Here is a 42,316-nt window from a genome sequence, read left to right as displayed (position 1 = left end):
AATACCCCGGGGGGTAGAGCACTGGATGGGTAATGGGGCCCCACAGGCTTACTGATCCTAACCAAACTCCGAATACCCGGGAGTACTAGATGGCAGACACACGGCGGATGCTAACGTCCGTCGTGGAGAGGGAAACAACCCTGACCTCCAGCTAAGGCCCCTAATTCATGGCTAAGTGGGAAAGCAGGTGGGACGACCAAAACAACCAGGAGGTTGGCTTAGAAGCAGCCATCCTTTAAAGATAGCGTAACAGCTCACTGGTCTAAATAAGTTGTCCTGCGGCGAAGATGTATCGGGGCTCAAGCCATGAGCCGAAGCTGAGGATGCCGTAAGGCATGGTAGCGGAGCGTAGTGTGATAAAACCTATCTCTTTTATTCGTCTTCGGGCGGATCGGAGAGAAGGGTTTGACTGTGAAGCCGGCGCGTGAGCGATCCGGTGGAGTGATCACTAGTGAGAATGATGACATGAGTAGCGACAAACAGGGTGAGAGACCCTGTCGCCGAAAGTCCAAGGGTTCCTGCTTAAAGTTAATCTGAGCAGGGTAAGCCGACCCCTAAGGCGAGGCCGAAAGGCGTAGTCGATGGGAACCAGGTTAATATTCCTGGGCCAGGAGGATGTGACGGATCGTGAAGGTTGTTCACCCTTATCGGATTGGGTGGGCCGCTGATCGGTTCCTGGAAATAGCCCTCCATTAGATCGTACCCTAAACCGACACAGGTGGACTGGTAGAGAATACCAAGGCGCTTGAGAGAACGATGTTGAAGGAACTCGGCAAAATACCTCCGTAAGTTCGCGAGAAGGAGGCCCAGTTTCTACGCAAGTATTGACTGGGGGCACAAACCAGGGGGTGGCGACTGTTTACTAAAAACACAGGGCTCTGCGAAGTCGCAAGACGACGTATAGGGTCTGACGCCTGCCCGGTGCTTGAAGGTTAAAAGGAGAGGTGCAAGCCTTGAATTGAAGCCCAAGTAAACGGCGGCCGTAACTATAACGGTCCTAAGGTAGCGAAATTCCTTGTCGGGTAAGTTCCGACCTGCACGAATGGCGTAACGACTTCCCCGCTGTCTCCAACATCGACTCAGCGAAATTGAATTGCCTGTCAAGATGCAGGCTTCCCGCGGTTAGACGGAAAGACCCCGTGCACCTTTACTACAGCTTCAGACTGGCAACAGGACTGGGATGTGCAGGATAGGTGGTAGGCTTTGAAACCGGAACGCCAGTTTCGGTGGAGCCATCCTTGAGATACCACCCTTCGCATTCTTGTTGTCTAACCGCGGACCGTTATCCGGTTCCGGGACCCTCTGTGGCGGGTAGTTTGACTGGGGCGGTCGCCTCCTAAAGAGTAACGGAGGCGCGCGAAGGTTGGCTCAGAGCGGTCGGAAATCGCTCGTTGAGTGCAATGGCAGAAGCCAGCCTGACTGCGAGACTGACAAGTCGAGCAGAGTCGAAAGACGGCCATAGTGATCCGGTGGTCCCGAGTGGAAGGGCCATCGCTCAACGGATAAAAGGTACGCCGGGGATAACAGGCTGATGGTGCCCAAGAGTCCATATCGACGGCACCGTTTGGCACCTCGATGTCGGCTCATCTCATCCTGGGGCTGGAGCAGGTCCCAAGGGTACGGCTGTTCGCCGTTTAAAGAGGTACGTGAGCTGGGTTTAGAACGTCGTGAGACAGTTCGGTCCCTATCTGCCGTGGGTGTAGGATACTTGAGAGGAGTTGCCCCTAGTACGAGAGGACCGGGGTGAACGATCCACTGGTGGACCAGTTGTCATGCCAATGGCAGTGCTGGGTAGCTATGATCGGAAAGGATAACCGCTGAAGGCATCTAAGCGGGAAGCCCCCCTCAAAACAAGGTATCCCTGAGAACCGAGGTAGACCACCTCGTCGATAGGCCGGAGATGTAAGCGCAGTAATGCGTTCAGTTGACCGGTACTAATTGTTCGATAGGCTTGATTTGATCCAGTGAAAGCCAGGAATGGCCTCACGTGATCCACAAGCATCACCATCGGTGTGCTGACTTGGATAGTTTACGTCTGTAAACTCCAAATATGACCCTGAAATCAATAATTTAGGGTTTTGGACGTTTGTTTCTTTCTTGGTTTGGTGGTCATAGCACGAGCAAAACACCCGGCTCCATTCCGAACCCGGCCGTTAAGTGCCGTTGCGCCGATGGTACTGCATCTTAAGGTGTGGGAGAGTAGGTCACCGCCAAACCTAGTAAGAAACAAGCGCGTATCTCTCTGACGATTTCCTCAAATCTTATCGAATTTTCGGCGCCCTACGGGTGTTGTCTGTACATGAGATATGTATGGGCATTTGCGGCGGTTGTGTGGGGTTTGGCATCAAGCGCGATGGCGGACGTCACCCTGATCGTGAATCGCAATGCGGCGGTGACGACACTTTATCTCAGCGCGCCAGCCCCGGTCATGTCAGAGGCTTTCGCTGGCCCGGCCCTGGAGCCGCCAGAGGGCGCCACATTTGCCGAGGCGCAGCGCCTTGCCAGAGATGCGGCGCAACACATGGCCGATCACATCACCCTCAATACGGCAGAGAACATCTCCGTTGCCCGCACCACCTCCGCTCTCCTGCACATATCCGACGATCCGCTGCGCTTCTCGACCCCGTTTGAGGCGTCGATTTCGACGGCGCTCTGCACCACACCGGATCGCCAATTGCCCAGCTTGGGCGATCTGCGCTTCTATGGGGCGTTTGTCGCAGATATCCCGTTCGAGGCAGGCCCGCTCGCAGTATCGTTCAACGGCCCATTCCCCGAAAACATGGCGGTCGATCTGCTCTATTTTGAACGCGGCGCGCTGGTGTCTCGCCGGTCCCACGATCTTATTGCAGGCGACCCGATCCAAATAAGTCCGACACAATCTGGACCTGGGCGGACCGCGCTGTGGATCGCGTTGATATCCGGCTTCGTGCTGGTCGCAGCACTCAGCCGTCGTCTCGCTATGACCCAGGTGAAATGCTCTGAAATCTGAGGCAAATGCGCGGTTCGGCAGGAAGTTTACATTTCTGTCACAGACCCCCCTTGCGACTCGGAGTCAGGCGATATACGTCACCGGTATTGGCGCGGGGTGGAGCAGCCCGGTAGCTCGTCAGGCTCATAACCTGAAGGTCGTAGGTTCAAATCCTACCCCCGCAACCAAAAAATCACCGGCGCTTAGACGCCGGTTTTTTTGTGCCTGGCCCGATCCACTACCGCGTTTCGATCTTATCTAGGAATCGCATCCAGCGGATCACATGCGGCAGCCCAAACACCTTTGCGTTTCGCAGCGGGATTGGCGCCAGCGACGTTATCGGAAAGGGTAGCGTCTCCGGCGCGGCACCCATGGCGCGCTCGGCCAAAACACGGCCCATCACATTCGCCATCGCGACGCCACGGCCATTGTAGCCCAGCCCGACCAGCAATCCCGGCTTTGGCTCATGCAGATGCGGCAGATGATCATCGGTGATCGCGATTTTGCCGCCCCAGCGATGCCGCCACGTGACCCCGCGCAGTTGCGGAAAGACCCGTTCCGCGTCTTTGACCAACCAGTCGAAGCCACCGAGATTCCCGTGCCGGTCGGGCTGCCCGTGACCGCCATAGACCATACGATTGTCCGGCTCTCGGCGCGCATACATGATCACACGCCGCGAATCTGAGATCGTGTGTCCGTGGGGTAGGATCTCGGCAATCACATCCTCGGGCAGCGGGTCCGAGGCGATCTGAACAGGCGTGATCGGAATCACACTTTTCGCCAGATTCGGAACCAGATCGTCAGAATATCCGTTTGTTGCCACGATCACGCTTTGCGCGGTGATCCGGCCATGGGCCGTGGCGACCACCCAGCTATCCCCCTGCCGCGACAGGCTTTTTACCGCGCTGCCGCCATGGATCCGCGCGCCGCGGTCACGCGCCACGCGCGCCAAACCCTGGGCCAGCATCAGGGGTTGGACGGCGCCGCCGCGCGGGTTCACCATCCCGCTTTGATAGGTGTCGGACCCCGATAGCCGCCGAACCTCGGCGCCATCGATCACCTCCATCTCGGCGCCAATGGCGTTCCAATTCTGCGTGTCGGCGATGGCCTTGCGATGGGCTGCGTTTGAGTGATTAACCCGCAGCCACCCGTTTTGACGGGCCTGACAGTCGATCTGATAGCGTCGAATCATATCGAACAACGCGTCCGCTGAGCCCAGCGAGGCCTCGGCCAGCCGTTCGAATGTCTTCGCGCCCACGATCTCGCGAATTTTTGAGGGCGCATTGAACGGCAGCATCGGATTGACTTGGCCACCATTGCGACCGGAGGCCCCGGCACCGACATCCCCGGCATCAACCACGATCACCCGCGTGCCCGCCTCCGCCAGATGCAGCGCCGCCCGAAGGCCGGTAAACCCGGCGCCGATGACCGCGACGTCGGTGCTGTGATCTCCGCGCAATGGTGGGTTGGCCGCGGTCTCCGGCGCAGTATACGCCCAAAGAGAGGCCGGTGCCGTCGTCGCCTCGGCGGTGATCATCGGATATCTCCTCTCCAGCCCATCCGCCGTGAGATTTCCTCGGCGGCTTTTATGATATCGGGCGCCTGCGCCATCAATTCGGCGGGTGTCGCGTCATCGGTCTGCGCCCAGAGCGACAATCCAGCGATGACTTGGGATTGCCCGTTTCGGATCGGTGCACAGACCCCGACCACATGGAGGTATTCCTCGCGGACGGCGACCGCAAACCCTTGCGCGGCAACACTTTCCAATTCGGCTTCCAGCTCGTCGGGATTGGTCTTGGTGAACTCCGTAAACGCCTCAAGCTTCAACAGCGCCAGCAATTCCGCACGCCGCCGGGCTTCCATTGCGGCCAAGAACATCTTGCCCGCCGCGGTGCAATGCAATGGCGCCCGGTCGCCCGCGCGGGCCGCAAAGCGCAAAGAGACATAGTCCGAGGTGCGCAGATATAAGATGCAATCGGTCTCCAGCGCGGATAAGGCCGCGTTCATTCGGGCGCGCATGCTGAGCGCATCCATGATCGGCGCCGCTGCTTCTTGAACACCGTGCCGGTCCAAGCTGGACGGCGCCCAATTCTGCAGGCGCGACCCAGTGAAATAGGTCCGGCTGTCGGAATCGTATTCGATCATCTGCTCGCTTTGTAGAACGGCCAGGATGCGGTGGCAGGAGCTTTTGACGAAACCAGTGCGCGCGACGATCTCGCTGAACGGCAGGGGCTGACGCGCACTGCCCAGCGTGTCCATGATCAGGGCGCATTTGCTGACAATCGAACTTTCTTTCGGTCGCGCCATCCGCGTCCCCACTATTGTTCTACTTAAAACCGCCTGCAAATTGCGCAGTGTGAATTGACAAGCCATTTCCGGCGGCGTCTGCTCTCTTTCGGCGTCAGAAAAAGGTTGACGCTATCCAAACCCGATGACTAGCCTTGTTATACGGAACATTGAGTTCTGCATTGTAGGAGCCTCTTGCATCGTAAGTAAAACAAAAATCGCAATACTCGCCATTGCAGATCCGGGTTCATACAAATCAAAAAAAATCGATCCCAACAGGAGAGAGACATGAGAAAGACAATCGCCTCATTGCTGGCCGGTACGGCAATTCTGGCTTCCGGCCAAGCTGCGCTGGCAGACGGCCACCTGGAAGAAATCACCGTCGCCTATTTCCTTGAATGGCCGCTGCCCATGTATGACGCCTGGGCCAATGGCGAGTTCGAAGAAGCCATGGGCGTCGAGCTGAACTGGGTGTCGTTCGAGACCGGAACGGCCATGTCCGCCGCGATGGCCTCGGGTGATGTGCAGATCGCCGTATCCCAGGGCCTGCCGCCCTTCGTGGTCGCGGCCTCGGCCGGTCAGGATATCGAAGTGGTCGACGTCGCCGTGACCTACGCCGATAACGACAATTGCGTCGTGCGCACCGACCTGGAAATCGACGCTGACAACGCGTCCGAGCTGGCCGGTCGCCGCGTGGCTGTACCGCTGGGCACCGCTGCTCACTATGGCTTCCTGCGCCAGATGGAGCATTTCGGCGTTGAACTGGCCAGCCTCGATATCGTCGACATGGCGCCGCCAGAAGGTGCTGCCGCGCTGAGCCAAGGTGCCGTTGATTTCGCCTGCGGCTACGGCGGTGGCCTGGCGCGCATGCTGGAATATGGCAACGTGCTTTTGACCGGCGAAGAAAAGACCGAGCTGGGCATTCTGGTGTTTGACGTGATCTCGGCCCCCGCCGAATTCGTGGCTGAGAACCCCGATCTGGTGGCCTCGTTCCTGTCCGTCAGCACCGCCGCAAATGCGCGCTGGAATGCGGAAGGCTCTGACGAGATGCTGGCCAATATCGCGCAACAGGCCGGTATGGATCTGGATGCCGCGCGCAGCGCGATTTCGACCATGGCCTTCCCCGATGCGGAAACCGTGCTGAGCGACACCTGGATGGGCGGTGGCATGGCCACGTTCATGGGCGGTGTGGCGAATGTCTTCGTCGAAGCCGGCTCCATCGACAGCGCGCTCGACAGCTACGAAGACCGGGTCAATACCGGGCCTCTCGAAACCGCCGCTAACTAAATCCGCAACACCAAGGGGCCCGCATCGTCGGGCCCCTTTTTCTATACTCACGTCAGGTCAGGGGACTCTGACTTCAGAGGGGGCCTATAATGTCCGGCTTGGCCATTCGAAACGTCTCGATGCGCTTCGACATTCCTGGGGGTGGGGCTGTGCAAGCCCTGCAGGATGTGTCGCTCGACATCAAACAAGGTGAAATTCTCAGCGTCCTTGGCCCGTCGGGCTGCGGGAAAACGACATTGCTGAACATCGTGGCCGGGTTTCTGGCGCCGACCGAAGGTGTGATCGAGCTGAATGGGCACGAGGTGCATGGGCCCGATGCCGAGCGCGGCATGGTGTTCCAGAAAGGCGCGTTGTTCGAATGGATGAGCGTGCGTGAAAATGTCAGCTTCGGCCCCCGCATGAAAGGCCAGCGGCAAAGCGCTTACGGCGCCAATGTCGACCATCTGCTTGAGGTGGTGGGCCTTCAGGATTTCAAGGAAAAGGCGATCTACGAATTGTCGGGCGGGATGCAGCAGCGCGTGGCCTTGGCCCGCTGCTTGGCCAATGATCCCGACGTGATCTTGATGGACGAACCGCTTGGCGCGTTGGATGCGCTGACGCGCGAGAAGATGCAGAGCCTGGTTCTGAAGCTATGGAAAGAGACCGGCAAGACGATCATCCTGATCACCCATTCGGTGGAAGAGGCGCTGCTGTTGGGCGAACGCCTGATCGTGATGGCCCCGCGGCCCGGTCGCATCCACAAGGAATATGCGCTGCCCTTCGCGGATATGGGCGTCGATGCCGACCTGCGTGAGGTCAAGAAACACGAGCAATTCGGCACCACGCGTGAGGAAATCCTGGGCATGATCTGGGATATGGAAGAAGAAATCATGGGCCGGACGGAGGCAGCGCAATGATCAGCTCGATGACCCCCTTTCTGATCTATGCGGGGATCTTCATTGCCTCGTTTTTTCTGGTGCGCGCCATCGCCGGCGGTATTGCGCGGACCGGCTTTTCGTCTTTGAAAACGGTGACCTTCGGCGATGAAAGCGCCGTCACCTCGGACCGGCGCGCCTCGATCATCTCGGTGATCACGCTGTTCTTTCTGTGGGCGACCTTCACGGGCTCGGCCCTGATCCCGTCTTTCCTGCATATGCCGGGGCCTTTCATCGGCGAGCAGACCTTTGTGCACACGGTTCAGGATGCCGACGGGAATACCGACGACGCCACGGTGACGTTCCTGGTCTGGGATGAGGAAAGCCACCCCGATGGCGAACCTGACGCGCCAGAGGTCGATCCCGGCGATGGATTTGCCGTGAACGACAGCCTCGTGATCGAAGCCTATGGCTCGGAACTGGCGCGGTTGCAGGACAACGATCTGCTGACCCGCGACGATGGCACCAATATCATCGCGGTGAACGGGCGTGAGATCACACCCGGTGGGCGGCTGGAATTTCCGTTCGGCACGATTGTCATGTCGACCCGCGGATCGCTTAACATCCAGCCCGATCAGGGCTGGCAGATGGAGCCGATCTGGCTGCCGCCGCCCGAAAACGTGGCGCAACGTCTGGTTCAGATCGCAACCGAAGGCTTCCGGAATTTCACCCTGTGGGAACATCTGGGCTATTCGCTGTTCCGTGTTGTGGTCGGGTTCATCCTTGGTGCGCTGGTCGGTATCCCGCTGGGCTATGCGATGGGTCTGAGCAACTGGTTCCGCGGCTGGTTCGATCCGATCGTGGAATTCATGCGCCCGGTGCCGCCTTTGGCCCTGATCCCCTTGGTGATCATCTGGGCCGGGATTGGTGAGACCGGTAAGATCGTTCTGCTGTTCCTGGCCGCGCTTTGGATCATGGCGATTGCCGCAAGGGCCGGTGTGTCGGGCGTGAATATCTCAAAGGTCCACGCCGCCTATTCGCTCGGGGCCAGCAAGGCGCAGATCATGCGTCATGTGATCGTGCCAAACTCCCTGCCTGAGATCTTTACCGGCGCCCGCGTGGCGATGGGGGTCTGCTGGGGCACAGTTGTGGCGGCTGAGCTTGTGGCCGCCGAGCAGGGCGCAGGCATGATGATCATGGTCGCCTCGCGGTTCCAGAACACCGATATCGTGATCCTGGGCATCATCCTGATCGGCATCATCGGCTTCGGCATCGATATCCTGATGCGCTGGGGCGAAAATATCCTGGTGCCCTGGAAAGGCAAAAGCTGACCAAAGCCACCCATGACACAGCGGGCGCCCACACGGTTCGGGCGCCCGCTTTGCGGGACGAAGCACCAGGTCGCTGCAACCGCGCGAATGCTCGCTTTCAGGGCGAGCGCTCTTACTGCCGCTTTCGGCTTTGCAGATCACGAAGCGTAATGCCTTCTGAAATGGCAGCTATTGCCTCATCAACCCGTCGCTGCTCCGTCGGGGCGGTCTTGGCCGAAAGAACGTGATTGGTGAACATGCGCTTTTTGCCGGGGGTGAGTTTGTCCCACTGGATTGAAACTGCGTCGTTTGCGGTTAGTGCCAGTTCCAATGATCGCGGCACCTCGACGTAGTCCTGATCGTCCATGCGGAAGCGCATCTCTGCCTCGTCGCCGACATCGAGACCGGTGTGAGCCTTGACCTGCGGCGAGACGATGAAGTACCGGCGCCCGTCGCCCACCGGTATCCACGCGCCACGTACTGGGACATCTGCTATCTCCCCTTCGACCCGCAGGCGCGGGTAAGTTTCGAACGGAAGCTCGGTTTCGAAGCGCGGCGGTAGGAACAGCACCTTGTAAGTGACAACTCGTGATTTCCCGACGCCGTGCAAAGCGATCTTATCTGTAAAGTCGTGGGTAAAATAGCTCATGGGGTTCAGGCTACCTGCTTCTTGTGCTCATCAAGGTTTAAACCCTGTGGCAGCCCTCGGACCATCTCAAATCGTCAATTGCAGTCATTCGCCACAACCACAGCACAACGGCAAGTTGGACTCAGAGCGGACATTGGTGCGGCATGCAGCGTTGGTCAAAATAGGCTCGAAACCGACTCCCAGCGTCGTGACAGGTTCCGACTTGGCGGACGTTAAAAGGCGATCTGAAAGGCTGCGCCTTCGTGGGGGGAAAGAACGTCTAGCCGTGCGCCGGACGCGGCCAGGACCGATTGCACGATGTTCAGGCCCATGCCGGTGCCGCCATTTTCGCGGCGGGTGGTGAAGAAGGGTTGCAGGACCTTGTCGTGATTGCCCGCGCTGATGCCATTGCCGTCATCGGCGACAATGAAGCCCGAGCCATCCACCGTGATCGACACCTCAGACGCGCCGTGCTCGGCGGCGTTTTCAAGCAGATGTTTCAACACGATCCGCAGCGCCTCGGGCCGCATGGGAACCTCGGCATGAGGTGGCGCGACAGTCACCCCAAGACCCTCCACCGGCAGGTCCTCCAGCACCTGGGCAACTTGCGCAACCCCGGCGCCCGCCGTTTGTTCGACCAGGGAAAAGTCGCGCATCGTGGCCAGCAGATCCTCCATCCGGTCGCTGTCGCGGACGATATTGTCCAAGAACCGCGCGCGACGCTCAGGCGTCATATCCGCATCGCGCAGCAATTCTGCGGCACCTTTGATCGCGGTCAGCGGCGATTTCAATTCGTGACTGACATGGGCGGTATAGGTGCGCAGCGTATCCTGCTGACGCTGCAACCGCTCGGTCAGGGATTGGAAACTGCGCGCCAGATTCTCGACCTCGCGCGTGCCGTAATGCTCCAGCGGTTGCCAGGCTTCGCTGCCGCGGATCGCGTCGGTGCGGTTGATCAGGGCGCGCATCGGCTGCGTGACGAACCGCCAGAACACAAACCCGATCAGCGCGGTTGAGCCCAGAATGAACACCAGCGCCTTGGCCAGGTTCAGACGTTCGCCATAGAGAAACCGAAAGATGTGGTTCGGCGTCCGGCTGATATACACCACGCCGATGATATCCTCCCCCACCATCGCGGGCATCGCAACGAAGACACGGACGGCGGTGCCCTGGCTGAGCGCATAGACAATCGGTGTCGCGCTCTCTCGCAGGCGGGTCCGGGCGACCGACACGACCTCTCCGTTCAGGGCCAGCGCGATCTCACCGACATGGCCCAGGTAGAGACCTTGCTCGGCGCTGCCTGCGATCACCGTGCCGTGGCGGTCCAAAAACCGGTAGCCCGCCAGGGTTTGTTCCTGCGACGCGATGGCGATCCGCGTCAGATGTGGGCCGATCTGTCGGTAGGCTTGGGCGATGTCTTCTGTGGCCGGGGTTGGATCGGGGCGGGCCGGTAAAATCGCCTCGGGGTTCATGGTCACCGATGGAAAGAGCGGTGTGTAGACGCGATCGTCAGGGTCCCAAGCAATCGGATCCTCGGGCAGGCCGGTGGCATTCCGGTAAAGCTGCTCATAGGCCGCGGTCAGAACGGCGGCCTGTGTCAGCAGGCTTTCCTCGGTCTGTTGCACCAGCTGGTTGGCGTAGAAGCGGAACAGAAACAGCCCCGCAAAGGGCAGGAGCAGGACAAGGCCCAACACCGCGGCCACCACCATCCACAGACCGGGCCGCCATTTGCGTGCTGTGGTCATGCGCGGCATGGGCCCATGCGCAGCCCGACGCCGTGTACGGTGAGAATGCTATCGGCGCAGCCCGCAGCCAAAAGCTTGCTGCGGATATTGCGAATATGGCTGTCGATGGTGCGGTCGGAGACGTGGATATTGCTGCCATAGACCGCGTCGATCAGGGCCTGGCGCGGCGCCACATGGTCGCCGCGGCGCATCAACTCGGCCAGCAACGTGACTTCGGAGGCGGTCAGGGCCACGTCACGCCCGGCCACGCGGCATTGATGCCGGTCCAGATCCAGGCTCAGGTCGCCGCGGGTCAGGGCCCCATCGGGCGCCGCCGCCCGTTGCGTGCGTTTCAGGATCGCCTTGATCCGGGCCACCAATTCGCGCGGGCTGAACGGCTTGGTGACGTAATCATCGCCGCCGATTTCCATGCCGACGATCCGGTCGACCTCATCATCGCGAGCGGTCAGGAACAGGATTGGCACGTCCGAGCTTTTGCGCAGGGTTTTGCAGACCTCCAGCCCGTCCATCTCGGGCAGGCCGATATCCAGCACAACCAGATCGAAGCTGTTGCTCTGTGCGGCCTGCAAACCCGCAGCACCATCTTCGGCAAAACGGGTCTCGAACCCCGCCGCCTCGACGGCGAAGCCGATCACGTCGCGGATATTGGGATCGTCATCGACGATCAGGATGCGGGTCTTAGAGGTCATGATAGCTCTCTAGATACCGCTGCAACCGCCACCGGCGAAAGCCCCATTCCCGCCAATCCTCGATCGCGTCAAATCGCAGGCTCGGTAGCCCATTGCGCCCGCAGGTGACGTTATCGGTGATCTGGCCGTATTCCATCATCGCCGGGATCGCCTGTTCGCCCAATTGGCACAGATAGCTGAGATCCAGTGCCTCGATATCCTCGGCTTTGGCCATGTTATAATCAGTGATCAGGTAGGCGAAATTCACGAAGCAACACAGGTAGAGCGTGCCCAGCAGCGTCACCGCGTTCCAACGGATCAGCCACGCGATGGCCCGCTTTTGCGCGATAAAGGCCAGCGTCAGGACCAGCCCCACATAGATCAGGGCCATCCAGATGAACGCGGCAACCCGCAGATAGGTCAGCGTATAGGCGTCGACATAAAGGCCCAGCCGGATGCCGGCGGTGATCACAAGAAACAGCGTCTGGCCGAGCCATAGATAGATCAGACCCCGCATCACCCGATTGTCGGTCACCATCTGACGCGTTCCGATCACAAAGCCCCCTGCCAGGATCGCGGCCAGCATCAGGGGATAGGCGCCGCGATGGGCGTATTCGGCATAGGTCATCCCCTCGGGAAGGGTGAGGCCGCCGCTCAGCACACCGATATCGCTGAGCGTTTGAACCAGGAACAGCAGGTTGAACAGGATCAGCGAGGCGCGGACGGATTGCGGGTTCACGATCTGGGCAAGCGGCCCAAGCGATAGCGAGGTTTGCGGCTCGGTTGGTGCCTTGCCGCGCCAAGGGCCGCGTGTGTTCAGATAGGGCCAGATCAGCGCCGCTGCGACGATCCAGAACGCCACGCGCACAAGCAGGTCCGGCCCGATCAGATCGATCCGGGTGATCTGGTTGAGCCCATTTTCCACCAGCGGATTGGCGATGCCGATCAGCACCAGGAACACGAGGCCGATGCTACCGGGTAAAGCGATTTGGCGCAGAAGCGCGCCGATATCCCACCCCGAGCGTCTGTTGTTCAGCTGTTCCGCCGCGTGTCTTGGCAGCTCCACCGCGCCGACGGTCGAGGCGCGAAACCAGATCCGCGCCGCCTCTGCCGCGCTAAGAACACGGTTTTCAGCGGACCAGAGCAGCAGGATGATTAGACCCAGCAGGGTGAACAGGGCTGAGAGCGTCTGGGCGTGTTCGATCATGGGCAGGTTGCAGGCGACCGCAAAGGCCATCGCCCAGGCCCATTCGCGCCGCGTGGCGCCGCCGGGCTTAAAGGCGATGATCGCCACCGACAGCGCGAGTGCAAAGACCGCCACCGAGATGCCGTTATAGTCGTTCCAAAACAGCCAATCGGCCATCGCAACCAGAAGGATCACCGCGCCAAGCGGTTGCCGCGCCGCGTCGCGCCAGTTCCTGGCGCGCGCTTTGCCGACCACGGGTTCAGACAACCACCACCCATCGTTCCGGATCGACTCCGGGACACCTCGTACCACCCATTCACCGCGCATCTTACGTCTCCGTCATTGCGATCTGTTGGGAGCAAACTGCCTGCACCCTTTGCGCGCTGTTGCGGCAAGTCGTGCAGCTATCGGGGGCGTTTTGTGCAGGCTTTGTGCAGGGGGTTGCGCCGGATGCGGCTTGCCCCCAGGCTCCGCCAAACGAAAGGGGATCATATGCAGACAATCGCGATTTTGGGCCTGGGGAAAGTCGGCGCGCTGGCCGGAGAATTGCTGCATGACAGCGGCTTTGCGGTGCACGGATTTGATGCCGCGCCCCGCGGGGATCTGCCCTTTGACGTGGCCGCGCTGGACGTTGCCGATGATGCCGCGTTGCGGGCCGCTTTGGGCGATGCGGATGCGGTTCTGTCTTGTCTGCCCTATTTCCTGAATATTGCCGTCGCCCAGGCGGCCCATGATCTGGGCCTGCATTACTTTGATCTGACCGAGGATGTGCCGACGACCAAGGCGATCCTGGATATGGCGCCCACCGCCCAAGCGCTGATGGCCCCGCAATGTGGGCTCGCGCCCGGCTTTGTGGGGATCGTCGGGGCGCATCTGATTGGGCAATTCGACACCTGCCGGTCCTGCCGGATGCGCGTGGGCGCGCTGCCGCAGAACCCGACCGGGCTGATGGGCTATTCCTTCAACTGGTCGCCCGAAGGTGTGGTGAACGAATATCTCAACGATTGCGAAGTGCTGGAGGATGGTGAGATCAAATGGGTCTCACCCATGGAATGGGTGGAAAAGATCGTCATCGGCGGGATCGAGCTAGAGGCCTTCACCACGTCGGGCGGGCTGGGCACGATGTGTGAGACCTACCGCGAGAGCGTGCCGAATATGGACTACAAGACCATGCGCTATCCCGGCCATGTGCAGTTGATGAACTTCTTTTTCCACGAATTGCTGATGCGGGATCGCCGGGCCGAGGCGGGTGAGATCCTGGTCAACGCCAAGCCGCCGGTCGATGACGACATTGTCTATATCCATGTCGCCGCTGAGGGGGAGATTGCGGGGCAGATGCAGCGGCGTGAATTTGTCCGGGGTCTGATGCCGCTGAAGATCGCGGGCAAGATGCGGACGGCGATTGCCTGGACGACGGCCTCATCCGTTGTGGCGGTGATCGAGATGGTGCGTGACGGCGCCCTGCCACAGCGCGGTTTTTTGAAGCAGGAAGACATCGCGTTGGATGCCCTGCTCGCGACGCGAACCGGCGCGCATTACAATGCCTGACGGCGCAGCAGATAGGTATCCATGATCCAGCCATGGGCGGCGCGCGCCTCGGCCCGTTTGGCGATGATCCGCGGCGCGGCTTCGGCCAGGGGGCCGCTGTCGAGGATCTGTTCCGGCATGCCCAGATAGGCGCCCCACCAGATATGCAGGCCGTCGGGGTCAAGCGTCTGGAATGCGCATGTGCCGTCCAGCATCACCACCAGCGTTTCGGCATCCGGCGGCCAGCCATGGTCGCGGATCTGCCGCCCGGTGGTGACCGTCACGGGGCCGTTGACCGTGTTGAAGGGGATCGCATGGGCTGAGGTCAGTGCCTGCAGCGCGGTGATGCCCGGCACGACACGGATCTGCGGCTTCGGCGACAGACGGTCCGCGATGCGCAAGGTGCTGTCGTAGAGGCCGGGATCGCCCCAGACCAGCAGCGCCACGGGGCCATGCGCCGCCTCCGGCAGGGCCGCGACCCAAGCGGTCGCGATGGCATCGTGCCAGCGTGCGACACGCTCCTGATAGGGCAGGGTCTCATCCCGGACCGGCATGTCAAAGGGCACAACCTGCGCCTCGGCCCCTGCCGCTGCCAGAATTGCCAGTCGCAAATCTGCGAGGTCATCCTTGCCCGGCCCCTTGCGCGGCAGCAGCACGATGGCCGCCTCGCGCAAGGCGCGCTGTCCTTCCAAGGTGATATGGTCGGGCGATCCGGTGCCGATGCCGATCAGCCAAAGATCTGTGATCATCGCGATGCTCCGGACATAGAAACGCCCGGCCCCTGTTTTCCGGGGGCCGGGCGGTATCCATCTGTCGCCGTTAGGCCGCGTTGTAGACGCGGTGGTGCAGCAGGCCGAAATCGCCGCCCCGGCCTTTGAACGTCTTTGCCGCCCATAGAACCGCCAGATCGGCGATGGGCTCAATCAACAGAACCAGCATGTAGGCGCCCGCGAAGGCGGCCAGGCCTGACAGCGCCTCCGCCGTCGCGCCTTGGCCATAGACCACCCAGAACGCGACCCAGGCGACGACGCCGCCCTGATACATGGCGCTGAGTTTCAACACGCTGGAATAACGCAGATCGACATAGGCCCGGTCTTGCGGGATGAAGCTTTTGCCCAAGGCGCTGATCGCCAATAGCGGAACCAGAAGCGTCGTGACGTTCACGAAATACATTGGCAGATCGCTGGGCGCGAAAAACAACCCCTGGATCAGTAGCCCAAGCGCCAGGCCAAAGGCTGCGGGCGCCGCCCCCAGCAACAGGAACAGCGTCGTGCCCAGGATGAAATGCACCTCCGACGGGCCGACGGCGAAATGCGGCAGCAGCTCGAAAAACACGAAGGTGCCGACCGCGCCCAGGCCCACGCGGCCCAGGAATGAGGCGATGTTGGATTGGCGGATATCGTCATAAGCCAACTTCAGGCTATAGCTCGCGGCACCTGCGGCGGTGACATAGGCGAAGGCCATTTTGGCGCCGTCCACCACTCCGGGTTCGATATGCATGGGATCGTCCTTTCTCGACAAGCTGCCCCTCCGGCAGCGCTAGTGACACCGCGTGGGCCGCGGCAGAGCCGGTCATGGGCGGCAGGTCTCCTGACTTCGCGGGTCGTTGCGTTGTCGGCCTTCCCAGCCCGAAGATCGGGCCAGTGGTGTTCCTAAACGCTCACCGCTTACAGTTGCGGGGGCAGTCCCGGGCTTTCACCGGGTTCCCTTTTCAGCCGCAGGTTGCAGCACCGTCCATGTGTGCAGTCTTTACCAGCGTGCCCCTATGCGGCAAGGCGAAATGCGACATCCGTGGCCATCGCACCGAAATTCGGGGCTTCGTGCCGGTCGCCTAAGGCTCAATCTCGGCCAGGGGGCCATACAGGATCAGGGCCGGTTTCGTGCCGACATCGCCGGATAACCGATCTGCTAGATCGGTGATGGTGCCCCGATGTAAGGCTTGCTCAGCTGTACCCACGGCCTCGGCCAGGATGGCGGGCGTATCCGCCGGTAGCCCGCGTTCGATCAGCGCCGCAGACAGGTTCGGGAAGGTACGCTTGCCCATGAAGACCACGGTACAGGCGGCGGGATCGGCCAGCGCATCCAGATCGATATCCTGAGGGAGCGCGCCTGACGCATCATGGCCGGTCACAAATTGCACGCGCCGCGCCGTCAGGCGCCGGGTCAGCGGGATGCCCACCGCCGCCGCCGCGGCAAAGGCCGAGGGCACGCCAGGTATGATCTCATAGGGGATATCGGCGTCGCGCAGGGCGAAGATCTCTTCTTCCAGCCGCCCGAACAGGCCGCTATCGCCGGATTTCAGGCGCACGACGCGCCCGCCTTGCTGCGCATATTCGACCAGCAATTGGCTGACATGGCGTTGCCGGGGTGAGGGGCGCCCGGCCCGTTTGCCGACCCCCACCAGATCGGCGCCTTGCCTGGCATGGGTCAGAATGGGACCGGAGGAAAGATCGTCGAACAGCACCGCATCGGCGCGCTTCAGCCGGTCCACAGCCTTCAGGGTCAGCAGATCGGGATCGCCCGGGCCGGATCCGACAAAGCTGACAAACCCGCTCACGTCACGGCCTCCGGCGTGATCAGGTGAAAGAAGGTGCCCGTGACATGGCCCCGGATCGAGCCCGTCTCGGGCACCGGATTGCCATCGGCGTCGAACACATCGGCCAGGGGCGCGTCGGGCTGATCGAGGATCGTGGAATAGTGGAATTCATGGCCGCGCAGGGCTTGGCCCGCCGCAAAGCCCGGCATCGGGCCGGACAGAACCGCGCGGCGATAGCCCAGGTGGAATTTGCGTTTCTCGTAAGAGGTCACCAGGCCCAGCAGCCCCGCCATGGTGTGCCGTGTGCCGTCTTTGTCGATCAGCGCGGCGCCAAGAGCCATGTAGCCGCCGCATTCGCCATGGACGGGTTTCGCCTGCGCGTGGCGGCGCAAGCCCGCTTTGAATGTCTCTGCCGCAGCCAGTTTTCCGGCATGGAGTTCCGGGTAACCGCCGGGCAGCCACACCAGATCGGCATCGGGGTCGGGCGCCTCATCGGCCAGGGGCGAGAAGGGCAACACCTCGGCCCCCGCCGCGCGCCAGCCTTCCAACAGATGCGGATAGGTGAAGGAAAAGGCGGCGTCGCGTGCAATGGCGATCCGCTGGGCGGGCGGTGTCGGCAGCGCGCCTTGGCCGGTCTGCGCCGCGCCCAGGGCGGCGGCCTTGATGGCGGGCAGATCGACATTCTCGCGCAGGAATTCGGCATAGCCGGCAATCGCGGCCTCCAGATCGGGATGTTCCACGGCCTGGATCAGGCCCAGATGCCGTTCGGGCAAGGTCAGGTCGCCACGCCGGGGCAACACACCCAAGACGGTCAGACCGGCTTGCTCCATCCCCAACCGCGCGAGGCGTTCGTGCCGGGGGCTGGCGATCCGGTTCAGGATCACACCGGCGAAGGGCAGATCGGGCGCATAGGCCTTGAACCCTAGTGCCGTGGCGGCCGCCGATTGCGCTTGGCCGCCCGCATCGATGACCAACACCACGGGCCAGCCCATGCGCCGGGCGGTCTCGGCGCTGGACCCAAAGCCCACCTGGCCGCGCGTCGCCACGCCATCGTAAAGCCCCATCGAGCCTTCGGCGACGCAGATATCCGCGCCCTGCGCCTGGGTTGCGATCCCGTCCAGCAGTGCCGCATCCATGGCCCAGGTATCCAGGTTGAACGAGGCGCGCCCGCTGGCGGCGCGGTGAAAGGCCGGGTCGATGTAGTCGGGGCCGGATTTGAATGGCTGCACCACCAATCCATCATCACGCAAGGCCCGCAGAAGGCCGAGCATCACGGTTGTCTTGCCGGTCCCCGAGGACGGGGCCGAGATCAGCAGGCCGGGCGCATCAATCATCGCCATGGTTCCATTCGCTCCAAGGGCTATCGGCGGTTTGCGGGCGATAGCGGCGGTCGTAATCGGCCGCGTAAAGGCGGCTTTCGTCGAAATCCTCACCGCCAATCGCGGGTCCGACGAGGATCAGAGCCGTCCGTGCAATGCCGTTGGGCAGAGCGGCCTCGATTGTGCTGAGCGTCGCGCGGATCACCTGTTGATCGGGCCAGGTGGCGCGGAACACGATCGCCACGGGGCAATCGGGGCCGTAATGCGGGATCAGATCTGCGACGCTTTGGGCCAGGTTGCCAATCGACAGATGCAGGGCGAGCGTCGCGCCGGTGGCGCCGAAATTGGCCAGCGTCTCGCCCGGCGGCATGGCCGAGGCGCGGCCCGGTGTGCGGGTCAGGACGACCGATTGCGCCAGGCCGGGCAGGGTGAGTTCTTGTCCAAGAACCGCCGCGGCGGCGGCAAAGGACGGCACGCCGGGCGTGACCGTGTAGGGAATATCGAGTGCCTTGAGGCGCCGGATCTGTTCGCCCATCGCGGACCAGACCGACAGGTCACCGGAATGCAGCCGCGCGATATCCTGGCCTGCCGCGTGGGCGTTCTGGATCTCGGCCATGATCTCGTCCAGCGACATAGGCGCAGTGTTCACGATCCGCGCGCCGTCGGGGCAATGATCCAGCACCGCCTCGGGCACCAGCGAGCCCGCATACAGGCAGACCGGGCAGGCGGCGATCAAGTTGCGCCCGCGCAGGGTCAGCAGATCCGACGCGCCGGGACCGGCGCCGATGAAATGCACGCTCATGGCCCGTCTCCTTCGGCAATCGCGCAAGTGGCCAGCCGGTCATGGGACACGACGCGCCCGATCACAAGCCGTGCGTTACGTCCCGCTGCGGCCAAGGCGGCCGCTTCGGCCACGGATCCGGTGCCGCGCGCGGCTGCGGAGGCGTCGGACTGCGTGATTGTGTCTTGTGCGTGCAGATCCGGCGCTGCGATTGCCGCAACCGGCAGGCTCTGCTTCTTTGCAAAGCTTTGGAACGGCGCGCTGGCCGCTTTGTCGGCGGCTGTGGCAAGGACATCCGGCTTTGTTCCCGTCAAAGCTAAGGCGTCGGTCAGGCTGTCCGCGCCCGCAGATCCACGAAATCCGAACCCGGCGACAATCATAGCGTGACGCTCCACTGCACCACCGGATAGGCGGCGGTCCAGCCGCGTTTCGTGCCCATCGGCGTGGCACGGGCGATATCGATCCGCATCAGCTCGCCACCCTTCGCGGCATGGGCTTGGGTCAGCAGCGCCTCGGAGTCGAGCGTGACGGCATTGGCGACCAGGCGCGTGCCCTTTGGCAGCGCGTAGAGATGATCCAAAAGCTCTGCATTCAGCCCGCCGCCCACAAAGACCACATCGGGGTGCGGCAGATCTTGCAGGGCTTCGGGCGCGTGGCCTTCGATGATCTGCAATCGATCAACGCCCAAAGCGTCGGCATTGGCCCGGATCAGGGCCGCGCGGTCGGTGCGGGGCTCGATACTGATCGCTTGGCAGGTCGGATGTGTCAGCAGCCATTCCACGGCGATGGAGCCTGACCCGCCGCCGATATCCCACAGCAGTTCGCCTGCGCGCGGGGCCAGGGCTGAGAGCGTCAGCGCCCGGATCGGACGTTTGGTCATCACACCGTCGGTGTGAAAGGCGTCATCGGGCAGACCAGAGGCGCGGGGCAGGCCCAAAGCGCCCGCCACTTCAATGGCGACGCAGACCGGGTGGTTGAACGGGCCTTTCAAGTCTTGGGCCATGGCGCGAGTCACCCGCTCATCTGATCCACCCAGCGCCTCCAGCACCGTTACCGTGCTGTCGCCGAAACCCGTCTCGATCAGATAGGCGCCCAAATCCAGCACCGCCGACCCGTCGCGCAGCAGCACCAGCAGCCGGGCACCGGGCGTCAGATCTGGGCGCATCCGGGACAGCGGCGCGGCATGGAGGCCCAGACAGGTGGTTGTCTCCAGGGCCCAGCCCATCCGGTTGGCCGCCAGGGAAAACGTCGAGGGCGCGGGCAGGGCGTGCCATTCGTGACGCGCCAGATGGCGGGCCAGAACCGTACCGGCCCCGAACCAAAACGGATCGCCAGAGGCCAGCACGACGACCTTATTGCCGCGATGGCGCAGCACAATCTCGATCCCATCGGCGAAGGGCACGGGCCATTCGATCTGCTCGGCCGAGATGTCAGGCAACAGCGCCAGATGACGGGGCGGGCCGATGATGATATCCGCAGCCTCCAGGGCCGCGCGGCTTGCGGGCGAGAGGCCGTCGGCGCCATCTTCGCCGAGCCCGATAATGATCAACCACGGAGCGTCAGCCATGGCCCCAAACCTTCTGATCCTGGGCGGCACGACCGAAGCGACGGCTTTGGCCCGTGCGGTGGCCGAGGCCGGGATCGCCGGTATGGTCAGTTTCGCGGGGCGTGTGGATCGCCCGGTGCGCCAGCCCTTGCCGCAACGGATCGGCGGATTTGGCGGCGCCGCGGGGTTGGCCGCCTATCTGCGGGCTGAGCGGATCACCCATGTGGTCGATGCGACGCATCCCTTCGCCGCACAGATGAGCCGGAATGCTGTTGCCGCCTGTGCCCTGGCCGATGTGCCGCTGGTCGCGCTGACCCGCCCGGCTTGGGCGCCGGTGCAAGGCGATGACTGGCTCCGCGTGCCGGATATCGCAGGGGCCGTCGCCGCGCTGGACCAGCCCGCGCGCCGTGTCATGCTGGCGGTCGGGCGGATGCATCTGGCCGATTTCGCCCCCAATCCCCAGCATTTCTACCTGCTGCGCCTGGTCGATCCGCCGAAAGCCGCGCTGCCCTTGCCGAAGACCGAAATCCTCGTCTCGCGCGGGCCGTTCACCGAGGCCGAGGACCGCGCCCTGATGGAAACCCATGGGATCGACCTGGTCGTCTCGAAGAATTCCGGCGGCACCGGCGCCTACGCCAAGATCGCCGCCGCGCGGGACCTGAGCCTGCCGGTGATCATGATCGACCGCCCCGAGATGCCAGAGCGCGCGGAGGTCGCCACGCCCGCAGAGGTGCTGGCCTGGTGTCATGGCGCCGACCTCGGCGTATAGACAAAGGGCGTGCCATCGCGCGGGATCAGCCGGGTCTGGGATGATCCGACCAGAACGAGTGTGCGCATATCGGCCATATCGGGCGCGGCATCGGCCAGATGAACAACGCGCAGCGCCTGATCGGGGGTGGAGACCGCGCGGGCGAAGATCATCAGCCGTTCGGCTTCGCAACAGCTGCGCAACACGTCGAGGGCGCGTCCGAAGCCTTCGGGCCGCGCCTTGGAGCGGGGATTGTAGAAGGCCATGGCGAAATCAGCCTCGGCGGCCAGGCGCAGACGCTTTTCGATTAGATCCCATGGCTTGAGGTTGTCGCTGAGATTGATCGCGCAGAAATCATGGCCCAACGGCGCGCCCGCGGCCGCGGCGGCGGCCAGCATCGCGGTGATGCCGGGCAGAACGCGGATATCCAGATTGCGCCAGGCGGCATCCTCCTCAACCGCCTCGAAGACGGCGGAGGCCATGGCGAAGACGCCGGGATCGCCGGAGCTGACGACCGCAACGCGTTTGCCCTCGGCGGCCATTTGCAGCGCGTGGCGCGCGCGGTCGAGTTCGACCCGATTGTCACTTTCATGCAGCGTCAGGCCCCGGCGCGGTTGGACACGGCGTACATAGGGGATGTAGCCGACGATATCGGTGGCGTCGGCCAGGGCGGTCTGCACCTCGGGCGTCACCATCGCCTCGGCGCCGGGGCCCAGGCCCGCAATGGTGACCCAACCGCTCATGGCCGCCGCCCCTGGCCGTGGACGAGGATGATCGAGAAATAGGGCAGGGTGGCGCCGTCAAACTCGCAAAGCGGCGTGATGCTTTGCCCCTCCATCGCGGCGAATTGCACCAGAACGGCGCGGTCGGCCTTGCCGGAGGCGTCCAGCGCACGGCGCACCTTGGCCAGGTTGCGCCCAATCTTCATCACCACCAGCGCGTCGGCCTCGGCCATCGCCTTGGTTAAGGTCGCCTCATCCAGCGTGCCCATGACGGTCGACAGGATATCGTCACCCCAGGTGATCGGCGCGCCGGAGGCTGTCCAGGCCGCCGACATGCCGGTGATGGCGGGCACGACCTCAACCGGGATCACGCCGGAAAGCCGCGTGTAGAGATGCATGAACGAGCCGTAGAAAAACGGATCGCCCTCGCACAGAACCACGACATCCTCGCCGCCCTCGACCAAAGCGCGCAGCCGTCCGGCGACGTCTTCGTAAAAGGCCGAGAGCATTTCGTTGTAGCGCGGATCGGTCAGGGGGATTTCTGTGGTGACCGGGTATTCCATCGGAAATTCGATCGCCTCGGCGCTGAGCATCCCCTCGACGATCTTGCGCGCCCGCCCGGCGCGCCCGGCCTTGCGGAAAAAGGCCACATGTCTGGCGCCACGCACCAAACGGTCGGCCCGAACGCTCATCAGATCAGGATGTCCGGGGCCCAGCCCGGTGCCGTAGAGAACCCCGGTCATTCGGCGCGGCTGGCGATGGCGTTGATGGCTGCGACCGTGATGGCAGAGCCGCCGAGCCGCCCTTCGACGATCAAGTTGGGCACAGGGGCCGCCGCCCACAGCGCGTCTTTGCTTTCGCGTGCGCCCACGAAGCCCACGGGGCAGCCGATGATGGCGGCGGGACGGGGGCAGCTTGGATCTTCGAGCATTTCGAGAAGATGAAACAACGCGGTCGGCGCGTTCCCGATGGCCACGACAGCGCCCTCCAGACGGTCGCGCCAGAGCTCTAACGCCGCGGCCGACCGCGTGGTGCCAAGCTGAGCCGCCAGCGCGGGCACCCGTGGATCACGCAGAGTACAGATGACATCGTTCTCGGCAGGCAGGCGTTTGCGCGTCACCCCTTCGCTGACCATATGGGCGTCGCAGAAGATCGGGGCGCCCGCCTGCATCGCGTCGCGCGCGGCAGTGACCATGCCCGGCGTCAGCCGCACATGCGCCTCAAGCCCCACCATCCCGGCGGCGTGGATCATCCGAACGACGATCTGCTCCTCCTCGGGCGTGAAGCGATCCAGGTCCGCCTCGGCGCGGATCGTGGCGAAGCTTTCCAGATAGATCGCAGCGCCGTCTTTTTCGTAATCGTAGGGCATGGGCTACAGGCTGAATTTTGTCAGAATTTGGTCAATCGGGCAGGCCCGGTCCGACGGCTCATCCCACGGGGTGCCCGCCCTGACAAGGTCGAAGCCGTCATTTGCGCCGACAAGCGTGATATCGGCGCGTTTTGGGTGGGCGCATCCCTTGGCGCAGCCTGAAATATGGAGCGTTTGACCCTTCGGGATCTGTGGCGCAAGGCGCGTGGCCAGGTCGCGCGTTTCGGCCAGAGCCTGCGGGCAGCGGGGCGCTCCGGGGCAGGCATAGACGGTTAGGCGCGGATCGTTGGGATCGGTGATGAAGCCGTCGGTCTTGGCTGGGGCGCGATCTGTCAGCAACAGGCGCCAGGGCGTGACGCGAATGCCGGTGCCAAGCTGGGCCAGGGCGGTCGCATCAAGCTGCCCGAACGCAACCCCAAGCGCTGCAGGGCCGGGTTCCAATGCGGGTTGCGCAGGCGCTGGGGCCGCGCCTTGGAACTCGGATGGCAGTATTGTCTCGCGCAGGTGGCGCGCCATGCGGCCCGATGCGGTGCCCCCGCTGCGCACGAACCACGCCAAGAGCGCGAGGGTCGCCTCGACCGCATCAGCTTCGGTGACCGGCATACCGGTTTCCGCCCCGTCCGCGCGCAGGATCAGCGGCGTGTCTGCCCCGGCCTCAAACCGAAGATCGGCTGAGACATTCTGCAGAATGGGCGCCGCGCCTGCATCGATGGCAAGGCCCATCTTGGCCGGAAGATCAGGCAGATCATGCAGGCGCTGCACGATCGCGTCATAGAGCCGGTCGGTCAGATCCCCGGCGCGCCAAAGCGGTGTGACCAGCAAGTTGCGCCGCGCCTCCGTCATGGGATCGGGATCCAGAAGGCCAAGCGCAGCGAGATCTTCCAGCAACACGCTATGCCCGGCCTCGGTCACGCCGCGGATTTGCAGATTGGCGCGGGAGGTCAGATCGATGATGCCGTTGCCATGGGTCAGGGCCGCCTCGGCCAGACCTGCGACCTGCGCGGCAGAGAGCGCGGCGCGGTTGGGTCGCACGCGCACCACCAACCCATCGCCCGACATCATCGGGCGATGGGCGCCGGGGCACCAGCCTTTGATCTCGGGGCCTTTGGCCAGTGATGCGGTCATTCCGCCGCCTCCAAATCAGCGAGGATCGAGTTCCGGCGCGAGGTCCAAAGGCCCGCCGCGTGCAACTCCGCGAACCGAGCGCGCATGGCGGCGAGCGCCTCGGGGTTCGCATCCTCAAGGAACGCAACAGTATGCGAAGAGCTTATCGTCGCGTCGTAGTATAAGTCGAACAGATGCGAGGGCACCACATTGGCCAGCTGCGCGAAGGCGGCCATGTTTTCCAGCGTGGCGGCGATCTCGGCGGCGCCGCGGAAGCCATGGCGGCGCATCCCGGCGATCCAATCGGGGTTGGCGGCGCGGGCCATGACCACCCGCGCGATTTCTTCGGTCAGGCCGCGGGCGCGGGGTCGGGCCGGATCGGTGGCGTCCAGATGATAGAGAGCGGCCTGGCCGCCGGTGATGGCTTGGGCCGCGGCAAACCCGGCCTCGTGTGTGGCGTAGTCCTCGGCCAGAAGAATGTCGGTCTCGGGCAGGTCCTGCAGGTGTACGAAGCTGTCGGCGGCGGCGACGCGGGCGCGGATGCCGTCGGGATCTTGCGTGATCTCGGCGCCGTCGAGCGCGTAGCTGGACGCGGCCAGCCATGCCTCGCCAGCGGCGCGTTTGGCGGCGTCGGTATAGTCGCCGATCTGCCCGCCCATCGCCACGCCGTAGCTGCCCGGTGCGGGGCCGTAGACGCGGGGCGCGGCCAGGGTAAACGGGTTCCAATCGGGCGACTCATCCCGGGCGGCGAGCGCGCGCACGGCCTGGGAAAACAGCGCCGACAGGGTCGGGAACACATCGCGGAACAGGCCGGAAACGCGCAGGGTGACATCCAGGCGCGGCCGCTCAAGCTCGGCGATGGGGATGATTTCAATGCCCGATACACGCTCGGACCCTTTGTCCCAGACGGGCCGCACACCCATGAGATGCAAGGCCATCGCGAATTCCTCACCCGCGGTGCGCATCGTGGCAGAGCCCCAGAGATCGACCACCAGATTGCGCGGGTAGTCGCCATGATCCTGCAAATGGTGGCGGACAAGCTCATCGGCCAGGGTGATGCCTTGGGCATAGGCAGCGCGGGTCGGGACAGAGCGTGGATCGGTGGTGTAGAGATTTCGGCCCGTCGGCAGCACATCCGTCCGCCCGCGATATGGGGAGCCGGAAGGTCCCGCTGAAATGCGTCGCCCGTTGAGCGCGTCGATCAGGGATTGGCGCTCGGCAGCGGCGCTTGAGGCCGCATCAAAGGTATCATTCGGCGCGCCTATGCGGCCCCAAATATGCAGGCCGTCGCCGAATTGGCTGTCCTTCACATCGCAGACAAACCGGTCGATCCGGGTGATCGCCTCAGCCGAGCAGGATGCTGTCTCAAGTCCCAAATCCTGTTCCACGCCAAGGGCTTGCGCCTCATCCCGTATATCTTCCTGCAACCGGTCGCGGCGCCGTGGATCGAGCCCGTCGGCATTGGAAAACTCGTCAAGCAGCGCCTCCAGCCGCGCGAGCCGCTCGGGCGCACCCGATTGGCGCAAGGGTGGGGGCACATGACCCAGTGTGATCGCCCCCGCCCGACGCTTGGCCTGGGCCGCCTCACCGGGGTCATTCACGATAAACGGGTATATCAATGGTAGATCAATTTTCAGCTGCTCAGGCCAGCACGCCGCCGACAAGGCCACGGATTTTCCGGGCAGCCATTCCAGCGTGCCGTGGGCGCCGATATGGATCAGCGCGTCGGCGTTCTGCCGCATCCAGAGGTAGAAGGCGACATAGGCGTGGCGCGGCACGCGGGCGAGGTCGTGGTAGTCGGCATCGCGATGTTCGGGTGACCCGCGTTCGGGTTGCAGCGCGACGAGGGTCTTGCCGCGCACCAGGATGGGCAGCGACAGGCCGGTTTCGGTGGCGTCGTCATCGTCTTCGGGGGCGCCCCAGGCCTGTTGCAGGTCGCGCCGAAGGGTTTCGGGCAGCGCAGCCAGGGCGGCCTTATATTCGGCGAATGGCCAGATGATGCGCGCGCCAGCCAGATCATCGGCGTTGAGCGTGCCGGAAGCGTCATGGCCCGCTTCGGCGAGATCATCGAGAATGGCCTGGGCCGAGGCGAGCGCGTCCAGCCCCACCGCATGGGCCATGTTCCAGCCGCGCCCGGGATAGGTGGAGAGCACCAGCGCCAGGCGCCGGTCGCCCGGTGCGGTTGTGGCGAGGCGATGCCAGGCGGCCACGCGCCCCGCCGCCGCGGCGATGCGGTCGGGCTGGGGCCGATGCACGTAGCGCGCGAATTGCAGATCGGGGTCCCGCTCCTGCGGTTCTTTGAACGAGGCGACCCCGGCGAAGAGACGGCCATCGACCTCGGGCAGGACGACATGCATGGCCTGATCGGCGGGCGACAGGCCGCGCTCGGCCTCGGCCCAGGCGGTTTCGGTCGAGGTGGCCAGCGCGATCTGATGGACGGGGACATCGCCCGCATCCAGAGGCGAGGCCCCGTTCGCGCCGATGCCGGAAAACGAGGTGGCGTTGACGATGGTGGCCGGTTTCAGATGCCGAACCTGGCGGGCCAGCCACGCCGCGGCCTCTGGCGCTTTTAAAGATGGCGCGAAGAGCCCCATCACCTCGAAGCCCTTGGCGCGCAGCGCGTCGAACATGGCCGCAATCGGGGCGAGATCCGCAGCGACCAGGTAAGAGCGGTAGAAGGTGAGCAGTGCCAGGGGTCGGCCGGATTGGCCCGCCAGAACAGGGCAGGTCACGCCGTCTTCAGGCGTCCATCCGCCGACGAGTGGCACGGTCTTCGTGCCGCGAACCGGTCCGGCATAAAGGCCCGAGGCAAGGGCCAGTTGTGCGAGCGCCGCCTGCGCCGCCACGGCCCCGCCTTGATCGCAGAGATGCTGCAGACGGCGTAGGGTGGAGACGGGCAGGGTCGAGATCTCGTCAAGGCGCGGATCGGTGCGGCCATCGGCGGGCAACACGGCCAGCGCGATGCCATGGGCGCGGCAATGGGCCTCGATCTGTTGCAGCCCATAGGGCCAATAGGGCACACCGCCGATCAGGCGGATCAGAATGCCTTTCGCCTCGGTCAGAGTGCTGTCGACATACGTGTCGACCGAAAGCGGATGTTTCAGTGCCGCGATGTTGGCCAACCGCAGGGTCGGGAGCTTACCACCGGCGCGGTTCCAACCTTCGGCAAAGGCGCCGAGATCGGAATCCGACAGCGACAGCACGATCAGATCGGCGGGCGTCTGGCCCAGATCCGTCGGGGTTTCGGTTTCCTCCAACCCATGGCTTTCGCGGAAGACAACATGCATCTGTCAGGCCCCCGAAGACATCGGGGTCATGCCACCGTCGCGCGGCAGGCCGAACCAATGCCGAACCTGGCCCAACCAAAGCCCATAAGGGCGCCCCAAGGCCAGCATGATGAGGGCGGCCCCGGCGGCCCCGATGGCAAGCTCCGCGCCCCTGGCGCCGCCGGTTGCGATGATCGCCACATAGATCGGCACCTGAAACGACAGCAACGCCACACTGTCCCAGACCGCATCCGATAAGGCCGTGCCATCGGAGCATCGCGCCAGCACAGCATCGCGCCAAAGGCCGTAGGGCCGGGCCGTCAGCACCATTAACGGCGCGCCGATCATACGGGAGGCTGCAACCTCGTCCCAATCCATGCCAACCACGAACCGTTCATTGACGATGCCTGTCGCGGTGAAGAACGTCACCAACGCCACGGTGTCTGCGATGAAGGCGCGCCCGGTCATGGCTCACTCCGCTCCCGCATGGCAAACGACCCGCGTGCCGATGGCGGCGCGGGCTTGGTCGATATCGATGCCGGCCAAAAGCAGGGCGATCTTGTCATGCGGCGGCGTGGGTTTGCGCGGGCGGATCATCTCGATCCCCGCGACGCGGATATCGGCATCGCCAAGCGCGCCGATATCGCCGATATGAAAGACACCTTCCAGATCCTTAAGCGCCACAACCACACCCCGCCCGGTGATGTTGAACACGTCGGCGACACGGCCGGACCCTTTGTGCGTGGTGGCGGTCATGGCCTATTCCGCGGGCTCAGCCGCCGGGGCCAGGACGGCGCGGATGGCGGCGGTGTCGATGTCGTGGTGTTCGCCGATCACAACCAAGCGGCCCTGGCGCGGGGCACCCGGAACCCAAGGGCGATCATATTGATGCCGCACGCGGGCGCCGACGGCCTGTACCAGAAGGCGCATGGGTTTGCCCGCGACGCTGGCATAGCCTTTGACCCGCAAGACATTCTGCGTGTTGGCGAGGGTTTCGATCATGCCGACCAATTGCGCCGGATCGTCGATTTCGGGGATGTCGATCACGACGCTGTCGAAATCGTCATGTTCGTGGTCGTCATGGCCATCGTGATGCGAGGGGCGCGCCTCCATATCGTCCTCAGCGGCGGCCTCCAGCCCCAGGATCACACGCGGATCGACGGCGCCTTCGGCGACCTCCACCACGGGCAGTGGGCGCGGGGCCTCGGCGGCGATGATCTGTTTCGCCTTCGCCACGCCCTCGGGCCCCGCGAGGTCGGGTTTGGTCAGCAAGATGATATCGGCGCAGCTGATCTGATCTTCGAACACTTCCGAGAGCGGTGTTTCATGATCGATGCTGTCATCGGCGAGACGCTGGGCGTCGACCTTGGCCACATCGGGCGCAAACCGGCCCGCCGCCACAGCCTCAGCATCGGCGAGCGCGATCACGCCGTCTACGGTGATTTTCGAGCGGATATCGGGCCAGTCGAACGCCTTCAAAAGCGGTTTCGGCAGGGCCAGGCCGGAGGTTTCGATCAGGATGTGTTCGGGGCGAGGGTCCAGCGCCATCAGCGCCTCGATCGTGGGAATGAAATCATCGGCCACGGTGCAGCAGATGCAGCCATTGGCCAATTCCATGATGTTTTCGGCGGGGCAATCGGGAATGGCGCAGCCCTTGAGGATTTCGCCGTCGACGCCGACATCGCCGAATTCGTTGACCACAACGGCCAGCCTTTTGCCGCCGGGATTTTGCATCAAATGCGAGATCAGTGTGGTTTTGCCCGAGCCCAGAAAGCCGGTGATGATGGTGACGGGGAGTTTCGCGAGATCAGCCATGGGGGTCAGCCTTTCAGGTTTGGGACGGGCGCGCGCAGGGGTGGGATGCGTGCGATGCAGTTGCGTTTGAAATGCTCGGGCCGGGTGCGCCAGGGGATCAGGCCATCCGCCGTGTCGTGATAGAGCGCTGCGCCCTCCACCAGCGTGTCCAGATGCGACGCTTCGTGGAGATTTCCGTAGACATAGGTCCACTTCTCCGGCCCGCCGCGCAGGGCGACGGAACAGCCGTGATCGCAGTTCTGCAGGCATTCTGCTGGCGTCAGGCGAATGCCCGCGGGCAGATCGCGTATCGAAAGTGCATCAAGCAGCGCCTGGCCCGGGCGTTCGCCATCTTCGGCGACCTCGGTCCCGCGTTTGCACTTGATACACACCAAAAGTTCGGTGGTCTGGTCGGTCATAACCCCTCCTCCGGGGCACCCCGCCCGGCGTGATTGCGTTTGGTGATGGCAGGTCTCCTGGCTCGCGGTTTGGCGCATTTGCCGCCTTCCCGGGGGTGTGCCCCAGTGGCCATCTGACAAACGCAATCCGCTTACAGTTGCGGGGGCAGCCGCGGGATTTCACCGCGTTCCCTGTTCGGCCCATGCGGGCACCATCGCCGATGACACTGCTCATGCCGCGGGCGGCTTGTCAATCGGGGCGAGCGATGTCACCCCTTGGACCCTAGCCGGAGGATGCCCCATGAGCGACAGCACAACCGATCCCGACGAAAACGCCCGCCACAACGCGAAGATGAAAAAGATCAAGGCGGCGCGCGACAAGATGATGGAGACCAAGACCGAAGAGAAGGGTCTGATCATCGTCCATACCGGGCCGGGCAAGGGCAAATCGTCGAGCGGGTTCGGCATGGTGATGCGGTCGATCCAGCACGGGATGGGTGTGGCCGTGGTGCAGTTCATCAAGGGCAATTGGGAGACGGGCGAAAAATCGTTCCTGCGCGAGCGCTTTGCCGAGGAATGCCGGTTTTTCGTGTCGGGTGAGGGCTTTACCTGGGAAACCCAGGACCGAGAGCGGGATATCGCGGCGGCGCAGAACGGGTGGCGCATTGCCAAGGAACAGATCCTCGACCCCGAGATCGGTTTTGTTCTGCTTGATGAGATCAACATCGCGCTGCGCTACGATTACCTGGATATCGACGAGGTGGTCGATTTCCTGCTGCACGAAAAGCCAGTGATGACCCATGTCTGCCTAACGGGTCGCAATGCGAAGCCGGAACTGATCGAGGCAGCGGATTTGGTCACCGAAATGACGCTGGTCAAACATCCGTTCCGCGACGGGGTGAAGGCGCAGAAAGGGGTGGAATTCTGATGCCGCGTGTCGATTATCCGAAGATCGAAGAGGGCGAGGATGAGATCGGGCGATTCCGCGCCGAATTGCTGAGCGATGCGGGCGGGCTGACGCAATTCGGCGCCTTCGTCGAAACACTCTGGCCGGGTGGAGCCTCGTCCAAGCTGCATTGGCACCGATCCGAGGATGAAATGATCTATGTGCTGGACGGTGTTGTGACGCTGATCGAGGGCGATGGCGTTACGGACCTTCACGCCGGCCAGGCGGCCACGTTTAAGGCGGGGGTCGCTGTGGGCCATAGATTGGAGAACCGATCCGATATGCCGGTGCGGTATTTCGTCGTCGGCACCCGGTCGGGCGATGATGTGGTGACCTATTCGGAGACCGGCGAGAGCGTGACGATCAAAGACGGCGAGAAAGTCTACCGCGATGCGGACGGAAACATCACCAAGGTCGAGCCCTACCATGGCGCCTGATCTGATCGTGTGGGATTTCGACGGCGTGTTGAACCGCAACGTCGTGGATGGGCGGTTTCTGTGGTCGGAACACCTGGACACCGATCTGGGGCTGAGCCGTGACAGCCTGCAGGCGTTTCTGTTCCGGTCCGGCCGGATGTTGGGTGTGATCCGCGGCGAGGAAGACTTGCGCGATGTGGTGGCCGAATGGTTGGCTGCCGAGGGCGCCCAGATCAGCCCGGACGCGATGCTGGACTATTGGTTTGCAAAGGATGGTCTGCCCGATGCCGAGGTGTTGGGCTGGCTGGAGCAGGTGGATACGCGCCACGTCATTGGCACCAACAATGAAACACGACGCGTCGCCTATATCGAAGGGCCGATGGGCTTTTCGGAGCGGGTCGAAAAGGTCTTCGCCTCGGGGCGGTTGCGGGTGGCCAAACCCGATGCGGGGTTTTTCGAGGCGATTGAGGCTTGGTCGGGTGTTGCGGTGGGGTCGATCTTACTGGTCGATGACAACTTGCCGAATGTGGAGGCCGCGCAGGCGCGAGGTTGGGCGGGGTTCCACTTTGTCGATGAAACGCGGAGCGATCTGCCCGCTCTATTGGGGATTGCGTGATGCCAAGATTGTTGACGGAATTCGGCATGGGATCGTCCCTGCGCCGACAGGATTATACCGAGGCCGCAACGCGCGCGGTGAAGGACGCGCTGTGGCACAACTCGATCAACCTGGCCGAGCTGTACGGCAAGCAGAAAGAGGATATGCAGATCACCGTCGAGGTCGGCGTGCAGAACCCGGATGCGTTGGACATCGCGAAAGTGGCCGAGATTTTCCCCTATGGGCAGATCACCGTCATCCCGCGCAAAGGCGGGTTGGACGTGCCGCGCCAGGATGGCGGTAAGCCGACCGTGATCGCCAATGTGGCGATTTCCGTCGCGTTGGAGGTGTAGGGATGGATCAGCGCTTTATCATCGAAATGGGCATGGGCAACGACCAGTACGGCCAGGATTACACCAAGGCCGCGGCCCGCGCGATCGAGGATGCGATCCGGCATTCGGCGATCCCATTGTTCGAGGCGACGGGCCTCTCCCATGACCAGATGCGGGTGCAGGTGACGGTGGGCGTGCAGGCGCCTGAGCAGGTGGATTGCGACGCTCTGGCTGAGAAACTGCCGCGCGGGCGGGCCGAGGTGACCGCCGTTTTCGGCGGTTTGAATGTCGAGAACCCCGATACCGGCAAGGTCCTAGTCATCGCATCAGCGGCGGTTGAGGCGTTTTTGCCCTATCAAGGCGGCTAAGATGCCCGGTGCGGTCATGTTGCAGGGCACCGGCTCCAATGTCGGCAAGTCGATGCTGGTGGCGGGGCTATGCCGGGCGGCGCGGCGACGTGGCCTGAGCGTGGCGCCGTTCAAGCCGCAAAACATGTCGAACAATGCCGCTGTGACCGCCGATGGCGGGGAAATCGGGCGCGCCCAGGCCTTGCAAGCACTGGCCGCCGGGTTGGCGCCCCATACCGATATGAACCCCGTTTTGCTCAAGCCCGAGACCGATGTCGGCAGCCAGGTCGTGGTGCAGGGCAAGCGCATCGCCACGGTCAAGGCGCGGGAGTATGCGGCATTGAAGGCGTCGCTGATGGCGCCGGTTCTAGAGAGCTTCGAGCAGCTGAAGGCGGCCCATGATCTGGTAATTGTCGAGGGCGCGGGCAGCCCGGCGGAGGTGAACCTGCGCGAAGGCGACATCGCCAATATGGGCTTTGCGCGGGCGGCGGATGTGCCGGTGGTCTTGTGCGCCGATATCGACCGGGGCGGTGTGATCGCGCAAGTCGTCGGCACGCAAGCCGTGATGGAGGCCGGCGACGCGGCGATGGTGCGCGGCTTTCTGGTGAACAAGTTTCGCGGTGATCCGAGGCTCTTCGATGACGGCTATGCGTTGATCGAGGCACGGACGGGCTGGCGCGGTTTTGGCGTTCTGCCGTGGTTTGCCGAGGCCTGGCGCCTGCCTGCCGAAGATGCGTTGGAAATCATCGGGGGCGGCAGCGGAGCTTTGCATGTGGTCTGCCTGTGGCTGTCGCGGATCGCGAATTTCGACGATATGGACCCGCTGGCGCAGGAGCCCAATGTGCGGGTGACGATGCTGGGGCCGGGTCAGGCTTTGCCCGGCGATGCGGGTGTGGTGATCATTCCGGGCAGCAAATCGACGCGGGGGGATCTGGCCTATCTGCGCGCCCAGGGCTGGGATGTGGATCTGGCGGCGCATGTGCGGCGCGGGGGGCATGTGTTGGGGATTTGCGGCGGCTATCAGATGCTGGGGCACTCCATTGACGATCCCGACGGAATCGAGGGCGCGGCAGGGACGGAGGCGGGGCTGGGCCTGCTGGAGGTCGAGACGCTTATGACTGGGGACAAACGCCTGACCGAAGTGTCGGCGGTTCATGCGCCAAGCGGTACTGCGTTTGAGGGCTACGAGATCCATAAGGGGCGGACGGACGGCGCCGATTGCGTGCGGCCCTTCGCGCGGGTAGCGGGTGTGGCGGAGGGTGCGATGTCGGCCGATGGGCGGATCGCTGGCAGCTATCTGCACGGGATGTTCCGCGACGATGCCTTCCGCGCAGCCTGGTTGGCGGGGTTCGGCGTCGGGTCGGATTTGCGCTACGGGGCGAGTGTCGAAGAGGTGCTGGAGGCGCTCGCCGACCATCTGGAGGCGCATATGGACGTGGCGGGCGTTTTGGGGCTGGCGGGTTAGCGGCGTAAGCGGTTTTGTCTTCGGGAGCGGTATCGTCCGGCCGCGGCGCGTCGATCCGACGGAGAGTCTAGGCGATTTATGCCAGCCAGTGTCGGACATTGCCTCAGCTTTGCGCCGGGATCAGCCAAATCGACGTGCCGGGGGGCGGCCCGTCGATAGCGCGGGGGCTGCGCCTTGATTCCGCGCCGTGAGCTGCGCTCGTCTGGATTACGCGGCGGTCACCCAGCCGCGTTGGCGGGCTATGCCCATGGCGGCGATCACCGGGGTCTCGGCTTGGCGGGTCTGAAACGCCGCCTTGTCACCCATGCCCAGCCAATCGGCCTGGATCAGCGATTGCGCCACGGCGCCGCCGAGCGTGGTGCCCGGTCCGGTGATGATGAAGAGATCCGGTGCGAATTCCCGGGCGGCGATGGTGATAGCGCGGGTGAAGTCGTAGGGCTCGATCACTTGGTGGCCGAGTGTGTAGGCGTGCAAGGCCTCGCTTGTGCAGGCGCCGGGCCACCAGATCGCGCCGCGCCCGTCGATCAGGGGGATATCTGGCTGGGTAAACATGTCGGCAGCCAAGGCGGCGCGGCCTTGGGCGGCGACGGGAGCCTTGAGCGCGGTGTGGAAGGCGGCGTGGCCCGGCAAACGCAGAGGAAAGCGGCCCTGGGCGGGAACCGAGGCCTCGAATGCCCCCAGCCCCGCCTCATCACCGGCCAGAACCAACATCCCGCCCAGATCGATGGAGAGCCAAAGCCCCTCGATTCCAGCGACCTGGGCCAGCAGATCCGCCTTGCGCGTGGGGTCCGGGCGCCAATCCTCGTCGGTGCAGGGATAGACCAATTGCCCGCCAATGGCGGCCCGGTGCATCAGCGAACCCATCGTGTTGGCGACCCGAAAGCCGTCTTCCGGCGTCAGGGCTCCGGCACACGCCAGCGCGGAATACCAGCCCATGGAATTGCCAGTGACGGCGATGATGTCGATGGCATCGCGGTCGATGCTGAGCGCATCGCCCAACGTTGCAGCGTAGATCAGGGCGGCGGCATTGTCGCCCGTCAGATGGGCGTCGGTGAAGGCCTTGGCCCCGTCAAGCGCGCTGAGCGGCGTCTGGCCATCGGCTTGGCGGAGCGCATCGAGGCGCTCCAGCAGACCTGGATCGGGAAAGTGCTTGGCCAGATAGCCAAGCTCGCTTGCATTATAGGTCCCGCGACCGGGGCAGATCAGAACCGCCGTCGTCATGTCACAAGCGCCTTTGCGGCGGCGACAATGCTGTCGGCGCTGGGCATCGTGGCGGCATAGGCGGGGCCTGTTGCGATGAAACTGTCCTGCGCGGTATGGCGGGCCAGGCGCAGATCGGTCCGTTCGGCAAGCAGAGCCATCAGACCCTCCGCTACTCCGCCCGAGCGGCGGGTTTCGTCGACGATCAGCGCGTGGGTGCAGCCCCTGAGCGCGTCCAGAAGACTGGCCTCGGGAAGGGGAGAGAGCCAGCGCAGATCGATCACGCGGGTCTCGACCCCCGTCTCGGCCAACTGCGCCTGGGCCTGGAGCGACAAGCGGTGGCCATTGGCGAAGCTGATCAGCGCGACGGGGCCATCGCCGGTCACGCCGACCTCACCCAGCGAAATGCGCGTTCCGGGCGCGGGGTAGCGGCGCATCCAAGCGCCGTCGCCATCGTCATAGAGATCGCGCATCGGGTAAAGCGCGATGGGTTCGAGGAACACGACAAGCCGTTGTTCCTTACGCGCCAGGCGCACGCATTCGCGCAGCATCCCCACCGCATCGGCGCCATGGGAGGGTACCGCGAGGATCAGGCCGGGGATATCGCGCAGAACGGCCAGCGAGTTGTCGTTGTGGAAATGCCCGCCGAATCCCTTTTGGTAGCCGAGCCCCGCAATGCGCACCACCATCGGGTTGGTGAATTGCCCGTTCGAGAAAAACGGCAGCGTCGCGGCCTCTCCCCTCAGTTGATCCTCAGCATTGTGGAGATAGGCCAGGAACTGGATTTCCGGCATCGGGACAAAGCCGTTCTGGGCCATGCCGATGCCGAGCCCGAGGATGCTTTGCTCATCCAGAAGCGTGTCGATCACGCGGTCCGGCCCGAAGCGTGTGATCAGCTTTTGCGTGACGCCATAGACGCCGCCCTTGGCGCCCACATCCTCGCCCATCAGTGCAATCTCGGGATGGTCGAGCATCAGGTCGGTTAGCGCCCAGTTGATGAGTTTCGACATGATCTGCGGCTCGGCCATGGCCTTGAGATCTGCGCCGAACGCGGCGGCGCGGGCTTCGGCGCTTGGGCCATTGGTAGGCGCGCAGGGGCGGGGCGGTGGGATCAGGCTGGCCATGACATCCTGCGCGGTCTTCAGCCGGGGCCGCGTGACGGCCTGCGTGGCGATGCGGGCCACGCGATCATTGGTGTCTTGGTAGACCTTCAGGGCCGCATCGGGCGGCATCGCGCCCGCATCGCGCAGCAGGCGGACAGAATGCAGCAGCGGATCGTTGGCCTCGTCCGCCTCGACCTCGGATTTCGGCAGATAGGTTGTGGGCATGTCGGCGCCCGCATGGCCGTAAAGGCGCACGGTGCGGATATGCAGAAAGACGGGGCGTTTGCGAGTTCGGGCGTAATCGGCGGCCTGAGAGGCCGCGCGGTAAGTATCGAAGATGTCGAGCCCGTCGCAGGCGATATAGTGCAGCCCGGGCCGGTGCGCGAAATTGGCGACGATCCAGCCCTTAGGGGTTTTGACCGAAATCCCGATCCCGTTGTCTTCGCAGATGAAAACCAGCGGCAACGGGATCGACTGGAACGCTGTCCAGGCGGCGGTGTTAAAGGCGCCCTGGGCCGTGGAATGATTGGCCGAGGCATCGCCGAAGGAACACATCACGACGGCATCGTCGGGCAGAACACGGTGTTCCGGCCCGTGGCGCTTCGCGGCGCCGATGGAATAGGCCGCCCCCACTGCTTTGGGCAGATGCGAGGCGATGGTCGAGGTCTGGGGCGGGATCATCAGCGCGCGGCTGCCCAGCACCTTATGGCGCCCGCCGGAGATCGGATCCTCGGATGAGGCCGCAAAGCTCAGCAGGATGTCCCAGGCGGCGGATTGGCCGGGCACCTGATCGGCGCGGGCGATCTGAAAGGCCGCGTCGCGATAGTGCAGGAAGGCCATATCCGTCGGGCGCAAGGCGGCGGCGATGGCGGCCATGCCCTCATGCCCCGATGAGCCGATCGTGTAGAACCCCTGGCCTGCCTTCTGCATCGCGCGGCTTTGCCGGTCGAGCGCGCGGCTGAGACACCCGGCGCGATAGAGCGCGACGGCGTTTTCGGGGCTGAGCGGTCCAGAGGGCTTGGCCCCGGCCGGCAGGTCACCCGCGGCCACGCGGCGCAGGAAGTTGTCGTGCACAATGGTGGCGCGGTCCATTGGGGGCCTTTCCGTGTCTGTGGCCCATGCTTAGTCCGATTTGCGGGGCTGGGGGAAGGCCGCTCTGTTACCCGTTGGAGGCGCTTGGCGTATGTGCGATGACACTGCACAGAGCTGTCCCCGATTGCGGTAGAAGAATGACGCCTGAGACTTTCCTGAGATCCTTGTTTGACCGCGCCGTATCGGTGGCAGACCCAATGCAAAGCCTGGCGCAGGCCCTACCCCTCAAGCCCGAAGGCCGCTGTGTGGTGATCGGCGCCGGGAAAGCCAGCGCGCGGATGGCCGAGGCGGTTGAGGCCGAATGGGGCCCTTGCGAGGGGTTGGTGATCACGCGCTATGGCTATGGGCGTCCGTGCGAAGGGATCGAGATTGTCGAGGCCGCACATCCCGTTCCCGATGCGGCGGGTGCCGCCGCGACGCAACGCCTGCTGCGGCTGGTCGAGGGGCTGGGCGCAGATGATTTCGTGCTGGCGCTGATCTCTGGCGGAGGCTCGGCCCTGCTGACGGCGCCGGCGGGGAACATCACGCTCGCGGAAAAGCAGGCGCTGACCCAGGCGATGTTGGCCTCGGGCGCGCCGATTGGCGACATGAACGGCATCCGTAAACAGATCTCGGCGGTCAAAGGCGGCAAGCTGGCCGCGGCGGCCTATCCGGCGCGGATGCTGGCGTTGATGATCTCGGACGTGCCGGGCGATGCGCCGGGCGAGATTGCCAGCGGCCCGACCGTGGGCGATCCGGGTGACGCGGCGCTGGCCCTACGCAAATTGCAGGAATTCGGGATCGAACCCGCGCCCTCGATCCGTCACTTCCTGGAGCAGGGCGGTGATCCGGTCGCGGTGGACGATCCGCGCCTGTCTAAGGTGGAGAACGTCATCTACGCCGCGCCGTCGCAATCGCTGCAGGCGGCAGCGGACCTCGCCGTCCAGCAAGGGATTGCGGTGCAAAATCTGGGCGATTCCATTGAAGGAGAGGCACGTGATGTGGCGCGTGAGCACGCGGATCGCGCGATGCGGGCCGGTGAGAATACGTTGCTGCTGTCGGGCGGCGAGTTGACCGTGACGCGCCGGGGCGATGGTTTGGGCGGTCCGAATGCCGAATACATGCTGGCCATGGCGATTGCGATGGACGGCCACGCCGAGATCCACGCGCTGGCCTGCGACACGGATGGCGTCGACGGCGCGGCAGAGGTCGCGGGTGCAGTCATCGGGCCGGAGACGTTGGCCAAGGCGCGGAAGGCGGGTCTGGACCCGCAAGCGGCACTCGACGCCAATGACGCCCACAGCTTCTTCGCCGCGATTGGCGATCAGGTGGTGCCGGGGCCGACCTTGACCAATGTGAATGATTTCCGGGCGATCCTTGTGGCGCCCAAGTTCCAGCAGAAAGAGGTCTAGGCGATGCGGTTTGTCAGGTGGGGAGAGGCGGGCGCGGAACGCCCCGGTGTGTTGGATGCGGCGGGGCACGTACGGGATCTGTCGGGCGTGACCGGCGATATCGACGGCTCCTTTCTGTCGGATCTGCCCGGTATTGACGCGGAGAGTCTGCCGAAGGTCGAGGCCCCGCGATTGGGGCCGTGTGTGGCCAAGGTGGGCAAGCTGGTCTGTGTGGGGCTCAACTATGCCGACCATGCCGCGGAAGGCGGATGGGATGTGCCGACTGAGCCCGTTCTGTTCATGAAAGCCACCAGCGCCATCTCTGGCCCGTTTGATCCGGTCACGCTGCCTGAGGGCAGCGAGAAGACCGATTGGGAGGCGGAGCTGGGATTGGTGATCGGCACCCGCGCGAAGAACGTGGCCGAAGGGCAGGGCGAGGCGCATGTCGCGGGCTACATAATCGTTAACGATGTGAGCGAGCGCGCCTTCCAGCAAGAGATGGGCGGCCAGTGGACCAAGGGCAAATCCCACGACACCTTCGCCCCGATTGGCCCCTGGTTGGTGACGCGCGACGAGGTGCCAGACCCGCTGGCGCTGTCGATCTGGACCGAGGTGGACGGCGTTCGGATGCAGGATGGCCATACCAGCACGATGATTTTCGCGCCGGGTTTCATCGTGGAATATGTCAGCCGCTTCATGACGCTTGAGCCGGGCGATATCATCTCAACCGGGACGCCGCCAGGCGTGGGGATGGGCAAGTCGCCTCAAGTCTTCCTGCGGGCAGGGCAAGAAATGCGCCTGGGCATCGATGGGCTGGGCGAGCAGATCTTGCCGGTGACCGCGCTGTGAACATTGCGGAATGGTTGTCTCGCGTTGCAGCGACGCGAGGGGCTGCGCCAGCGCTTCTTTTAGGTGCAGAGGTCGTTTCGGATTACGCGGGCTTTGCGGCGGCGTCTGCCAAACTGGCGGGTGGGCTGAAATCGCGGGGCATCGGGCCGGGTGACCGCGTTGGCATCTTCGCGCAAAACTGCCCCGACTACCTGGTGACGCTGTTCGGGATCTGGTGGGCGGGCGCGATTGCCGTTCCGATCAATGCCAAACTGCACCCGAAAGAGGCCGCTTGGATCCTGGCCGATGCGGGCGCGACGCTGTGTTTCACGGGCGATGGGAAAGAGGCCCGGAATGCGGTGCCCTTCGGATCGATCAGCGGCACAGCCGCGCGCGTCGCCGATTGCGCCCGCGACGATGTCGCTTGGCTGTTCTACACGTCAGGCACCACGGGCAAGCCGAAGGGCGTGCAGATCACTCACGGTATGCTGGCCGCGGCGAGCCTGTGCTATCCGGTGGATGTCGATCCTGTTCGCCCCGAGGACGCGGCCCTGTATGCGGCCCCGATGAGCCATGGGGCCGGGGTCTATGCGCCGATCCATGTGCGGATGGGCGCGCGGCATATCTCACCGCGCTCGGCTGGGTTTGATCCGGGGGAGGTGCTGGAGTTGAGCGAACGGCTCGGCCCGACCTCGATGTTCATGGCGCCCACCATGGTGCGGCGGCTTGTTGATACCGCTAAGGCGCAAGGCCGAAGCGGCGCCGGAATCAAAACCGTCGTCTATGGCGGCGGGCCGATGTATCGCGCCGATATCGAAGAGGCGGTGGCGGTGCTGGGCCCGCGCTTTGTGCAGATCTACGGCCAGGGCGAATGCCCGATGACGATCACGGCGCTTAGCCGCAATGAGGTGGCCGACCGCAGCCATCCACGTTGGGCCGAGCGGTTGCAAAGCGTGGGGCGTGCGCAAAGCTGTGTGGAGGTTGCGGTGGATGCCCCAACCGGTGAGGTCGGCGAGATTATGGTCAAAGGCGCGGCTGTAATGCCGGGCTATTGGAACAATCCCGAAGCCACCGCCAAAGCGCTGCAAGATGGGTGGCTGCGGACGGGCGATGTCGGTTGGCTGGATCCCGATGGTTATCTGACGCTTCAGGACCGGTCGAAGGATGTCATCATCTCGGGCGGCAGCAATATCTATACGCGCGAGGTCGAAGAGGCCCTGCTGACCCATCCGAGTGTGCATGAGGTCTCGGTCGTCGGGCGCGCATCGGAGGAATGGGGCGAAGATGTCGTGGCCTTTGTGGTCTGCCGACCGGGCCAGGATCTGGACGAAGCCGCGCTGGATACCCATTGCCTGGATCAGATCGCGCGGTTCAAACGGCCCAAGGCGTATTTCCCGGTCCAAGAGCTTCCGAAAAACAACTACGGCAAGGTTCTAAAGACACGTCTGCGCGAAATGTTGAGCTAGGAGCCACAGGCGCGCGGAAAAGCGCGGGCGCCGCCTTGCTGGTGGGGGGCACGCCGCCTACATCGCGTGGAATGAAACGTTTTATTCCGTTCTTGTCCTCCGACCCACACGTCGCGGTTGTGCGTCTGCAAGGCGCCATCGCGGCCGGAAGCCGCGGGGGCATCAATGACGCGACCTTTGCGCCCGTGCTCGAAAAAGCCTTTTCCAAAGGCAAGCCCAAAGCCGTGGCTTTGGTGATCAACTCACCCGGCGGATCGCCCGTGCAATCGGCGCTGGTCGCCGCCCGCATCCGGCGCTTGGCGGGTGAAAAAGAGGTCCCGGTTCACGCCTTTGTCGAGGATGTTGCCGCATCGGGTGGTTATTGGCTGGCCTGCGCGGGGGACGATATCTGGGTTGATCCGTCTTCGATCGTAGGGTCCATCGGAGTGATCTCGGCCAGTTTCGGGTTCGTCGATGCGATGCAGAAGATCGGGGTGGAGCGCCGCGTGTATACGGCGGGCGAGGACAAATCCATTCTCGACCCATTCCGGCCCGAGCGCGAGGAGGATATCGAACGGCTGAAGGATATTCAGCGCGATATCCACGCCGCCTTCATCGATCATGTCAAAGACCGCCGGGGCGATCGGTTGGCTGATGAGAACCTGTTTACCGGCGCGTTTTGGACCGGCGCAAAGGGCGTCGAGCTTGGGCTGGCCGATGGGATCGGCCATGTCGTGCCCAAGATGAAAGAGCTTTACGGCGACAAAGTGAAGTTCATGCTGCACGGCCCGAAGAAGCCGCTGATCCCGCGATTTGGGGCGCAAATTCTGGCTGACCTCGATAGCGGGTTGGAGGAGCGCGCGCTGTATGCGCGTTATGGGCTGAATTGATGCTGAAAATTGTCAGCTTGTTTCTGATCGGAATGGCGGTCTTGGCCATGTTCGGTCGCCTGCGCTGGCCGGGCTCGAAGAACCGTCTGGATCGCGACAAATCGGAGGGCGCCTTGCCCAAACCCAAGACCTGCCCAAAATGCGGCCGTATGAACCTGCGTGGCGGCCCGTGCCGCGCCTGCCGCGAGGGCACGGATGGCTGATCAATTCGGCTTTGCCATCCTCGGCCTGGTGATCCTGCTCTT

At 63.7% G+C, this 42,316-nt stretch carries 42 protein-coding genes, 1 tRNA gene, 2 rRNA genes and 2 riboswitches (2 of these 47 cut by a window edge); of the genes, 21 read left to right on the top strand and 24 right to left on the bottom strand.

Going from position 1 to position 42,316, the window contains the following annotated elements; all coding sequences use genetic code 11:
- The 4 genes from V8J82_RS06240 to V8J82_RS06225 form a co-directional block, all read left to right on the top strand.
- Positions 1-1,959: ribosomal RNA gene (locus V8J82_RS06240) — 23S ribosomal RNA — on the top strand (it extends 1,378 nt beyond the left edge of the window).
- Positions 1,960-2,101: 142 nt separating this feature from the next.
- Positions 2,102-2,216 (top strand): 5S ribosomal RNA (gene rrf, locus V8J82_RS06235).
- Positions 2,217-2,353: 137 nt separating this feature from the next.
- Positions 2,354-2,989 (top strand): hypothetical protein, encoded by a 636-nt coding sequence (locus V8J82_RS06230; RefSeq protein WP_339973247.1) that lies wholly within the window; start codon positions 2,354-2,356, stop codon positions 2,987-2,989.
- A 90-nt stretch (positions 2,990-3,079) separates the two neighbouring features.
- Positions 3,080-3,156, top strand: a tRNA-Met gene (locus V8J82_RS06225).
- A gap of 50 nt (positions 3,157-3,206) precedes the next feature.
- On the opposite strand, the gene V8J82_RS06220 is transcribed toward V8J82_RS06225, so the two are convergent.
- Both V8J82_RS06220 and V8J82_RS06215 read right to left on the bottom strand, forming a co-directional pair.
- Positions 3,207-4,505, bottom strand: coding sequence for an NAD(P)/FAD-dependent oxidoreductase (locus tag V8J82_RS06220; protein WP_339973245.1), 1,299 nt, complete (start codon positions 4,503-4,505; stop codon positions 3,207-3,209).
- Positions 4,502-5,275, bottom strand: a complete 774-nt coding sequence (locus tag V8J82_RS06215) for an IclR family transcriptional regulator (RefSeq protein ID WP_339973243.1) — start codon at positions 5,273-5,275, stop codon at positions 4,502-4,504. The genes V8J82_RS06220 and V8J82_RS06215 overlap by 4 nt, the downstream gene beginning before the upstream one ends.
- Positions 5,276-5,542: 267 nt before the next feature.
- On the opposite strand from V8J82_RS06215, the gene V8J82_RS06210 reads away from it, so the two are divergent.
- The 3 genes from V8J82_RS06210 (at position 5,543) to V8J82_RS06200 (ending at position 8,726) form a co-directional block, all read left to right on the top strand.
- Positions 5,543-6,541 (top strand): taurine ABC transporter substrate-binding protein, encoded by a 999-nt coding sequence (locus tag V8J82_RS06210; protein WP_339973241.1) that lies wholly within the window; start codon positions 5,543-5,545, stop codon positions 6,539-6,541.
- 89 nt (positions 6,542-6,630) lie between these two features.
- On the top strand, positions 6,631-7,437 hold the full coding sequence (locus tag V8J82_RS06205; RefSeq protein WP_339973239.1) for a taurine ABC transporter ATP-binding protein: 807 nt from the start codon (positions 6,631-6,633) through the stop codon (positions 7,435-7,437).
- Between the two features lie 8 nt (positions 7,438-7,445).
- Positions 7,446-8,726: an ABC transporter permease gene (locus tag V8J82_RS06200; protein WP_339974537.1), complete on the top strand. Its 1,281-nt coding sequence runs from the start codon at positions 7,446-7,448 to the stop codon at positions 8,724-8,726.
- Positions 8,727-8,838: 112 nt separating this feature from the next.
- On the opposite strand, the gene V8J82_RS06195 is transcribed toward V8J82_RS06200, so the two are convergent.
- The 4 genes from V8J82_RS06195 to V8J82_RS06180 form a co-directional block, all read right to left on the bottom strand.
- Positions 8,839-9,354 (bottom strand): YdeI/OmpD-associated family protein, encoded by a 516-nt coding sequence (locus V8J82_RS06195; protein WP_339973237.1) that lies wholly within the window; start codon positions 9,352-9,354, stop codon positions 8,839-8,841.
- A 212-nt stretch (positions 9,355-9,566) separates the two neighbouring features.
- Positions 9,567-11,078, bottom strand: coding sequence for a histidine kinase dimerization/phospho-acceptor domain-containing protein (locus V8J82_RS06190; RefSeq protein ID WP_339973235.1), 1,512 nt, complete (start codon positions 11,076-11,078; stop codon positions 9,567-9,569).
- Positions 11,075-11,767 carry a response regulator transcription factor gene (locus V8J82_RS06185; RefSeq protein WP_339973233.1) on the bottom strand — a complete coding sequence of 231 codons (693 nt, stop codon included), beginning with the start codon at positions 11,765-11,767 and terminating at the stop codon, positions 11,075-11,077. Before V8J82_RS06185 ends, V8J82_RS06190 begins: the two co-directional genes overlap by 4 nt.
- Positions 11,757-13,259, bottom strand: a complete 1,503-nt coding sequence (locus V8J82_RS06180) for a DUF4153 domain-containing protein (RefSeq protein ID WP_339973231.1) — start codon at positions 13,257-13,259, stop codon at positions 11,757-11,759. Before V8J82_RS06180 ends, V8J82_RS06185 begins: the two co-directional genes overlap by 11 nt.
- A gap of 165 nt (positions 13,260-13,424) precedes the next feature.
- Between V8J82_RS06180 and V8J82_RS06175 the strand changes: the two genes are divergently transcribed.
- Positions 13,425-14,480, top strand: coding sequence for a saccharopine dehydrogenase family protein (locus V8J82_RS06175; RefSeq protein WP_339973228.1), 1,056 nt, complete (start codon positions 13,425-13,427; stop codon positions 14,478-14,480).
- On the opposite strand, the gene cobF is transcribed toward V8J82_RS06175, so the two are convergent.
- From cobF to cbiE, 7 genes are all read right to left on the bottom strand, one after another.
- Complete coding sequence (gene cobF, locus V8J82_RS06170; protein ID WP_339973225.1) at positions 14,468-15,208, bottom strand: precorrin-6A synthase (deacetylating); 741 nt, start codon at positions 15,206-15,208, stop codon at positions 14,468-14,470. The genes V8J82_RS06175 and cobF overlap by 13 nt on opposite strands.
- A 70-nt stretch (positions 15,209-15,278) precedes the next feature.
- Positions 15,279-15,959, bottom strand: coding sequence for an energy-coupling factor ABC transporter permease (locus V8J82_RS06165; protein WP_339973223.1), 681 nt, complete (start codon positions 15,957-15,959; stop codon positions 15,279-15,281).
- Between the two features lie 63 nt (positions 15,960-16,022).
- A riboswitch (cobalamin riboswitch) is annotated at positions 16,023-16,209 on the bottom strand.
- Between the two features lie 81 nt (positions 16,210-16,290).
- On the bottom strand, positions 16,291-17,016 hold the full coding sequence (gene cobA, locus V8J82_RS06160) for a uroporphyrinogen-III C-methyltransferase (RefSeq protein ID WP_339973221.1): 726 nt from the start codon (positions 17,014-17,016) through the stop codon (positions 16,291-16,293).
- Entirely contained in the window at positions 17,013-18,329 is a 1,317-nt protein-coding gene (locus tag V8J82_RS06155) for a cobyrinic acid a,c-diamide synthase CobB (RefSeq protein WP_439650047.1), read from the bottom strand. Before V8J82_RS06155 ends, cobA begins: the two co-directional genes overlap by 4 nt.
- Positions 18,322-19,116, bottom strand: coding sequence for a precorrin-4 C(11)-methyltransferase (gene cobM / locus V8J82_RS06150; protein ID WP_339973218.1), 795 nt, complete (start codon positions 19,114-19,116; stop codon positions 18,322-18,324). The genes V8J82_RS06155 and cobM overlap by 8 nt, the downstream gene beginning before the upstream one ends.
- On the bottom strand, positions 19,113-19,475 hold the full coding sequence (locus V8J82_RS06145) for a cobalamin biosynthesis protein (protein WP_339973216.1): 363 nt from the start codon (positions 19,473-19,475) through the stop codon (positions 19,113-19,115). The genes cobM and V8J82_RS06145 overlap by 4 nt, the downstream gene beginning before the upstream one ends.
- Positions 19,472-20,662 carry a precorrin-6y C5,15-methyltransferase (decarboxylating) subunit CbiE gene (gene cbiE / locus V8J82_RS06140; protein WP_339973214.1) on the bottom strand — a complete coding sequence of 397 codons (1,191 nt, stop codon included), beginning with the start codon at positions 20,660-20,662 and terminating at the stop codon, positions 19,472-19,474. Before cbiE ends, V8J82_RS06145 begins: the two co-directional genes overlap by 4 nt.
- On the opposite strand from cbiE, the gene V8J82_RS06135 reads away from it, so the two are divergent.
- A complete protein-coding gene (locus V8J82_RS06135; protein WP_339973212.1) occupies positions 20,661-21,410 on the top strand; it encodes a cobalt-precorrin-6A reductase in 750 nt (249 codons plus the stop codon). The two genes, cbiE and V8J82_RS06135, sit on opposite strands and share 2 nt — an antisense overlap.
- Here V8J82_RS06135 and cobJ read toward each other — a convergent pair.
- From cobJ to V8J82_RS06090, 9 genes are read right to left on the bottom strand one after another with little or no spacing between them, the layout of a single operon-like run.
- Complete coding sequence (cobJ, locus tag V8J82_RS06130; RefSeq protein WP_339973210.1) at positions 21,386-22,132, bottom strand: precorrin-3B C(17)-methyltransferase; 747 nt, start codon at positions 22,130-22,132, stop codon at positions 21,386-21,388. The genes V8J82_RS06135 and cobJ overlap by 25 nt on opposite strands.
- On the bottom strand, positions 22,129-22,854 hold the full coding sequence (gene cobI, locus V8J82_RS06125) for a precorrin-2 C(20)-methyltransferase (RefSeq protein WP_339973208.1): 726 nt from the start codon (positions 22,852-22,854) through the stop codon (positions 22,129-22,131). Before cobI ends, cobJ begins: the two co-directional genes overlap by 4 nt.
- A complete protein-coding gene (locus V8J82_RS06120) occupies positions 22,851-23,480 on the bottom strand; it encodes a precorrin-8X methylmutase (RefSeq protein ID WP_339973206.1) in 630 nt (209 codons plus the stop codon). The genes cobI and V8J82_RS06120 overlap by 4 nt, the downstream gene beginning before the upstream one ends.
- 3 nt (positions 23,481-23,483) lie before the next feature.
- Positions 23,484-24,605, bottom strand: coding sequence for a precorrin-3B synthase (cobG, locus tag V8J82_RS06115; RefSeq protein WP_339973204.1), 1,122 nt, complete (start codon positions 24,603-24,605; stop codon positions 23,484-23,486).
- On the bottom strand, positions 24,602-27,871 hold the full coding sequence (gene cobN, locus V8J82_RS06110) for a cobaltochelatase subunit CobN (RefSeq protein WP_339973202.1): 3,270 nt from the start codon (positions 27,869-27,871) through the stop codon (positions 24,602-24,604). The genes cobG and cobN overlap by 4 nt, the downstream gene beginning before the upstream one ends.
- Before the next feature lie 3 nt (positions 27,872-27,874).
- On the bottom strand, positions 27,875-28,318 hold the full coding sequence (alaE, locus tag V8J82_RS06105) for an L-alanine exporter AlaE (RefSeq protein WP_339973200.1): 444 nt from the start codon (positions 28,316-28,318) through the stop codon (positions 27,875-27,877).
- A gap of 3 nt (positions 28,319-28,321) precedes the next feature.
- Positions 28,322-28,606 carry a hypothetical protein gene (locus tag V8J82_RS06100; RefSeq protein WP_339973198.1) on the bottom strand — a complete coding sequence of 95 codons (285 nt, stop codon included), beginning with the start codon at positions 28,604-28,606 and terminating at the stop codon, positions 28,322-28,324.
- A 3-nt stretch (positions 28,607-28,609) separates the two neighbouring features.
- Entirely contained in the window at positions 28,610-29,665 is a 1,056-nt protein-coding gene (gene cobW, locus V8J82_RS06095) for a cobalamin biosynthesis protein CobW (RefSeq protein WP_339973196.1), read from the bottom strand.
- A gap of 5 nt (positions 29,666-29,670) precedes the next feature.
- On the bottom strand, positions 29,671-30,063 hold the full coding sequence (locus tag V8J82_RS06090; RefSeq protein WP_339973194.1) for a DUF1636 family protein: 393 nt from the start codon (positions 30,061-30,063) through the stop codon (positions 29,671-29,673).
- A gap of 30 nt (positions 30,064-30,093) precedes the next feature.
- Positions 30,094-30,274, bottom strand: a riboswitch (cobalamin riboswitch).
- Between the two features lie 69 nt (positions 30,275-30,343).
- Between V8J82_RS06090 and cobO the strand changes: the two genes are divergently transcribed.
- Genes cobO through V8J82_RS06060 form a run of 6 tightly spaced genes read left to right on the top strand, consistent with a single transcriptional unit; the run spans position 30,344 to position 34,143 of the window.
- Positions 30,344-30,970, top strand: a complete 627-nt coding sequence (cobO, locus tag V8J82_RS06085; RefSeq protein WP_339973192.1) for a cob(I)yrinic acid a,c-diamide adenosyltransferase — start codon at positions 30,344-30,346, stop codon at positions 30,968-30,970.
- Entirely contained in the window at positions 30,970-31,425 is a 456-nt protein-coding gene (locus V8J82_RS06080) for a cupin domain-containing protein (protein ID WP_339973190.1), read from the top strand. The genes cobO and V8J82_RS06080 overlap by 1 nt, the downstream gene beginning before the upstream one ends.
- Positions 31,415-32,020: an HAD family hydrolase gene (locus V8J82_RS06075; protein WP_339973188.1), complete on the top strand. Its 606-nt coding sequence runs from the start codon at positions 31,415-31,417 to the stop codon at positions 32,018-32,020. Before V8J82_RS06080 ends, V8J82_RS06075 begins: the two co-directional genes overlap by 11 nt.
- Positions 32,020-32,352: a Lin0512 family protein gene (locus V8J82_RS06070; RefSeq protein ID WP_339973186.1), complete on the top strand. Its 333-nt coding sequence runs from the start codon at positions 32,020-32,022 to the stop codon at positions 32,350-32,352. The genes V8J82_RS06075 and V8J82_RS06070 overlap by 1 nt, the downstream gene beginning before the upstream one ends.
- Before the next feature lie 2 nt (positions 32,353-32,354).
- Positions 32,355-32,699: a Lin0512 family protein gene (locus V8J82_RS06065; protein WP_339973184.1), complete on the top strand. Its 345-nt coding sequence runs from the start codon at positions 32,355-32,357 to the stop codon at positions 32,697-32,699.
- 1 nt (position 32,700) lies between these two features.
- Entirely contained in the window at positions 32,701-34,143 is a 1,443-nt protein-coding gene (locus tag V8J82_RS06060) for a cobyric acid synthase (protein WP_339973182.1), read from the top strand.
- A gap of 207 nt (positions 34,144-34,350) precedes the next feature.
- Here the strand turns inward: V8J82_RS06060 and V8J82_RS06055 are convergent, their stop codons facing one another.
- Positions 34,351-35,364, bottom strand: coding sequence for an ACP S-malonyltransferase (locus V8J82_RS06055; RefSeq protein WP_339973181.1), 1,014 nt, complete (start codon positions 35,362-35,364; stop codon positions 34,351-34,353).
- Complete coding sequence (locus V8J82_RS06050) at positions 35,361-37,538, bottom strand: dehydrogenase E1 component subunit alpha/beta (RefSeq protein ID WP_339973180.1); 2,178 nt, start codon at positions 37,536-37,538, stop codon at positions 35,361-35,363. Before V8J82_RS06050 ends, V8J82_RS06055 begins: the two co-directional genes overlap by 4 nt.
- 137 nt (positions 37,539-37,675) lie before the next feature.
- On the opposite strand from V8J82_RS06050, the gene V8J82_RS06045 reads away from it, so the two are divergent.
- The 6 genes from V8J82_RS06045 to V8J82_RS06020 form a co-directional block, all read left to right on the top strand.
- Positions 37,676-38,929 carry a glycerate kinase type-2 family protein gene (locus V8J82_RS06045; RefSeq protein WP_339973179.1) on the top strand — a complete coding sequence of 418 codons (1,254 nt, stop codon included), beginning with the start codon at positions 37,676-37,678 and terminating at the stop codon, positions 38,927-38,929.
- A gap of 3 nt (positions 38,930-38,932) precedes the next feature.
- Positions 38,933-39,757, top strand: a complete 825-nt coding sequence (locus V8J82_RS06040) for a fumarylacetoacetate hydrolase family protein (protein ID WP_339973177.1) — start codon at positions 38,933-38,935, stop codon at positions 39,755-39,757.
- On the top strand, positions 39,754-41,202 hold the full coding sequence (locus tag V8J82_RS06035; protein ID WP_339973173.1) for a class I adenylate-forming enzyme family protein: 1,449 nt from the start codon (positions 39,754-39,756) through the stop codon (positions 41,200-41,202). Before V8J82_RS06040 ends, V8J82_RS06035 begins: the two co-directional genes overlap by 4 nt.
- A 71-nt stretch (positions 41,203-41,273) precedes the next feature.
- Entirely contained in the window at positions 41,274-42,071 is a 798-nt protein-coding gene (locus V8J82_RS06030; RefSeq protein ID WP_339973170.1) for a S49 family peptidase, read from the top strand.
- Entirely contained in the window at positions 42,071-42,274 is a 204-nt protein-coding gene (locus V8J82_RS06025; RefSeq protein WP_339973168.1) for a hypothetical protein, read from the top strand. Before V8J82_RS06030 ends, V8J82_RS06025 begins: the two co-directional genes overlap by 1 nt.
- Positions 42,267-42,316: the 5' portion of a calcium/sodium antiporter gene (locus tag V8J82_RS06020; RefSeq protein WP_339973166.1), read on the top strand. Its footprint extends 892 nt past the window's final position; only the first 50 of its 942 coding nucleotides appear in the window; it begins with the start codon at positions 42,267-42,269; its stop codon lies beyond the right edge, outside the window. Before V8J82_RS06025 ends, V8J82_RS06020 begins: the two co-directional genes overlap by 8 nt.

The organism is Gymnodinialimonas mytili, from assembly GCF_037544085.1.
In the GTDB taxonomy this organism is placed as follows: Bacteria; Pseudomonadota; Alphaproteobacteria; order Rhodobacterales; family Rhodobacteraceae; genus Gymnodinialimonas; species Gymnodinialimonas mytili.
The sequence above is the reverse complement of the archived record's forward strand: the minus strand, read 5'-3'. Positions and strand labels throughout refer to the sequence as shown.

Coding starts and splice junctions, on each gene's coding strand:
- V8J82_RS06070 (WP_339973186.1), top strand. CDS start 32,020: ATGCCAAGATTGTTGACGGAATTCGGCATGGGATCGTCCCTGCGCCGA.
- V8J82_RS06195 (WP_339973237.1), bottom strand. CDS start 9,354: ATGAGCTATTTTACCCACGACTTTACAGATAAGATCGCTTTGCACGGC.
- cobJ (WP_339973210.1), bottom strand. CDS start 22,132: ATGAGCGGTTGGGTCACCATTGCGGGCCTGGGCCCCGGCGCCGAGGCG.
- V8J82_RS06215 (WP_339973243.1), bottom strand. CDS start 5,275: ATGGCGCGACCGAAAGAAAGTTCGATTGTCAGCAAATGCGCCCTGATC.
- V8J82_RS06155 (WP_439650047.1), bottom strand. CDS start 18,329: ATGATTGATGCGCCCGGCCTGCTGATCTCGGCCCCGTCCTCGGGGACC.
- V8J82_RS06220 (WP_339973245.1), bottom strand. CDS start 4,505: ATGATCACCGCCGAGGCGACGACGGCACCGGCCTCTCTTTGGGCGTAT.
- cbiE (WP_339973214.1), bottom strand. CDS start 20,662: ATGGCTGACGCTCCGTGGTTGATCATTATCGGGCTCGGCGAAGATGGC.
- cobF (WP_339973225.1), bottom strand. CDS start 15,208: ATGATCACAGATCTTTGGCTGATCGGCATCGGCACCGGATCGCCCGAC.
- V8J82_RS06190 (WP_339973235.1), bottom strand. CDS start 11,078: ATGACCACAGCACGCAAATGGCGGCCCGGTCTGTGGATGGTGGTGGCC.
- V8J82_RS06025 (WP_339973168.1), top strand. CDS start 42,071: ATGCTGAAAATTGTCAGCTTGTTTCTGATCGGAATGGCGGTCTTGGCC.
- V8J82_RS06185 (WP_339973233.1), bottom strand. CDS start 11,767: ATGACCTCTAAGACCCGCATCCTGATCGTCGATGACGATCCCAATATC.
- V8J82_RS06065 (WP_339973184.1), top strand. CDS start 32,355: ATGGATCAGCGCTTTATCATCGAAATGGGCATGGGCAACGACCAGTAC.
- cobO (WP_339973192.1), top strand. CDS start 30,344: ATGAGCGACAGCACAACCGATCCCGACGAAAACGCCCGCCACAACGCG.
- V8J82_RS06050 (WP_339973180.1), bottom strand. CDS start 37,538: ATGGACCGCGCCACCATTGTGCACGACAACTTCCTGCGCCGCGTGGCC.
- cobM (WP_339973218.1), bottom strand. CDS start 19,116: ATGAGCGTGCATTTCATCGGCGCCGGTCCCGGCGCGTCGGATCTGCTG.
- cobI (WP_339973208.1), bottom strand. CDS start 22,854: ATGACCGGGGTTCTCTACGGCACCGGGCTGGGCCCCGGACATCCTGAT.
- V8J82_RS06040 (WP_339973177.1), top strand. CDS start 38,933: ATGCGGTTTGTCAGGTGGGGAGAGGCGGGCGCGGAACGCCCCGGTGTG.
- V8J82_RS06230 (WP_339973247.1), top strand. CDS start 2,354: ATGGCGGACGTCACCCTGATCGTGAATCGCAATGCGGCGGTGACGACA.
- V8J82_RS06135 (WP_339973212.1), top strand. CDS start 20,661: ATGGCCCCAAACCTTCTGATCCTGGGCGGCACGACCGAAGCGACGGCT.
- V8J82_RS06055 (WP_339973181.1), bottom strand. CDS start 35,364: ATGACGACGGCGGTTCTGATCTGCCCCGGTCGCGGGACCTATAATGCA.
- cobG (WP_339973204.1), bottom strand. CDS start 24,605: ATGACCGCATCACTGGCCAAAGGCCCCGAGATCAAAGGCTGGTGCCCC.
- V8J82_RS06180 (WP_339973231.1), bottom strand. CDS start 13,259: ATGCGCGGTGAATGGGTGGTACGAGGTGTCCCGGAGTCGATCCGGAAC.
- V8J82_RS06030 (WP_339973170.1), top strand. CDS start 41,274: ATGAAACGTTTTATTCCGTTCTTGTCCTCCGACCCACACGTCGCGGTT.
- V8J82_RS06060 (WP_339973182.1), top strand. CDS start 32,701: ATGCCCGGTGCGGTCATGTTGCAGGGCACCGGCTCCAATGTCGGCAAG.
- V8J82_RS06045 (WP_339973179.1), top strand. CDS start 37,676: ATGACGCCTGAGACTTTCCTGAGATCCTTGTTTGACCGCGCCGTATCG.
- V8J82_RS06165 (WP_339973223.1), bottom strand. CDS start 15,959: ATGCATATCGAACCCGGAGTGGTGGACGGCGCCAAAATGGCCTTCGCC.
- V8J82_RS06120 (WP_339973206.1), bottom strand. CDS start 23,480: ATGCCCTACGATTACGAAAAAGACGGCGCTGCGATCTATCTGGAAAGC.
- V8J82_RS06075 (WP_339973188.1), top strand. CDS start 31,415: ATGGCGCCTGATCTGATCGTGTGGGATTTCGACGGCGTGTTGAACCGC.
- V8J82_RS06080 (WP_339973190.1), top strand. CDS start 30,970: ATGCCGCGTGTCGATTATCCGAAGATCGAAGAGGGCGAGGATGAGATC.
- cobN (WP_339973202.1), bottom strand. CDS start 27,871: ATGCATGTTGTCTTCCGCGAAAGCCATGGGTTGGAGGAAACCGAAACC.
- V8J82_RS06210 (WP_339973241.1), top strand. CDS start 5,543: ATGAGAAAGACAATCGCCTCATTGCTGGCCGGTACGGCAATTCTGGCT.
- V8J82_RS06205 (WP_339973239.1), top strand. CDS start 6,631: ATGTCCGGCTTGGCCATTCGAAACGTCTCGATGCGCTTCGACATTCCT.
- V8J82_RS06100 (WP_339973198.1), bottom strand. CDS start 28,606: ATGACCGCCACCACGCACAAAGGGTCCGGCCGTGTCGCCGACGTGTTC.
- V8J82_RS06175 (WP_339973228.1), top strand. CDS start 13,425: ATGCAGACAATCGCGATTTTGGGCCTGGGGAAAGTCGGCGCGCTGGCC.
- alaE (WP_339973200.1), bottom strand. CDS start 28,318: ATGACCGGGCGCGCCTTCATCGCAGACACCGTGGCGTTGGTGACGTTC.
- V8J82_RS06145 (WP_339973216.1), bottom strand. CDS start 19,475: ATGATTGTCGCCGGGTTCGGATTTCGTGGATCTGCGGGCGCGGACAGC.
- V8J82_RS06200 (WP_339974537.1), top strand. CDS start 7,446: ATGACCCCCTTTCTGATCTATGCGGGGATCTTCATTGCCTCGTTTTTT.
- cobW (WP_339973196.1), bottom strand. CDS start 29,665: ATGGCTGATCTCGCGAAACTCCCCGTCACCATCATCACCGGCTTTCTG.
- V8J82_RS06090 (WP_339973194.1), bottom strand. CDS start 30,063: ATGACCGACCAGACCACCGAACTTTTGGTGTGTATCAAGTGCAAACGC.